The organism is Kordiimonas sediminis (assembly GCF_014656395.1).
Lineage (GTDB): Bacteria > Pseudomonadota > Alphaproteobacteria > Sphingomonadales > Kordiimonadaceae > Kordiimonas_A > Kordiimonas_A sediminis.
In genome coordinates, this window is sequence record NZ_BNCI01000001.1 from 1,381,675 (window position 1) to 1,439,345 (window position 57,671).

Genomic DNA, 57,671 nt, shown 5'->3' on the forward strand with positions numbered 1-57,671 from the left:
CGGATGACAATGTCCGCACGATCAAACCGCTTCTGGCAGACTGGATACTGACAGATAGGGACTGGAATGAGGTTCTTGCTGACCCGAAGAACAAGGAGGCACTGGAAGCTGATTTATTGCCTATTCGCGGGGATCAGGTGTTTGACCGGCACTATAGTTTTTTCAGGTCGGTAAATGCCTATGATTTCCGGCAGCTTTGGGCGCAAAGTACAGCCTATGTGCTGATGATGCATGGTGGTTATGATATCCAGGCAATTGAAAGTGGCTGGCAGGATGACATTGCAGCCATCGTGAACGCGCAGCATCCGGGCACGGCAACTGCCCTGGTCTTTCCCCGGACAGAGCATGCGATGATGCGTTACCCGGATCTGGCAGCCCTGCGGCAGGCCATGTCTGAGGGTACCCACCGTGCGGGTAATCCAGGCGATAAATATAATCCGGATATAGCCAGCCAGTCATTGGCATGGATGCAACATATCCTTGATCAACAAAAAAATTAGAGGACACATAATGTCAAAAATACTCCTGCTGTCAGTAGTAATGAGCGCCGCTATATGGTCAACGAACGCCAGTGCGGAACAGGAACATTTCCGCCATATGATGTTCCGCGAAAGCCCCTACGCACCCTATCGCGGTATCTATCCTATGGATGGAAAAGATACAGAAAAAGCTGTCCATTACGAATTCTCGTATGACGATGAAGGCCGTGTAACGCGTATCAGCCACAAGTTAGATGATCAGACCGTCCCGCTTCACGGGGGCTTCGATACCTTTATCTGGTTTGCGCCAGAAGTCCGCATTGCGTACAGCGACGGTCAGGAAGTCCATACATATTACGGTACAGACGGTGTGCAAATACACGCACATGGACAGGTCTGGCGTGCGGTTTATTCGCTTGATGCCGATGGCAATCGCACCAGCCTGGAGTTTTTTGACAAGGACGGTGCCCCCAGTGCCAATGCATGGAATATCACCCGGTATGAATGGCGACCAAGTGAGGATGGCCATATCTTTGAAAAGCGTTTCAACCCGGCTGGCGAGCAGGAAAAAATGCGGCCGGTGCTGGAGTTTTATGAAGTGAAGCTGGAGTACGACCGGGACGGTAAATTATCCTTCATGCGGAATTATGGTCTGGACCATACACCAACCAATAATAGCTCTGGTGCAGGCATTGACCGGATTACCTACGACCTGAACGGTAATTTTATCCGTTGGCAAGTCTATGACAAGGACGGAAATGCAGTAGAAGGCAACCGCCCTATGGTGCATCTGGGTGAACATTTATACGACGATAAGGGTAATAAAATTGGTATGCGGGGATTTGATCGGCACGGTGTGCGGATGCCTTTCTCCTGGGGAGCCATCATGGAAGAAACTTCTTATAACCAGCAGGGTGTGCGCATAGCTTTTCGTTCCTATCGTCCTGATTGGTCGCTAGATGCCAATTTCGCTTTTGACTATTCGAAGGACCTTTCAAGGCAACTCAGTATCAAATCCATGGATGCTAATGGTCAGCTAAAAGATGATCCGCGCCTGAACGGTGGTGCTGTGTTGCAGTTTTCCCAGGATGATGCCGGCAATATTGTGCGCACTTTCAAACGGGCGGACGGCACACCTATCACTAGCGATGATGAATAGTTTCTCGCCGGGAGGGAAACCTCCCTGTTGTCACTCCTACCTGCAGCGAACTTCACAGGTAGGCACCTTACCTCCGTCTGGTTAAAGCCAGATGGAGGTCATTTCTTGATCAGGTCTGATGATGAAAATTCAGGTCACATCATAATCTGTTTTTGGCGGAGGGGAGATAGTATGCGTACCTTGATATGTTTTTCTGTGCCTGTCTTATGGTGGTCGGCGCCAGCAAGCTGGAGGCAGCGCAGTACCGGTTTGAAGGGCTGACACCTGCTGATTATAATCTGACCAAGCGGCAATATATGACCTACTTCATCGACAGAGATAAAAACGAGATGAAGTGGATTTCCCTGTGGGAGTGAGAGAGCCATCTGCGCACTATTGACGGGGGTAGACTATGTTGAGACGGTTCAGACATGGCATATCTGCTTAGAGTGCATTATCCAGATAGTAGCGCACCGCATCCTGAACGTGACGGAAACGGTCGCCACCTAAGTGTTTCCCGCCATACCAGCGGGTGACAACGATGATATGGCCCATCAGTTCTTCCCGTTCCAGCATTCGGACAATGACCATGCCGGCACCAGACTCGCCGTCGTCATTTTTGACAGGGCCATCTTCTGACAAAAATGCCCAGGTATTGTGCGTTGCCTTGGCAAATTTCTTGGACTTGCACAGGGTTTTAATGAACACTTTTGCCTCATCCGCGGAATGACACGGCCCACCGGACACCGCATATTTAGAACCACGATCTGAAATTATGCTTTCAAATTTTTGCATAGATCCTAGAAAGGTTTGAGATTGAGTTGATTATGTGACGGGCACCATACCACGGGACAAGGCGGGGTCTAGTGAAATCGTGCCGTCAGGATATGTGCTTTGAAGAAGGGAAAATACGCTGGTGTGCCGAAGTTGTTTCCCCCTTCAACATATGTCGCAATACGGTATCCATCAAAGCTTTGGAAGTTGGACGGTATTCCCCCAAATGGTTGCAGGCGAAAACGCTTGTCCTTGTTTGCATCGGTCCACCGTTGAAAGGAAACTTCCGTTGGTTGTCCGTCTTTGTCTACGGTGATGTCAACTTCCTGGGAAAGCGTACCGTGTGTGATTGTTACCCGCGCTGTGTCTGGTCCAGTCTGTGCCCAGCTAACACCCGGTCCGGGAAGTAGGGCGGCCGGGCACCAGAAAGCAGCTTCACCAGCGACCCTGCCAAAACTGGCGCGCAAATGATCATGGGAACCGCCTACGCGTACAACAGGGAGTAAGTTCACAAGCCAGAACTTCACCCATGATACACGGCTATACATGCCGTCTGACCCTGACAAAATTGTCACCGGACCACCGGTGCGCAGTTTCCAGATAAAGCCACTGGGCGGTGCCAGAAGCTGATGTGCCGTCATGGGCATATAGTTGGGAGCATCTTTGGTGCCAAGCCCTAAATCCCCCTGCATTGTCAATTCTACAACGGATGAAAGACGTGTCCCCGGTTTGATTGCAAAAGTAAAATATCTGCGCGCAGGCTCAGGCAGATCAGCAATCATGTCAGGTGAAAACCGGCAAGTCTTGTCTTGTGATGAAGATAGAAGTGCGTTCCATGTTCGGCGTAAGGAGACGGCATCCCACAAGCGCCAGCAAATCAGTAGGATCAGCAGTCCGAGGAAAAAGAGTAAAATATAATAGGCGATCTGGATCATACTGGCAGGACTCCGGGCTGATTGTCAGTCTTGGGAGTGTGCCGGGGACGTCTGTTTGGTTCAAGTTTTCTTTCTTGGTGCAATAAAAAAGCAGCCCCGGATTGGGGCTGCTTCGGTGTTTCTACGGGATGGATTACTTAGAATGCGATGTCCATGGAATCCAGGTCACCGACCGTCAGGCCCTTCAGGAAGATGGAGGCATTTGCACCAATTTCGATCAGCAGGCCGCTGTCGCCGCCAATAGTCGTAGTGCTTGATGCAGCCTTTATTTCAGCAAGGCTATCAAGGGTGGTGCTATCAAGAAATAGCTCGTCTTGACCAATGTTAAAGTCAGTAACGATGTCATGTCCTGTGTTCATCTTAAAGCGGAAGATATCTGCACCGGCACCACCCGTGTACAGGTCATCCCCAGCACCGCCCCAAAACATATCGTTGCCGGCTCCACCATTCACAGTGTCATTACCAGCGCCGTCCCAAAGAGCATCGTTACCGGCTCCACCATCCACGATGTCATTGCCGTCACCGCTGAAGAGGGTATCGTTTCCGTCGTCTCCATTGACTACATCATCGCCATCGCCAGAGAAGACTTCGTCAGCGCCGCTACCAGCGGAGATGGTATCGCTATCGCCGCTTGCACCGCCAAAGATCAGGTCATCGCCTGCGCCGCCATAGATGACATCTGAACCTTGACCACCGCCGATCTTGTCGTTGCCGAACCCGCCAGTGACTGTGTCATTGCCGGTACCGGCCCAAGCGGTGTTAGGGCTTGTGTCGCCATTTTCATCACCTGGATTGTTGAAGGAGGTGAACAACTGGTCATTGCCTGAACCGCCCAATAGCTTGTCGGACCCTGCGCCGCCAACGAGAAGGTCATCGCCTGCGCCGCCACCCATTGTGTCGTTGCCTTTGCCGCCTTCGATCGTGTCATTGCCTAAGTCGTTTGGACCGGCCCAGATTTTATCGTTACCAGCACCGCCGTTGACAAAGTCGTCCCCTTCGCCCAGCACAATACGGTTATTTTCCTTACCAAGCTGCAGTGTGTCATTGCCATCCGTGGGGGTGGTGCCTTCGGTTGGCAGTGTGGATGTTGGCTGGTCGCCCGGGTCTGTGCTTGGTGGTGTAGGTGTTTCCAGTGATACCGAGCCTGCAGGGGTGAAGCCAAAACCATCGTCCGCTTCAACCGTCAGGGTCGTCGTCACCGCACCAGATGCACTTGGGGGCGTGTAGGTAATGTTGCTTGCACTGTCGAGGTAGCTATTGATATCCGCAATGTCACCAACAAGTGTGATGGTTGTTGCGTTTACCAGAGTTTCTGTAACACCGCCACCAACGCCGGCACCGTCAGCCGGGGTGCCAAAGGTACCAGCGTCAACCGTTAGACGAACTGTTAGTGGGCCCGCAATATCCGCGTCGGTGAAGTTACTGGCAGATAGATCAATGTTATTTTCGGCACGCGGTGTAAGTGCCTGCGAGGCAACAAGGCCGGAAAGCAGAGGCAGGTCATTAACATCAGTGATATCAAACTGAACCGTATCACTATTAATGCCGCCATTGCCGTCATTTGTTTCAATTTGAATGCCGCCTGCGTTAACACCGTTCAGGTTCGCGGTTGGTGTGAAGGTCATGGCATCAAGCGCTGCGTTGACGTCCGCAAGTGACCCGCTAAATGTCATGCTTGCATCATCAGTGCCGTCCCCCGTTGTGAAGTTCAGTATAAGCCCAGTTGGGTCAACAGAGACAGTACCACCCGTTGCTGTGATAGTTACTGTTTGGTCATCACCGTCCAGATCTATGATGCTAACATCGTCTGCTATAGCAACCGCTGTGGCATCTTCTGCAACGGTCGGTGCAGACGGTGCCGTAACAACCGGTGCGTCGTTGGCCCCGGAAACAGATACGGTCGAGCTAACAGACAGAGGCGTTGTATTTACGTCATTGCCACCAGTTGCACCATCATCAGTCACGCTGGTGATTGTGAACACCCGGTTACCAACTTCTGTTGGCGTATTGCTGTCATTTTGGTAGGTCATACCGTTCACGAGGGTCGTGAAGTCAGCTTCTGACACAGTGCCGCCCGAGAAAGTAATAGTAGCAGTGCCGCCGGCGACACTAACACTGTAATTTAGGCTGTTTGTTGCGGTAGAACCATTTGCACCGTTTGTCAGGGTAATAGCTGAGCCGTCAGCATTTAGAATTTCATCTGCACCGTCGGCAACATTTGTGACCGTCATAGTGAAACCAGCCACGCTCTGCCCGGCTTCTATCGTAGATACAGACGCTGCACTGAATAATCCTGCAGCGCCAGCTCCTTCGGTAAAGGCTGGATTGTCACCTGTTGCAGAGAAGGTAGGTGCATCATTTACATCGGTGATATCGATGTTGACCGTTCTTGGGGTGCCGTCTGTTGTGCCGTCATTTGCAGTAATAGTAACTGTGGCTACATCCTGACCGCTAGTATTAGCGGTGCCCGTATACTGGATGTTGCTTGTAGTATCCAGGTAGGTGGTAATATCTGCAGCAGATCCAACCAGGGTGATGGTTGTTGCGTTCACCAGTGTTGCGGTAACACCTGCGCCGACGCCTGCGCCGTCTGCGGGTGTGCTGAAGGTACCGGAACTGATACTTAGGGTCAGTGTAACCTGTTCGCCTTCAACTTCCTCTACGGTAACGCCAGATAGGTCAAAGTTACTTGTAATATCCTCAGTTACCTGCACATCAGCAGGTTTCGTAGGAAGTGTTGGCGGTGCGTTAAAAGACAGCGTGTCGATGCCTGCGCTGATGGGACCCTGGTCACCGAAAATAGTGAACTCGGTTACGTCCTGCCAGTCGCTTGGTGAAACGACGACGCCGTATTGTGAGCCGTCCAACGAAAAGTTAGGGGCTGTGAAAGTAACGTCCAACCCTGAGCCGAAGCCAGGGGTCACTTTGTAGGTTATAATGCCAAGCGGCTGGTTGCCTGAGTTGTCGAAGTGAATGAAGTCGGTGATATCAACCGGTGCGCTGAAGGAAACAGTAACAGAGGTCGCTGTGGCCGCTGAGATGGCAGCTGTGCCTGTGCTAAGGCCGTCGTCATGGGTGGTTGTGCTTGCTGTACCCCCATTGAAGGTTACGGTCATAGTCACGCCGTTCACGGTTTGCTGGAAGTCTGTTCCTGCAGTGCTGCCGCCTGTGAAGTCAAACGTGCCAACAAGCGTATGCGGATAGTCAGCGCGCGACTGGGCGGAGAAGGGGACAGCTGTACCGATATTCCATGTGCCGCCTTGCGCCGTGGCACCTACGGGCTGGCTGGCTGCAAAAACATGCGCGCCGGATAGCAGTTCCAGCGTCTGGGTAAATGCCTGGCCCACTGTGTCTTTGGCAACATCGCAGGCCCACAGGGCTATTTCACTGCATTTGCTGAAGATGGTTTTCAGTGTCGCTGCATGTGCTTCCAGATAGGCGCTGTCCACGCGTACCTCTGACAGTGCAAGACTGCCCGGTGCGCCGTGCGACAGGATATGCATCTTGCTGTAGGTCTGCCCGTCTTTAAGAGCAGCCTGCATGGCTGCAAGGGGGTCCTGACCCGCAGGTAAATGCACCACGGTCATAGTGTGTGGCAGGTCAGCCAGAAGAATGTCCGCGTCCTCAACGTGACTATCGACAAACAAAATTTCAGAAGAAGAAAGTTGGGTCTGAAGGTCGGTCATGTTTGAACCTTTCGCTCCCCACTGCGAGACATTATTCATTATGGACTCCTAAAGTAGATCACACGCACGCGTGAAAAAATTTAACTAAAATACTCTAGACAAGGTTGTGCTACCTTATGGTCAGTACCAGCTAATAATACCGGGAATCAATAGATAAATGATTGCTCATAAGAGCAAATATTACGCATTCTAAAATTGAATAATATAATTCTAAAATGGAAATTTTTTGAACATTACTAATTGTATCTTTGCAAAAATGGCAATTGTCTGCCGTTTTAACTGTTTGTAATTACGTTTAATTTTAATGAAGTGTCTTTCCTAGTAGCAGTGTTGATGGTTGTAACCTGCGTGTTTAGGGTATGTGCAGTCTTCTGCTAACGCCAGGCTATTGCCGGATAAGGTGAGAGGTGGGAATGTAGTACACTAATAAGTATATATTTTGGCCTTGGAGATTTTTGATTCGCTGTAAGCCAGGGGCGTGCGGAACCTGAATGCCTCTGGATACCTCAGTGGGGCCAGACGGCAGGACCCCCGCAATAAAAAAGCAGCCCCGGATTGAGGGGCTGCTTCGGTGTTTCTAAAGGATGGGTTACTTAGAACGTGATGTCCATGGAATCCAGGTCACCGACCGTCAGGCCCTTCAGGAAGACAGAGGTATCTGTGCCAAGGTCGATCAACAGGCCGCTGTCACCGCCAACCGTTGTCGTGCTTGACGCTGCCTTCACTGCAGCAAGGTTAGCAAAGGTGCCGCCCAGATACAGGTCGTCTTGACTAATATTAAAGTCAGTAACGATGTCATTGCCTGAGTTCGCATTAAAGCGGAAGACATCTGCACCGGCACCGCCCGTGAGCAGGTCATCACCAGCACCGCCCCAAAGAACATCATTACCGTCACCACCATCCACGGTGTCATTGCCAGTGCCGCTGAAGAGAGTATCGTTTCCGTCGTCTCCATTGACGACATCGTCGCCCTTGCCGGAGAAGACTTCGTCAGCGCCGCTACCAGCAGAGATGGTGTCGCCTTCGTCGCTTGCACCGCCAAAGATCAGGTCATCGCCCGCGCCGCCGTAAAGGACATCTGAACCTTGACCGCCGCCGATCTTGTCGTCGCCGAACCCGCCAGTGACTGTGTCATTGCCGGTGCCGGCCCATGCGATGTTAGGGCTGGTGTCGCCATTTTCATCACCAGGGTTGTTGAAGGAGACAAACAACTGATCATTGCCTGAGCCGCCCAGTAGCTTGTCGGACCCTGCACCGCCAACGAGAAGGTCATCGCCTGCGCCGCCACCCATTGTGTCATTGCCTTTGCCGCCTTCGATCGTGTCATTGCCTAAGTCGGTTGGACCTGCCCAGATTTTATCGTTACCAGCACCGCCGTTGACAAAGTCGTCCCCATCGCCTAGCACGATACGGTTGTTTTCCCGGCCAAACTGCAGGACATCGTCACCCTCGGTTGGGGTAGTGCCTTCGGTTGGCAGTGTGGATGTTGGCTGGTCTCCTGGGTCGTTGCTTGGTGGTACGGCAACATCAAATGCCATGGTGCCAACGCTCGTGTAACCAAATCCGTCATCAGCTTCGAACGTCAGTGTTGCAACAGTGCCCGACCCGGCAGGCGGTGTGTAGGTAATGTTACTTGCAGTGTCGAGGTAGGTGTTGATATCCGCAATGTCACCAACAAGTGTGATGGTTGTTGCGTTGACCAGTGTTTCTGTAACACCGCCACCAACGCCGGCACCGTCAGCCGGGGCACCAAAGGTACCAGCATCGACCGTCAGACGTACCGTAACAGCCCCTGCGATATCGACATCCGTCAGATTGCTTGCGGACATATCAATATTGTTTGATACGCCAGTGTTGAGACTTTGGCTGGCGGGCAAACCAGTCAGAACAGGAAGGTCATTAACGGAAGAGATATCAAACTGGATGATATCGCTGTGAGTACCGCCATTGCCGTCATTTGCCTGGATTTGAATGCCGCCAGCGTTCACACCGTTCAGGTCTGCTGTTGGTGTGAAGGTCATGGCATCCAGGGCGGTATTAATGTCTGTAAGCGACCCGCTGAAAGTCATGTTGGCGTCGTCTGTGCCGTCCCCGGTGGAGAAAGCAAGGCCGGATGTGCCGATGCTTACGGTACCGCCCGTGATAGTCAGGGTGATTGTCTGTGCGTCACCGTCAAGGTCAGAAATATTTACATCGTCTGCAATGGCAATATTTGTGTCGTCTTCAGCAACAGTTGGTGCCGACGGTGCCGTGACAACCGGATCGTCATTTGACCCGGCAACAGATACGGTCGAGCTAACAGTCAGAGATGCTGTGTTTTGGTCGTTGCCGCCAGATACGCCATCATCAGTCAGGCTGGTGATAGTGAACACCCGGTTACCTGCCTCTGTTGGCGCTTCGCTATTGTTTTGGTAGGTCATACCGTTCACGAGCGTTGTGAAGGCAGCCTCTGACATGGTGCCACCAGTGAAAGTAACGGTAGCAGTGCTTCCGGTCACGCTAACACTGTAGCTAAGGCTGTTTGTTGCAGTTGTGCCGGCTGTGCCATTTGTCAGGCTAAAGGAAGATCCATCCGCATTTAGAACCTCGTCTGCACCATCTGAAACATTGGTAACGGTCATAACGAAGTCTGTCAGTGTTTGTCCTGCTTCCACTGTTGAGACGGATGCAGCACTGAATAATCCTGCCGCACCAGCACCTTCGGTAAAGGTTGGATCGTCACCGGTCGCGGTTAAGGTTGGGGCATCATCTATTGCTGTAATATCAATATTGATTGTACTTGCGGCGCCGTCAGCGGTGCCATCATTTGGTGTGACAGTCAGCGTTGCGGCATTATCCCCGTTAACGTTGGACGCACCTGTGTACTGGATATTACTTACGGTATCGAGATAGGTTGTCACGTCTGCTGCAGAACCTGCCAGGGTAATGGTGGTTGCGTTCACCAGCGTTTCAGTAACGCCTGCACCAACTCCGGAGCCGTCCGCAGGGGTGCTGAAGGTACCAGCGTCCACAGAGAGCGTAACCGTGATAGCTTCGCCTTCAGTCTCGGTGAAGGACATGGCAGATAAGTCAATATTACTGGCAATGTCTTCGGAAACGGTTACATCCGTTGGTGCCCCCGCCGATGTTGGGCGAATGTTATAGACAAATGTATCAAGCGCGAGTTCCATGTTTGCTTGTGTAGTCGTTATCGTAAAGGAGGTGACATTAGTCCAATCGACCGGTGTAATAGTTTTTCCGTAAAAGCCGTTGGATAAAGTGTAATCAACACCTGTATAATTTAGTGTGGTACCAGATCCGCCAATGACTGTGTAAGAGAGTGTGCCCAGAGGTGCGTTACCAGATGTATCGGCATGAACGAAACTCAAAATATCAACAGCACTACTGAAGGTAACAGTGACAGAAGTGGCAGCAAAGCCACCCGCTAGGATGATATCTCCGACTGTGCCACCGCCGCCTGTACCTGCAGTCGAGATCGCAGCTGTATCATCGGTAAAGGTAACAGTCATTGTGATACCGTTGACGGTTTCTGTATAGTCCGTGCCAGCTACACCACCACCTTCACTATCAAATGTGCCAAGGAGTGTATGCGGATACTCAGCGCGCGACCGGGCGGAGAAAGGGACAGCTGTACCGATATTCCATGTGCCGCCTTGCGCCGATGCACCTACGGGCTGGTTGGCTGCAAAAACATGCGCGCCGGATAGCAGTTCCAGCGTCTGGGTAAATGCCTGGCCCACTGTGTCTTTGGCAACATCGCAGGCCCACAGGGCAATTTCACTGCATTTGCTGAAGATGGTTTTCAGTGTCGCTGCATGTGCTTTCAGATAGGCGCTGTCCACGCGTACCTCTGACAGTGCAAGACTGCCCGGTGCGCCGTGCGACAGGATATGCATCTTGCCGTAGGTTTGACCGTCTTTGAGTGCTGCCTGCATGGCAGCAAGGGGGTCCTGACCCGCAGGCAAATGCACCACGGTCATAGCGTGCGGCAAGTCAGCCAGAAGAATGTCCGCGTCCTCAACGTGACTATCGACAAACAAAATTTCAGAAGAAGAAAGTTGGGTCTGAATGTCGGTCATGTTCGCACCCTCTCTTCCCCACTGCGAGATGTTATTCATTGCGGACTCCTATAATTTAAAACGCGCGCATCAATACAGGGTTGGTACCCTGCATGAAAGATGTAACCAATTAATTAACATCTATATAAACATTGAACGCAACGTTTGTCTAAAGTTTTACGCTTGATAATACATGCTATTGTACGACTTTATATTACAGTTTTAGTATGATAAGTTTCGCCTAGAGGTAGGCGTAAAAAGATACGTATTCAGGCTGAGTAGTATGATTTCCAAATTATTGACGACTATCAGTATCACGACACTCATAATGACAGCGCCGGCTGCGGGAAGCCACGAGAACGCTGAGCAGCCGGGCACAAACATGCGTCTGCCGAAGGAACAGAACGCGCAGGTTCGTGTTGCTGCCGTTGACTGGTGTCCGCAGATTTGCCCTGATTCTGCTGAAAAGCCGGGATATCTTGTGGAAATTATGAATGCTATTTTTGACGGTTCAGGCTATTCTCTGAAGGTCGAATATTCAACATGGGGGCGTGCAATTTCCCGTGTGGAATACGGCAATGCGGATATTTTACTGTCGCCAGCAAAAGAAGAAGCACCGCGCCTTGTGTATCCAGATCTTCCAATCGCATCACAGCAGCACTGTTTCTACAAGGCGGCCGGCAGCAGTTGGACATACACAACGCCAAAACAGTTGGCGGAAATTCCGTTAATCTTGTTTGAAGAGCATTCCTATCAGGAAATATTGGCAGACTATTTTGCCACAACACCAAAAGAACTTATTACCATGGTGTATGATACCTCATATTTACCGCGGTCCGTGGCGCTGGTTAAAAGAAAACGGGCAACTGCCTTTCTGTTTACACGTAATTCGGCCAGATATTATCTGAATACCCATCATGTGCAGGGTATCGAAGAAGATGCCTGCATCAAAAAAGATCCATTGTGGTTTGGACTGTCACCGCAAAACACCCCGAAGCGGGATGCCATCCTTGAGCTGATTAATAGTAAAACAGCCCCATTCCTGCAATCTGATCAGTACCAGAAAATACTCCAAGCCTATAATATACAATAAGTTTATCTATGCCTTACAGGCATTGCCTTTTTGCCGGTGCCCACGCAGGATGTTCTGGTGTCCAGGGAGGAAGGTATGTCAGAATTTATACGCGATCCAAAAGCCGTATCATCGCAGTGGCTTGTGATCAGAAGATTATTTCGAATTTTTGCAGGTGTTGGTGTGCTGACACTTTTGCTTTCAGGGTCAATTTATTACGCTCTCTCGTCGCATACTCCGACAGTATATATTGATGCTGATGTTCAGGGCCAGACGGTCACCGTTACGGGTGCTGTGAGAGATGTAACCAAGATAGCCTACAGTTGTCTTGGTAAACCCAGTGTCTGTACATGGTCGGTCAATGTTATTGATTTAGATGGCAACATCCTGTTGGAGGACTATTGGCTTGAATATGGGATTACACTGGTTCCAGGCCAGCCGGTAACGGTTCTGTATGATGGCAATACCGCCTTGATTGAGGACTATCCCTATTTCACTACCGAGGGCAGGGCAGAGGGTAACTTGAAGATATTTGGGTGGCTTGGCGCACTGTTCTTTGCGATAGGGATTTTTATGCGTTTAATTTTGGCGCTGGTGTCGCGCCGATAGGGGCAGGGATATTCATCCGGTGCAGGAAAGCCAGCCGACGTATCGGCTGGCTTTTATTATTGGGGAATAGAGTTGCCGATTTAAATCGTTTGCAATTGATCGCCGATCGGAAGCTTGCGAATTCGCACGCCAGTTGCTTCATGCAGTGCTGCCAGAAGGGCGGGGATAAAGGCGGGAAGCGCGATTTCACCCGTGCCGAAAGGTTCCCCGTCTGTGCCCGTGAAGTGAATATCAATCTCCTTGGGTGCTTCATTAATACGCAACAGGCGCTGGTCGTCAAAATTGCCGGTCAGAACGCGCCCCCGTTCAATTTGTACATTCTGGTAAAGCACTGTGGATAGTCCGTCGATTATGCCGCTTTCTATCTGTGCTTTGGCGCCTAGAGGATTGATGACCATGCCGCAGTCAACACCGGCTGTCACACGGTCTACGGTAAAGCTGCCATCGTTCGCAACACTGACATCCACCACCATTGCCACATAACCACCAAACGTGAAGTAGGAAGCAATGCCGCGACCTTTCCCTTTTTCTTTGGGACGGCTGTGGTTCCAGTTTGCGTGCTGTGCTGCTGTCTGCAGTACATCTTTCATACGTTTGGTGCTGATGCCGCCATCCCCTTTTTCAGGATACCAGTCATTGAAGGGCAGGCTGCGGTCTTCGCCCAGCAAGTCTAACCGTATCTCGAGGGGGTCACGTCCTGCGGCCTCGGCCAGTTCATTAAGAAACCCTTCTGTATAGTATCCGGCCAGATTATGGCCAGGACCCCGCCAGGGGCCTAGAGGAACCCGGCTGTCACCGCGTACCCGTTCTACCTTCATATTGGGAATAAGCTGAACGGGGAAACCGTCCATGCGGGTGCCACCCTGGGACGCGAAAAGAGATTCCCAGGCTGTGATGGACCCATCCGCAGCAATGCCGCCGCGGAAGGTTGTCACCGATTGGGGGTTGAAAAAATCATGGCGGGTGTCGTCTTCGCGCGACCATATTACCTTTACAGGCTTTTTGACTTCTTTAGCCAGATAAACGGCTTCAGCGACATAGTCGGCGGATGCCTTTCTGCCGAATCCACACCCGATCCTACTGGGAATGATGTCGATCGCGTCATAGTCCAGCCCGGTAATATGTTTGGCTGCAAGCTTTGCGGTATCAGGGAACTGAATACTGCCTGCGACCGTACATGTAGCACCGGTAACCAGTGCATTACAGTTAATCGGCTCCATGGTCATATGGGCAAAGTGCGGGGCTTCATACTGTGCCTCAACGACGGTAGCAGCCTTTGATAAAGCCTCTTCGACATCTCCGGATGTGTATATGTTGCGGCGCTCTCCCTTTGTTGCGGCATCTATACAGTTTTGCCGGTGCCATTCGTTGTTTTCGTGGGTGCAGGGCCCTTCATCCCATTCAATTTCAAGCAGGCTGCGGGCTTTGAAGGCGGCCCAATAATTGGTTGCGATAACAGCAACACCGGGGGAGTTTAGTTTGAACGGACGCTGTTCACTTTTCAGATCAGGCACTTCGAGAACGGCAAGGACACCGGGTACGGTCTTTGCCTTGGTCGCGTCAAAAGACTTTACCCCACCATAAAAATAGGGGCAGCGTTCAATGCTGGCATAGGTCTGGCCGGGGAATTCATGGTCTATCCCATAAGGATCCGTCCCGGTCAGCGTTTGGTATATTCTGGACTGGTGTTTTTCCGTGCCTACAATCGAGTAATCTTCCCGTTTTTTATCCGGTGCAATAGTGGTTGGGAAATCTAGTTCCAGAACCTTATAGTCATGTTCGACCCAGGTGCGTTTAACCAGATCCGCGCTTTCCATGCCAGCTGTGGTGATAAAGTCTGCGTATGGATATGATTTCGTTCTGCCGTTGACGCGCACATGTCCTTTATAGGTGGTAAGGCTGGATACCGGTACATTAAGCTGTTTTGAGGCGGCTAAAAGAATGACGTGGCGTGCAAATTGGCCGCACCGTTTCAGGGGGCGCCATGCCGTGCGTACGGTGGCGCTACCACCAGTTCCCTGCAGGGCATATTCAAAGCGCAGTTCTCCATCGGTATCTTCAATGATTTTGGACGGCATTCGTTCTACATCAACAAGGGACCAGTCGGCGTCCAGTTCTTCTGCAACAATCATGGGCAGGGCAGTTTCCACACCTGTTCCCATGTCAGGCACTGGGGCCATGATGGTGATGCGGTTGTCAGGTTCAATGCGGACAAAAGGTCCTAGTTTGCCGTCAAATAACTCTGCGATTGTTGCGGCGTTGTTTGCCTTCCCAAGGGCGCCGGGGGCAACTGCAACCAATGCGCCGCCAATGCAAAAAATCCGCAAGGCATCCCGACGATTTACAGTGATCTGTGTCATGACGTTGCCTCCGTTGTTTGCAGTAATTCTGCGGCCCTGTGGATTGCCTTTCTAATCCGGATATAGGTGCCGCACCGACATAGATTGTCGTGATGGGCATCAATGATGTCGTTAGTTGGATTTGGAAATTGCTTCAGCAAATCAACAGCAGCCATGATCTGCCCGGCCTGACAGTATCCACATTGCGGAACATCGAGTTCAAGCCATGCCTGTTGAACAGGATGGAGGTTTGTCTCCTCGCCCAGTCCTTCAATCGTGGTGATCTGATCCCCGTCAGAGAGGGCATCAAGAGGTATACTGCATGATCGGACAGCGTCCCCGTTGACATGAATGGTGCAGGCCCCGCAGGAGCCAATACCGCATCCAAATTTTGTTCCCTTCAGCCCCTGATGATCGCGAAGAAACCATAGAAGCGGTGTGTCATCCGTCTCGTTTACTGTGACATTGGTGCCGTTAATAGTTATTTGCATAAATTTCTGCCCCTCCCATAGTCAGATGATAGGAAAGGCAGTATATCTGCAGGGGTTAAGCCAGCCAAACCTGCCTGTCGTAAATCCGGAACGCTTTATCGAAAAATGCCAAGATTTTGTGCCAGAAACTTAACCGAAGGGTACAGACATTCGGGGAGGTTAAGCGAAAGTTACAAAGAAAATACTGCGCTAACCTTATAGAGTCAGCGCAGTATTTTCCTGCCTGATGTTTAGAAAGCCTCTTTGATTAGAGTTTGCCAATCGGTACCGGCTTGGCGCCTTTACGAAGAGCCAACAAACAGAGTATGTCATGGGCGATTGAGGCTGCGGACAGTGCGGTTACTTCTGACACATCATAGGCGGGGCTGACCTCCACAACGTCTGCACCAACCAGATTAAGGTCGCCCAGTGCCCTGATAATCGTAAGCGCCTGCGCCGAGGAAAGCCCCCCGGGAACCGGTGTGCCTGTGCCGGGTGCAAATGCAGGGTCCAGACAATCAATATCAAATGTCAGATAGGTTTTCGTATTGCCAACCCGCTCACGGATAGCATCAATGCAGGCTTCCGGGCCGTTTCGGTGTACCCAGGGGGCGGTCAGGATTTCGAACCCGTGATCGGTATCATTCGCTGTTCTGATGCCAACCTGACAGGATGTTTCCACCGATATCAATCCTTCGCGTTTTGCACGCAGAAACATGGAGCCATGATCAAATCGCGTTCCGTCATCATCCCATGTGTCACAGTGTGCATCAAAATGCAGCAGGGATACGGGTCCATGTTTTTCTGCGATTGCTCGCAGGATTGGATAGGTCACAAAATGGTCACCGCCAAATGACAGCGGGAAAACATCTTTGTCTAGAATGCCGCTAATATGATCTGTGATGGATGATATAACTGTGCTTGGCTCATGCGGGTCAACAAAACAGTCACCGTAATCGACAACCGACAGGGTATCGAACGGGTCAAACCCAAAGGGAAATGATTTTAATTCGGCCAGTTGGACGGACGCCGCCCGAATGGCACGTGGTCCAAGCCGCGCGCCGGGTCTGTTGGTTACCGCATTGTCAAAAGGGACACCGCTTACCGCGACATCAACCCCGTTCAGGTCCCTGCTGTAACGGCGTCGGAGGAAACTCAGGGCGCCGCCGTATGTCATCTCAGGCCAGCGGCCATGCGGCTCCTTGTTTCTAAACGCCTGGTCACCATATTGGGTGTCGGTTGTATCGCTCATTTGTGAAGTTTCCTCAAACAGTCATAATTTTTGTGACGTTATTCCATGTTGCAACAGGCAACAAGCGGATTCAGCAGCGCATTGATGATCCTTGACCTTACAAAGATTATTCGCATTATTTTTTGTTTCTTGAGTTTTTACCCATTTCCTGAAAATAGGGTAAAAGAAACACAGACTTTTAGCTAATAGGGACGCAAATAATGGCCACCTGGACAATCAAGGATTCAAATGACTTGTACCGTATCTCGCAGTGGGGTGATGGCTATTATGGGATCAGTGATGCAGGCTTGTTGACAGTCTATCCCAAAAGGGAAAACCAGTCTGTTCGCATCCCTATAGGGGAAGTCGTTGAAGAACTTCGGGAAAAGAATATCCAATTCCCGGTCGTGATCCGTTTTCTGGATGTACTGTGTAGTCGGGTGCAGCGACTGAACCGCGCCTTTGGGGATGCAATTGCTGACCAGAATTACGGTGGTGCTTACAGAGGCGTTTACCCGATTAAGGTGAACCAGATGCGCGAAGTCGTTGACGAGATTGTCAGCGCGGGTGAGCCTTATCACTACGGGTTGGAGGCAGGATCGAAACCTGAATTGATGGCGGTTCTTTCCTGTGACCTGAGCGCAGAGGCGCTGACCATTTGTAATGGCTATAAGGATGAGGAATTTCTAAGGCTAGCCTTGCTTGGCCGGAAGTTTGGCCGCAAAGTCATCGTCGTGGTTGAGAAATTTTCCGAGATTAAACCGTTGTTGCGGCTGGCGCGGGAAATGGACTGCAAACCCATGATAGGGATGCGCGTTAAAATGCGGGTCAAAACCGGTGGTAGGTGGAGCGCGTCCAGCGGAGAACGGGCCAAGTTCGGGTTAAGCGTATCCGAAATGCTGCAGGCCATTGATCTGATCCGGTCCGAAGGGTTTGGCGACTGTATTGATCTTTTGCATTTCCATGTCGGCAGTCAGTTGTCTGATCTTAGGTATATCCAGGAAGCAGTTGAAGAAGCTGCGCGCATCTATGCACGCCTTATCAAACGTGACGTTCCCCTGAAATACCTGGATATCGGAGGGGGGCTAGCTGTTGATTATGACGGTAGCGGAACAAATGCGTCCTCATCAATGAACTATTCGCTGGAAGACTATGCCTCTACTGTCGTGGGTATCGTTAAACAGGTGTGCGAGCTGGAGCATGTCGAAGACCCTAATCTGGTCAGTGAAAGTGGCCGGGCCATGGTGGCGCACCATTCCTGCGTTATCATGGAGGTGATAGGCGAGATATCGACACAGGCCCGTCTGAAAGAAACCAATATTGCCGCTGATGCGCATTATCTGGTGCGGAACATGCTGGATGTTTACGAGGACCTGGACCGGGATAGTAATTTCGCCGAGGCATACGGTAATGCTGCCAAACTTCTGGAAGATGTGTTGGCGGCCTTTAAGTTGGGCGTTGTTGGACTGGATCAGGTTGCAGATGCAGAAACGCTATACTGGAAAATTCTCAAGAAAGTGCATTCAAACCTGCTGCAGGAGGATGGCCCGGCGGATTTGCTCAGTGAGCTTGGTGATTTACTGTCGTCGCAGTATCTGTGCAATTTCTCACTGTTTCAGTCGGCGGCAGATAGCTGGGCGATTGATCAGGTCTTACCCATCGCTCCGCTTGCACGACTTGGCGAGGAACCAACGAACGATTGTACGCTGGTTGACATCACCTGTGACAGCGACGGGAAAATCAGCAATTTCATCGGTGATGGGGGGCAGGCAACAACCTTGCCGCTGCATACTCTGGGGGGCAGCGAACCCTATTATATCGGCCTCTTTATGACAGGCGCGTATCAGGATGTTATGGGCGACATGCATAATCTCTTTGGGCGCCTAAGCGAAGCCCATGTTTTCTGCGATGAAGACGACCCGACAGATTTTTATATCGAGGAATATATCCGTGGGTCCAGTTCTGCGCAGGTATTGCAGTCCATGCAGTATAATCCGGATTCAATGGCCCAGTTTGTGAAAAAGAAAATTGATGCCGAGGTTAAACGAGGTACGATCAAGGCTAGGGACGGGGTCGGCTTGGTGGACTTCTATGAGGATTGTTTGCGCGGTGATACCTACCTGAAGCCGTAAAACATAGGTCAAGCGTCCTGCTTTTTACGCTGGTACGTTATGGAAGGCTGGCTTATAAAAGTAGCCTGCGAGTTGTGATATCAAAACTATTCATAAATTCGTTGAGCTGCTTTCTAAGGGGCATGTGGTAAGGATGGGGATTTGACGGCATCTGGTAACAAATTAGGCTGGCTTGTGTGTTTTTTAATGCTACTGGGCATACTGAGCGCACTTTCTTTGTCGTTGCATGAAGATACGGCTGACCTGACAACTGCCCCTGTTTTGGAGGAAGCTGTCGAGCCTTCCAGCGGTAAGGTGACAGTCTATGTTGAGGAAATATCCCGTGTTTTTCTCGAAGATTTCAAAGACGCTGACACAATTGCTGCCTTTGAGAAACTGCAAACTTTCATGGACTGGTCAGGGCTTGCATATGACATCATGTTCGTGCCCTGGGGGCGTGCAGTATTACTGACTGAGAAAAACGACAGGGCACTTCTCTTTCAGTTACTGCGCACGGATGAGCGCGAAGATAAATATCACTGGATTTTGCCAATTTTTGGGGATGAACCCCTGTATTTATTTGGTCGCACAGGACTAGAGGTGACGTCAGGTATGCCATCACTGTCTGGATATTCAGCCGCATGCATTAAGGACAGTGTACAGTGCGATTTGTTGCTGGAACTGGGGTTTGATGCGGATAAAATTTTGGTTATGTCGTCCTCCACCCCAGCGGCGCTAGAGCAGTTATTGGTGCGGGGCCGCGTCGATTTCATCTTGGGCTTTCAGTACGGTGTGTGCATGAATTTGGAGGTAATCGACCATAGTATGTTGGATGTTGTTGCGTACAAACAGATAAAGCTGGCATCAGATTATCTGGCGGCACCTTTGCACATTGCGGAGGATATCTTGCAAAAATTGCAAGAAACGCGACAGTCAGATTTGCCTCTTTTACTATCAAAAGCAGATAGAGAGCAGGCCAGCTTAGCGAAAAAATCAGCAGGAGTTCTTGGTAATGACGGCTGTGCAATCCGTTTTTCTAACAGGGTATGGGATGGAAGTTAGAAGCAAAAAATTAACTTGTTTAAATTATACCTAAATCTGTTAGAGTTTTTAGGCGTAGGAGCACGATAGGTATTGGCTGGGGGTCTTGAGTAGGGTTTGCCTGTTTCTGGGGAACGGGAAAACTTGTAACCAAGGAAAGTTATTCAGTATCGTGTTGAAACGTTTTGTTTGTATATTTTCCCTGATGTTAGTTGTCAGCTTTTCCCCAAGCTCTGCGCTAACGCAAGCTTCCGCAGAATTAACGACCTCACCAGCACTAACACCTTTAACAGATGCATCAAGATTTCCGGTAATCCAGATTTATACTAGCGATGCTTCCAAGCCCTTTTTAGAAGAAGTGAAAGATGACGTAACGGTTGCATCTTTTGATCGTCTGGCTGTTTTTATGCGCCGTAGTGGATTGCGGTATGAAGTAAATTTTGTGCCGTGGGCACGGGTGCTGCGCAAAATCAGTGAAAATGATCATGCCCTGGTTTTTCAAATAGTGCGTACCTCGCAGCGGGAAGATGATTATCACTGGCTTGTTCCTATATTGGATTCGAACCCCTTGCATCTCTATGGCTTGGAATCTCCCGATAAAAATCCTGATGTCTGGAGGGAGATCAGAGAAGGAAAACGATCAGCGGCCTGCCATCGAGACAGTGTCCATTGCACTGTGCTCGAAGAGATGGGATTCCCGCCCTATACCATCTTGCGAATTTCTTCGGAACAACCAGCGCTGACTGAACAACTTCTTCTGCGTAAACGTGTGGACTTTATACTCAGATTTAAAGAGTCACTGTGTAACAATCTGATACTTCTCAATCTTGATGCCCGCCTGTTCCATCTTTATAAAACGATAGAACAAAAGCCTGATTATCTGGCTGCGCCGAAAAATATTAATCCTGACATTTTGAAAATTTTGCAGCAGGTAGATATGTCCGACTTGCCACCATTGAAATTCCGACAGGTTTTGACCTCTAACGGCAGCAAGGACAGTGGCGATGATGACCTGACGTGTGGCCTTGAAAGGGTGGGGGATTAAGCCTAAGGGTCTGTGATCACATAATTATGACTTGACCCTGCATCAGTTAAAGGACAGATAAAGCTGTATGGCATGGTTTAGACAAACAGCACAAACAACACTGCGCAGGATACTTCTGTGGCTGGTCGTCAGTGCATGCCTTGTCTCGCCCGTATCTACTGCCTCTGAAAGTTTTATGGTGATGCCAGAAGCTGTTGCTGAAATGCAGATGCAGGTCGATAATGCTGTATCGGATCACTGTGCGGAAATGCAGCAAGAAGTCCTTGCCGACGACGATATGGATTGCTGCGGTACTGCCGACTGTACCTGTGTTTGCATCACGGCTTTTGCGGCATTGCCACTATACACGCCACTTCATGACAGGTCTTTGGTTTTGCGCAGACTGCAACGTCTCGGCGGTCAGGTAGCTACTGATCAATTTTCTCCAAGTGTGATCCACCCCCCGATAATCGTTTCCTAAGTCTATGACCGCACAGCCGGTAAGGCTGTGTCCGATTTTCCCTATTTTCAGGAAACGATAATGTATATTTTAAATCTTCTTACGAGGGGACTTGTCTCCTTATCCATATTCAGTGTGGTTGCATGGTCCTCTGATGTGCCGCTAACTCTTGACCAAACGGTGTCCATTGCCCTGCAGCGGCAAGACGCCAGTGTGCAGACATATTCTGCACGGGCTGCAAGCGAAGATGCGCTTGCCGTCTCCGCTGGTCAGCTGCCTGATCCCAAGGTCAAGTTCGGTGTTGCCAATATTGCGGCAGACAGTTTTGATTTTAATCAGGAACCCATGACCCAGTTGCAGTTTGGTGTGCACCAAACCTTCCTGACAGGTAAAAAAAGATCTCTGGCGCGCCTGAAAGGCCATGCGCAGGGGGATGCATACAGGCATATGGCACGGGCGCGTGAACTGGCTATTATGCTCGAAGTTCGGACGCTTTGGCTTAATATTCATATGCTGGAGAATGTTCGCAGTATCATTGTAGCCAAGCAGCAGCAAATGCAGTCCTTGCAGGATGCGATCACCAACGATTTTGCTCAAGGCGATAGCGCGGCCAGATTCTTGTTTCAAGGCGAAGCTGAACTGGCGCTCCTGGCTGATAAAATCGAAGATACAGATCAGAAAATATTCCGCTTCCGAGCGATGCTTGGCCGCTATGTTGGTCAGGAGAATGCAGCACGTCCAATAAGCGGTGGTGTGGACTTATCTATGCCCAAGCCGTCAGAGGTTCTGCCGGAATTTATTGAACAGCACCCCCGTGTGCAGAGAGAAGAAGCACTGGTTGAAGCCGCCGAGAAAGGCATTGCGCTGGCTGAGGAGGCCTACAAGCCAAACGTTGGTCTTGATCTGGGGTATGGGGTACGTGCCGGGGGACGTTCCGATATGGCGTCCGCGATGATCAGTGTTGACGTGCCGCTTTTTACCGAGAAAAGACAGGATAAAATATTGTCGGCAAGCAAGCAGGCGCGCCAGTCATCCATGCTGGCGAAACAGTCTGTGGTCATGGATATGCTGCGGGATATGCGCGCCAGTTTCGAAGTCTGGACAAGATCTGCCAAGCGTATAGAGCTGTATCAGAAAGTTGTCCTTGATCGCGCCCGTGCTGCCTCTGAGGCAACAGAAAGGTCCTACGCGGCTGGATCTGCAGACTTTAGCGAGATTATTGGCCGTCATATCAGCGAACTGGACGCCCATCTCGCCCTTGAGAAGATTAAATTTGAACGTGCTGCCGCACAGGCAGAATTACTCTATTTGGAAGGAGCAGGCGCATGACCGTTTCTACAGTAAAACTTGTTGGTGTCGGTCTCTTTTTGGGCCTTGGTATAGGTATTGCGGGTACCATGATGACCGGTACGTATTTATCAGGGGCTGCCGATCACGGCGCAGCTCCTGCCGGGAAATCTTCAAATGATGGGGAGCCGGAAATCGATTATTGGGTTGCCCCGATGGACCCTAACTACCGGCGTGATAAGCCTGGCAAGTCACCAATGGGGATGGACCTTATCCCCGTGTATAAGGGGGAAGGGCCTGATGCGGCAGATGCCGGATTTACCGTTTCTCCAAATGTGGTGGCGAGCCTTGGTGTGAAAACCACCCCTGTTGTACAGCAACATTTCGCACCCAAACTACGCGTAACAGGACAAGTAGCGTATGACGAGCGTCAGGTGTCTCAAGTCCAGGTGCGCGAAGAAGGCTGGGTTGAAAAACTTTATGTCCGATTTGCAGGGGATCAGGTGGAAAAAGGCGCGCCGCTTTTCAGCTATTATGCACCGGGGATTGCGAATGCTATCGCAGACTATATGCATATCATGAAAACTGGGTCGGAAGCTTTTAAATCGGCGGCCCGTGTGCGCTTACGTGCGCTGGGGCTTAGTGACCGGTCGTTGCAGGCAGTGCTCGATGCAGGTGATCCGCATACTCCTATTACGGTCTATGCACCGCAGGGCGGGATCGTAACGGCGCTGGGTGTCCGTGAAGGAAGCCGGTTTGCTGCCGCTACGGTCGCGTTTGAAATTACCGATACTGAAACCATGTGGATTGTGGCTGACGTGTTTGCAGGACAGGGGGCTGAACTGTCCGTTGGGGATACGGTGACACTTGCCTCGGGCGAGACAGCGACAATCGATTATATCTATTCTGACGTCGAAAAGACTTTGCAAACAACCCGTGTCCGGGTGACAGCGCAGAATTCGGACGGGCACCTGAAAGCTGGTGCTTTTACCACACTTGAGTTTACCCCCGCCGGTCAGCATGCGCTTGTAGTGCCGGACACCGCGATCATCCGTCTGGGCGATAGTGACCGGGTGATTATCTCTCATGGAGACGGTAAGTTTGAGGCCGCGGAAGTAACCACCGGTGCTTCAGACGGAACAAACACTGCCATTGCATCCGGGCTTGCAGAGGGTGAGGAGGTTGTCATAAGCGGCCAGTTTATGCTGGACAGTGAAAGCAGCTTTACCGGGGCGGCGCTCCGTATGGCAGAAACGTCCACTGGCGGCAAGGATGAGCAGGAGATTGAAACGGCGGCCTTTGCGATGGGTACCATTCATTCCGCCGATATTGACAGCAGAACTGTGTCCATAACACACCCGGAAATCCCGGAAATTGGCTGGAATCCAATGACAATGGATATGGAGGTTGCAAAAGGTGTTCCCCTTGAAGATATGACCTTCCCTGCATCCGTGCATTTTGGGGTGGGGCAGGATGCAACCGGCAAATATGTCATTACCGTCATTCATGTAATGGATAGTGCAATGGGGGATATGTCATGATTGCATGCATCATTCGCGGGTCCATCAACCAGCGCGGTCTGGTTCTTATGATGGCACTCGTTCTTTTATTTACGGGGATATATTCCGTTCGACAAACACCGCTGGATGCAATCCCGGATCTGTCTGATGTGCAGGTGATTGTCCGGACCAGTTATGCGGGGCAGGCCCCTCAGGTTATTGAAGACCAGGTAACCTATCCACTGACAACTGCGATGTTGTCGGTGCCGCGGGCGACAACGGTGCGTGGGTACAGTTTCTTCGGCGACAGTTATGTCTATATCCTATTCGAGGACGGTACGGACATTTACTGGGCACGCTCCCGGGTTTTGGAAATTCTGTCGCAGATTTCTGACCGGTTGCCGGACGGCGCCAAGGCAGAACTTGGACCGGACGCGACTGGGGTAGGCTGGGTGTATCAGTATGCACTGGTTGACCGCACGGGTAATCTTGGACTGGATGAATTGACCAGCCTGCAAAACTGGTTTCTGAAGTTTGAGCTGCAAAGTCTGGACGGTGTCAGTGAGGTAGCGACTGTTGGCGGCATGGTGAAACAGTATCAGATTGCTGTTGATCCTGAACGTTTGCTGCAACATGGCTTGACCTTTAAAAAGGTGGTAGCTGCTGTCCGACAAGGCAATAGTGAAACCGGCGGCAGTGTCCTTGAAATGGCCGAAGCTGAATATATGGTGCGGGGGCGTGGTTACATTGCAAGCCTTGATGATATCCGCAGCCTGCCTCTTGCCGTGAATGCAGCGGGTACTGCGCTGACAATCGGCGATGTTGCATCGGTGACAACCGGACCGCAAATGCGGCGCGGAGTCACAGATCTGAACGGCGAAGGCGAAGCCGTTGGCGGCGTTGTTGTGATGCGCTTTGGTGGTAATGCGATGACAACCATTGAAGCGGTAAAAGACCGGCTGGAAACTCTGAAACCAAGCCTGCCGGAAGGGGTGGAAATTGTCGAAGTATATGACCGGTCCAGCCTGATCACCCGTGCTGTGGAAACGTTGCAGGAAAAATTGATCGAAGAGATCGTTATCGTCTCAATTGTTTGTATGCTCTTTCTGTTTCATTTCCGATCTTCCCTTGTGATTGTTGCCACATTGCCGCTGGGCATTCTGGCGGCGTTTGTCATGCTAAATCTGCAGGGACTGAATGCGAATATCATGTCGCTGGGTGGTATCGCGATTGCCATTGGCGCGATGGTGGATGCAGCCATTGTGATGATCGAAGCGCTGCATAAGAAAATGGAGAAAACAGAAGTTACCGCGGAAAACCGGTGGGAGCTGGTTGCAGAGTCGACAAAAGAGGTGGGGCCTGCGCTCTTTTTCTCTCTTTTGATTATCACGGTCAGTTTTCTGCCGGTGTTCGCACTGGAGGCGCAGGAAGGCAGACTGTTCAAACCCCTTGCATACACGAAAACCTATGCAATGGCGGCGGCTGCAATCCTGTCTATTACGCTTGTGCCAGTTTTGATGGGGTATCTGATCCGGGGCCGTATTCGGTCAGAACAGTCAAACCCGGTTAGTCGCCTGCTGATTGCAGTGTACCGGCCTCTGCTGGCGGTTACACTGAAATTCCCCAAAATGGCAATTATTGTATCAACCGTGATTGCATTGTCGGCTCTTTATCCTGCCAGTAAACTGGGAACAGAATTTATGCCGGAACTGGCAGAAGGCGATATTCTTTATATGCCGTCTGCCTTCCCTGGTATTTCTGTTGGTAAAGTGTCGCAAATCCTGCAGCAGACAGACCGTATGATCATGACAGTGCCAGAGGTTTTGTCTGCTTACGGCAAGGCAGGGCGGGCACAAACGGCCACCGACCCAGCACCTTTGACCATGATTGAAACCACAATCCGGTTGAAGCCACAGGAAGAATGGCGTGACGGCATGACGCTTGAGAAAATCAAGGCAGAGCTGGACAAGGCTGTGCAGGTGCCGGGGTTGACCAATGCGTGGGTTATGCCGATCAAGGGCCGTATTGATATGTTGGCTACGGGTATCAAGACCCCGATCGGGATCAAGCTTGCGGGCCCAAGTCTGGATGCGCTTGCTGATATCGGTCTGGAACTTGAAACGATTCTGAAGGATGTTCCGGGAACGGCGTCAGTATATTCAGAACGGGTCGTCGGTGGGCGCTATATTGATATCAGCGTCAAACGGGATGTGATCGCGCGTTATGGTCTGCAGGTGGATGATGTCAACGATATGATCCGCTATGCAGTGGGTGGAATGAATATCGGTTTGACCGTCGAGGGGCGGGAGCGTTACCCGATTAATGTCCGTTTGCCGCGTGATAGTCGCAGTAATCCCGATATGTTGCGGCGTATTCCTCTTGTCACCCCGTCCGGTGCACAGGTTCTGTTAGGTGATTTGGCAGACGTGACACTGACAACCGGGCCAGGGATGATCAGAAGCGAGAATGCCAGATTAAGTGCATGGGTGTATGTGGATATTCACAGCGGGGCCGACGGTGTTGATCTGGGTAGCTATGTGGAACAAGCACGCAGTGTTGTGGCCGCGGAACTTGATTTGCCGCCTGGATATTCCCTGACCTGGTCCGGCCAGTTCGAATATATGGAACGGGCAGGTGAAAAACTGCAGGTCATTGTGCCGGTTACACTGGCCTTGATTGTGATCATTCTGTTTCTGGCCTTTCGGCAGCTGCGCGATGTTGCGCTTATACTTATCAGTTTGCCACTGGCTCTTAGCGGGGGTGTATGGCTTCTTTATGCTCTGGACTATAATATCTCCATTGCGGTTGCGGTTGGTTTTATTGCGCTTGCCGGGGTGGCCGTGGAAATTGCCGTCGTGATGATCCTGTTCCTGAATTCGGCATTGGCTGAAAAGGGACAAGCGTTCACAAAGTCGGATGTGCGTGATGCGATAATGAGCGGCGCATTGATGCGCCTTCGGCCTATTGCGATGACGGTTGTTACGATTTTCGCAGGCCTTTTGCCCATCATGCTTGGCAGTGGTACCGGGTCAGAGGTCATGCGCCCGATCGCAGCGCCAATGGTAGGCGGTATGGCCAGCGCAACCGTTTTGACACTGATTATGCTGCCTGCATTATTCGCTCTGATCCATGGGCGGAAAGCCAAGGGGTAGCTGTTTAAACAGCGTTTGATAATAAAACACATGTCAGCAGGATAGTTTCCTTCAGGAGGCTATCCTGCTTGCAACTTGACGGTTTCAAGCATCAGCTTCTCTCCGCACGCTTTACAGCAAGTTTCAGCAAGTAACGGCTTGCCGCAAGATGTGTGGGTCAGCATAACATGTGGCCCCGCGTCATTTGCGAACCAGCGTTCGCCCCAATCCAGCATAAAGGCTACAATCGGGAACATGTCTGTTGCCTTTTCTGTCAGGATATATCTGGGGTGGGCATGACCATCATCCCCGGTGTAGCGATCAAACAAGCCGTGCTGTACCGCAAGCGCAAGCCGGTCGGATAAAATATTGGTCGCCATTTTAGTGGACCTGAGAAAGTCATCAAACCGGTCGTGTCCCAGAAGGGCTGCCCTGATAAGAAGGGTCAGCCAGCGGTCCCCCAGAAGGATCGAGATATCTTCAAAAAGATGGGGTGTATGGTCGTTGCTGCGCTTCAGCCCGCCCTGTCTTCGGCGCTTGGTATAGTCGTCCTGCCCCATTGTAAAGGAAGGCCCCCGTGATGCGACCACAGTGTCATATTCTGCAGGAAGATTGCAGCTGCCGCACTGGAGGATTGGGCTTAGTGTCTGGCCACATGTTTTATGTAGAATTGATACCGTCAGACTTGGGGGCGGGTGGCCCCATTTCATTTCCCATGCGAGCATGGCCATGGCAATGGGGAAGGTATCAAGGCCCATTGGGCTTAGTATATATTCATATCGTGGTGGGCTGTTTGTATATTGTCGCCGCTCCAAGAGGCCGATTTCTGTCATTTGTTTAATACGGCTGCTGATCAGCATTTTATTCAGGCCGGTTTTAGCCTGGAATGCAACAAAACGGGTTTCCTGAAGCCACAGGCATTCAAGCAAAAGCAGGGTTGATGTATCGCACAAGGCGTCTACTGCCTGCCACATTGCCCCTGATTTAATGGTGTCTTTTGTAATCATGCCGCCCAGATATCTGCCCACCCGTATCAGCCCTGATGCGCTTTGGAATAAGCGTAATATCAGGCTGAATATATCATCTATATAGGGGTGTGAAGCGCGGTGCAATGCCCGGCTGGGACATCGCACCAATGGCTATCAGGTATGCAGCTTATACCGGAACGGATTTTACAGCAAAGAATCTACAGCCCCTGTGCCTTTCGGATATCGGCACCGGCGGCCCAGGTGGCATGTGTGCCGCTTGGGATACGTTCTGGCAGCATGATCCGGCAAACCGGTCCATCAGCAATTTTCTGTGCGTCTACCAGAATACATTCGGATGTGTTTGTGTTCATGTCAGTGATGAAACTGACCAGATATCCATCATCCTCTGCCTGCGCATTGATACGGGGGACAAAAGGTGCTTCGCTTCCGTATCTGTTATCTCCAAACATCAGATGCTGTTTCTCGCCTGTTTCCAGATCATGTTTCACCAGTCCCTCAAACAGGAACCAACCGGGTTTTGGTTTGGCGCTGTATGCATAACGGTATTTTTTACCGGCATACTGCTGATTAAACATGCCGAATTCCAGCACTTCATCATCCAGATCCTCTTCCCGGGTTTCACCGGTTTTCAGATTAAACCGCCAGCGGTGCAAGCGGGCTTCCAGCGAATGTAAATCCAGAAAGGACATCATCAAGCCATACTTGGCGGGGAATTCCGGTTTTGGTTCCGGGAAGGGCGTGCCTTGAAAATATCCATCTAGTATAAGCTCATCCCCTTCTTCATAAGCATTCAGCCAGTGCAGAACGTATGTGGCATCAGCTTCAAACCATTTGATGTCCTCTGGTTGGCCCATCCGCGGCACAACAGCAAACCGGGATTTCATCTCAGGTCGGTATGTCGGGATATGCAGACCCTGTTCCAGGGCTTCTGGAATCCAGAAGGTCGGAAAGTCGTTCAGTATGGCGTAATTCTCAGAGAAAGCCATATCATGGGGCAGGCGCGGACCGGGTAGTTCAACAGGAATATAATGTTTCAGTTTGTTATCGGCACCGACCACGCCGTAATGCATATAGGGGGCCTTTTTGGAATAGTTGAAAAACAACAGCTCCCCCGTGGTTTCATCCAGTTTTGGGTGCGCGGATATACCGTCTTCAGGTGCCCAGTCCTCAACGCCGTATTGTTCAAGCGTGAAAGGATCCAGGCGATAACCATCCCCACACTGCCAGAAAGTTGAAAGAATTTTCCCGGCATGTACGATCACATCCGTTGAAGATGCATTTTTCAGTCCATCCTGTACGCATTCGCCGGGGCGCTTGGACTGAACCGGGTAGGCCGTCCAGCCAGCCCATAACGCTTCTCCCGCTTCCTGCTCTTCTTCAAAGCCGTTGGTTCGGATGAATCTATTCCGGTATTCGGCACGGCCCTCTTTGAAGTGCATCATATGCAGCATGCCGTCCCCTTCAAATGGGTGATACCGGCCAAGCGGTTTAAACACCGGGTTTTCCGTGTTGCGGATATAGACGCCGTCTATATCGTCCGGGATGGTGCCTATCACTTCCATATCAGTTGCATCATATTCCCTGTGCATGGGGGTCCAGGCACCGTTCAGATAGGGGTGATTGTTCTCCGCGATAGTTGTTTTAAATTCTTTGACAAGCTTGGTAGCCATAGTTTCCTCCCGGTCGCATCCATGATGGAGCAGACTATGATTAAGTAGGTAACATTATGCAAGTAAAATTATTCCACGGTAGTTCATGGGCGATAAGAAGCCGTGGCTCAGACCAGAATATCTTTGATGCTTTCATAAAAAAAACGAGCGCCTGGGCGCCCGTTTTTCAGTGTTTTTATTCCTAGGAGACTGTGCAGTTAATGAGTTGCCCTGATGTGGTTGGCAAATTCATTGGCTGTAGCCTCAAGTTCTCTGTGCTGTTCCATAATGGTTTTCAGGATTTCTGCAGTCTTGCCTGTGTTGGACTGGACGGTAGACATGACATCCTGCAGTTCGGAAGCGCGGTGTTTAACCGTTTCTGCTTCTGTTGAGGTCGTCTGTGCAGCACGGGATGTCTCGGAAGTTGATGCAGACTGTTCTTCTACTGCGGCGGAAATGCTGATTGCATTATTGCGGACCTGATTGATAATTTCGACGATCTGGGTAATAACATTTGATGTGTCATCAGCTGCCTTAGTCATAGCATTGATCAGGACTTCGATTTCTTCCGTTGCTTTCGCAGACTGATTGGCAAGGTTTTTAACCTCGGACGCCACAACCGCAAAGCCTTTACCGGCCTCGCCAGCGCGTGCCGCTTCGATTGTTGCGTTCAGTGCCAGCAGATTTGTCTGCTCAGCAATGTCATTGATCATCTGTACTACGGAGCGAATTTTAGAAGATTGATCCATCAGTTCGCGTAATGTTTCTTCGCCACCTTTGGAAACGGTGGCGGCTTGTTCAGATACCTCAGTAGTCTTGTTAACCTGCAGGGCAATTTCGCCTGCGGTAGCGGACATTTCTTCGATGCTGCTTGCAACAGTTGCAACATTCATCGACATGGTATCATTGGCGATGCTTACAGACTGCAGTTTTTCATCTGCGTCCTGTGTAGACTGAATAAGCAGGGTAGAGTTATGGGATACTTCTTCAATATTACGAGAGGCTTGCATGAGTAAGGCCCCAACCGATTCCTCGAAGTCGGCAGCAATCTGCAGTCTGTTTTCTCTGGCTACCTTTTCTGCTTCTTCCCTTTCCAGGCGGCGATCTTCGGCCATGCGCGTGTTCTCTGCTTCTTTTTCTTCTAGCGCGCTTAACGCCTGCTCCGCATTGGCCTTAAGTTGCAAGGCTTCTTCTTTCGCCTTGTGGGCTTTTTCTGCTTCTTCTTTTATTTGTAATTGGGCTTCCACTACTTCTTCAAGGATGGAACTGATTTTGATGCATAGCCAGATAAGTGTTGGTACTTCAAGAACGACGACCAGAGCATGCAGGAGAACTCTGCCGAAATCGGCCCCTTCGGGGAATACCCATGTCGGAAATGCGAAATTGAGAACGATATGATGAACAGCAACAACCGCGGCAGCCACCACAATAACCCGGAAATCACTGTAGGCAGTCAAAACAGCAAGGACCGCGAAAAAATACATGTGGACATCAATTTGCCACGGGTGACCACTGAATAAATAGACAAGCAGGGCTGCAAACAACACAAGCGAGACGCCTGACAATTGTCTCTGAAAAGAAGAGGCACCTTGTAATTTCAGAATGACGATTGGAACACCGGCGAATATTACGGCAAATACCACGGCGACCCAGTCAAGGTTGCCTGTAAACCAACCCGCAAGTATGACAAGTGGTACGTGCGCCGCCAGTATGTAGACCATTGTTTTAGCGAATGTCTGGCGGATAAGGCTAAGATTGTCCATATTTATCACTCCTGAATGCTGCCTTTTGTCTCTCGCGTCCTGCGCACCCTGCAGCCGAAACCTGGTTCACAACCAAAAGGGCTCCTGCTTTGTAATAATCGGCCACAGAACTGCGGGGGCCAGGCCGTATAATGTATGTTGTATCTGATAAGACGTCGACGAGTTGGGCGTCATGCAAGAAGACAGAACCTATCTTGTCGGGGGTATTATGGTTATTGGGAAATTTAACCAGCCACAGCTGATCCTGTGATGGATAGGCGTGCCCGACCAATAGTGCAAGGATTGCAACGCAACCCCAGACAAATGCTTTCATAAGCTCTCTCCGCTAAGTCGGTTTTCTGGAAACAGAATCGCAGATAATGTTTAAAAATTTATAAAAGCCAAATAAAGGACAACCTTTTGTGAATATTCTGTTCATACGGCTCTTGATCGTTTGCAGTAGATGGCTAGTGTCGATACGAATGTAACTCTGAACCGGATTGGTGGTTGTATGCAGAAAGTTTTCAGTCGGGAAACAGATCGTCTGGGCATTGCGCTTGGGGGCGGTGGCGCCAAAGGGTTGGCTCATATCCCGATCCTGGAGGTATTGGATGATCTGTCTATACCCGTGCATCAGATCGCCGGTACCAGTATTGGCGCCATTATCGGTGCTTTTTACGCGGCAGGCATGAAAGCAGGAGAAATCCGAAAAATTCTGGATGAAATTCTTAGAATGGAAAAAGATATCTGGCGCGAGATGTTTGAACGCAGGGTAGGGGTAAAGTGGTATGATCTGATCATGCCGAATGCTTCGGGGCCAGGTCTGTTGAACGTTGATGGTCTGCTCGATTTTCTGCGTGAAAGAATACCTGTTGAACGCTTTGAAGACCTTCAAATTCCTCTTACTATCGTGGCTTCTGACTTTTGGCGCCGCAGTGAAGTTGTGTTCAGGGAAGGGGATATTTTAACTGCCATCAGTGCGAGTATTGCTCTGTCTGGCATCTTCTCTCCTGTCATATTGGATGGTCGGGTACTTGTCGACGGTGGTGCGGTTAATCCGGTGCCTCTGGATCATCTGGAAAAATGTAGCTTCACTATTGCAGTGAATGTGTTGGGGGAGAAAAGCCCCGTAGGGGAAGATATCGCGCCGGGTGTGTTTGAAGCGATTTTCAATACCTATCAGATTATGCAGGAATCGATTGTCCGCGAGAAAATGAAACACCAGCAACCGAACATATATCTGAAGCCGGAGATCAGGGATGTTCGGGTTCTTGAGTTTCATAAGTGGGATAGTATCTACCGGCAGGCAGAAGACTGCGTCAATGACTTGCGCGCAGCACTGACACAGTCTTAGGCAGGCACAGCCGTAGATGGTACCCTTATATGCAGGCTGCGGGATTTAGGTAGCGCCAAGGTCTGCTGCGTCGTGCCTTTCGCGCAGTTGCTTTGCTTCATCACCCCAGGTTTTGTTAACCCGGCTTCCGCGCTGCACCGCGGGACGTTCTGCAATTGCATTGGCCCAGCGGGTCACATTTTTGTATGAGGATACATCCAGAAACTCTGCCGCATTATAAAGGCCACCCCGGACAAGCTCACCATACCACGGCCAGATTGCAATATCCGCGATGGAATAATCATCGCCTGCCATATAGGTATTTTCCGCCAAATGGCGATCCAGGACATCCAGTTGCCGTTTCACTTCCATTGCAAAGCGGTCGATACAATATTCAATTTTCACAGGCGCATAGCTATAGAAATGTCCAAAGCCGCCTCCCAAATAGGGGGCAGAGCCCATCTGCCAGAACAGCCAGTTAAAGCATTCCGCTCGTTTGGCTGGATCCTGTGGGATGAAGTGGCCAAATTTTTCCGCCAGATACATTAGTATTGAACCGGACTCGAACACGCGGGTTGGACTGTCTGTTGATCTGTCCAGAAGCGCAGGAATTTTTGAATTTGGATTAATGTCCACAAAGCCTGAGGAAAACTGGTCGCCTTCGCCTATGTCGATAAACCAGGCATCATATTCTGCATCTGTTTTACCAAGCGCTAACAATTCTTCGAACAGGATGGTGACTTTTTGCCCATTTGGAGTAGCCAGCGAATATAACTGGAATGGATGCTTGCCGACGGGAAGCTCCTTGTCGTGGGTTGGGCCGGCAATGGGACGATTTATACTGGCCCAGCGGCCGCCACTTTCCTGATTCCATTTCCAGATTTTTGGTGGTTCATATGCTTGGTTCGTTGGGGCATTGGTCATAGCGTGTTCCTATTTTCCTGAAGTCTGTCATCCCAATATTGTTATCGGGTGCAGGATTGTCCAGTTCACGTATGTTGAACATTCTGTGATTCTGGACAATTCGTACGGAAACTATGGTGCAATGCCCTATGTGTAGCCGTTTGTTACGGAGTGTTGATGGCTGTGTAGGTGACTTCAAATGACGGGGCCCATGTTTTGCCACCATCATCACTTGCCTCAATATGAAGCTGTCTTTTTCCGGCTGTCAGGTCAAATGTCAGGCGAAAGGCACGCCAGGCTGTTTCGCTGATTGGAAAGAAGGTTCCCGACTTTAAGTTCGTCATGACCAATTTACCGTCCTCAATAGTGCCCTCATACAGATCCATAATGCCCCACACATCATCAACGGAAGCATTTCTATAGACGTTACGATACTGATCGTAGGAGATGAAAGACCGCATGTTGAATTCGGTTTCGGACGGCACTTTTGGTTCTTCGGAAAGTAACATGCCTTTGTGACTGAGTTTCACTTCCACCTCTACCGGGGGGGACTGTTGCCAGGTTTTGCCACCGTCCTGAGAGAAGGAGGTCACCATTGACCAGGAGCCAAGAAGCGGTGCCAATTGTTGCATCATGGCGTAGGGCTTTTCTGAAACAGCGGGACGAACCGGTTTGTCTGTGTTTTCTGTCGCAGATACAGAAGCTGCTGTGGTCATGAAGCATAGCGCTACTGCAACCTTCAGAATAGATGAACGGATAGTGGTTTTTCTCATTTTTCCCCTCCCAAACTTTATAAAGGGCGGACAATAAACGACCCCATGCCCCTAGAATAGATGATAATAAGTTTACAACTTGGTGTCTATGGCGGCTGAGGGGGGCAGGTGAATGAAAATCTATCTGCTTGAACGGTGCAGGGAGCTGGTTTAAGACGAATGAAACAGTTTGCAGGAATAAGCAGGAAGACGGGACAGTATGATTCAGAAGCATCCGACCGGGGAATGGCGTATCAAGTGCCTCGTCCCTGATTTGCCGTCGCCTGAGGCAGTTATCCCGTATCTCTATGAAATGAGCGACAATCGTTGGTATGCAAACTTTGGTCCGATCAATGGCCGGTTTGAAGAGGCTTGCAAAAAACTGCTGACAACGGATGGCCAGACTTGTTTCGTATCCAGCTTTTCGTCGGCGACCGCCGCGATGGAAGTGGTGCTGGTCGCCAAAGGCCTTGAACGCGGCGCCAAGGTGCTTGTACCGTCATTAACGTTCCCGGCGACAGCCCTTGCCGTTATCCGTTCAGGCTATGAGCCTGTTTTGTCAGACATTGATCCAGATTCCTACCAACTTACACCTGAGATCGCGAAAGCATGCCTGGCTAAGTCAGGGGGGGAAGATATTGCTGCGGTCGTGCCGGTGGCACCCTACGGTATTCCGGTTGATATTGATGCGTGGGAAGACTTTCAGGTTGCAACTGGCGTACCTGTGCTGGTTGATGCAGCAGCGGCGTTTCCCGTGCAAAAACCGGGCAGAACAATACCGGTTGTTTACAGCCTTCATGCTACGAAACCTTTTGGCATTGGCGAGGGTGGTTTGGTTGCCTGTGGTGAGCCAGCGGTTATTGAAAAAGCCCGTTTGTTATCCAATTTCGGGTTTGAGCATTATGAAATTGTCACGCCAGGCTCTAACGCCAAAATGGGTGAATATTATGCGGCTGTGGGGTTGGTTCAGCTGGCACGTAGGGAGGAGCTGGAGGCACGCCGTGCTCATTTATGGCAGAAATACTGTGATGTTTTCGCAGGGGCATCGGATAAGGTACACATCATCGGTAGCGCTGGCTACAGCGGTGGCTACAGCGGTGGCACAGTTGCGATTCCTGCAAATTTGCTAATTGAGACGAAGGTACCTATTCAAAAGGTTGTGGATGCCTGCATAACCAAAAGCATTCAAACCCGTCACTGGTATTTACCACCCCTGCACAGCCAGCAAGCCTTTGCATCCTGTCTGCAACTTGGTGATGGCGAAAAGGGGCTGCCGTTGGTGGCAGACAGGCTTATGCAACATATGACCGGCTTGCCGTTCCATAATTTTCTATCAGATGATGATATTGAAGAGGTAGCAGCCGTGGTGTTGAAGGCAACCATATAGCCCCGGGACGGCGGTGCTATATTAGGGAAACTTTTGTCATTGCTGATTTTAAGTAGAACGCTCAGCCATCAATCTTGTTAAATCATCATATTCAAATTCACGCCTGTCTGATGCCTTCAAATCATCATTAAGTATATGCAGCATATAGGCGATTTGATCCAGATCACTGTCTTCATCAACGAAGAATGTCTTGTCGACGTCCAGTTTTTCTAACTCTTTTGACAACTGGATGATGTTTTCTTTAACCGCAACCCATTTGAAGGCTGTTTCATAATATTCACGTTTTGAAGATGCGATCATCTCTGCCGGGGCTTTGATTTTGCGCAGAATGCGTGCATCTGTTTTCGCGTGGGGTTCTGGGCCTTCTAGGGTAAGAACAGGCTTGTTCATGAGGAGTGCATCAATTGTACCGTTCGTGTTTCCAAATGGAGCCGTGCTGAAAATTACATCCATACGGTTCACGTTATTCATATAGACATCATAATTTGTTCTTGGGTGAACCTTTGCGTCTGGTAATGTGCGCTGCATCTCTTTGCGCAAGCCATGCAGCAGGTTTGAATAATCATTTGGGAAGAAATGAAACTCTACCTTTGTGGGCACATTATCTTGCAGGGTTTTGCACATGCGTACGAAGCTGTGGGTAAGTTTAGGCATAAAGCCAAGAACACCAACCCTGACAAAATCACGCTTCTCTAGAGGAAGGCCCGCAGTCGTTTTATCGCGTTCCCAGGACGGATGTGGACTAAAACCGCCACTGATGCTGCGGTGGACCAATTTTTCTGTGAAACAATCTGCATCAGGGCGCAGGTCGTTGTTCATCACGATATAGTCCATCTCTGTTGAGCAGGTAGTTGCAGGATGGCCAAGCGCCATAAACTGCACAGGAGCAAGTCTTAGATTACAAAGTCCCATAGTGGCAGCACTCATGCCAACAGACGGATAGTAGATAACGTCAGGCGCGATTTTCCGAATTGATTTAACCGTTTTTGGAAGTGCCTTGGCAGACACATTCATATGGACAACTTCGTTAAATAAGTCGCTGACACGTTTATCGATAGTTTTAGAATCCACCATCAGTATGGAGTGAAACTTATTTTTCAGGGCCGCAGTAGCTTTGCCGTGACACCGAAACATGGCGTGTTCTGCAGAAAAGCTTTCGGCAATCGTCAGAATAACCGGTTTTTTCCTGTATTTGGGGCGCGCGGGCAGTTTGTTCTTGATAATGCCAGAACGCTCCATCCAGCGTTTGATCATCCGGTTGCTGGCGGCTTTAAACTGATGTTTTTGGGGCATGTCCAGATAGCTGCATGTCATCCAGCTACCCAAAACCCGATATTCATCAAATGTTTCAAAGTCGACTTTGTCGATCAGATCCGTCCGGCTTGTCAGCCACATTCTGTTGTGTTCTTTTTCCGGGCCGCAGAAATATTTCTGATCACAGCATCCATATATCAGGGGACCCAAAAGACCCGGGTCCAACCTGTCAATGATCTTCCCCACATTCTGATAAACTGTCGTTAAAGTAATAAGGCTTAGAAAACGAATGATGGCAAATTTTTCGTCTTTGCGAAGTCCCGCATATTTTGCTGCAAGTTGCCTTGGGGATAGTTGGGCGTCCCCAATGATATCCAATATTGCCCCCAACGGGCCTTTTGCCTGACTAATTGCAATATATTCGTCTTCAACAACGTCCAGATCCGCGCGGACAATGAATGTAATGAATGCCTTCAGGATTTTTTTGTTGATCGCAGTGATGTCTTTTATCGGCTTCGTGGGTTTCATGACCGGCGTTTTACGAAGCGCCCCCATCTTGGGTACAATAAATCTCAGGCCTTCATTATACGCGCCCTTTTCCAACAGTTCGTAGCAGGATTGAACCCAAGCGGCTGTTAGCTTTTCATTTTCAGTGAATGTTTTCGGGGCGGCCATATGATGTCACTACTCATAAAGTTCAAAATTAATGCAGTAGAGATAGGAGAAAAATGTCAGCAAGGCAATCATCTGATTACAGAGAAAATCTCAGACAGTCAGGAGCATAGGAACAGATCCCTGTCCCTGTGCTCGCTGATAGCGATTGTCGTGCATTACTGGGGCACTGCCGGTAGACTTGGCGGTGCTGCTGCCTCGATCCGGTCCGCGGCCAGCAGGTAAATGGCGATTGCTCTGCGGCCTTCATCCGTCACATCTGGGGCGGGCATTGGGCCTGGGGGTGTCTCAAGCAGTGTGATCAGGCTCTCCACATCATACCGCTGAGGCAGATTTGTCAGTAGTTTGACCTGCACACCTTCTTGTGCGGCCTCGGGGTCGTGACACTGGGCACAGCCATTTGTCATGTAAAGAAGGCCGCCCAGACTGATGTTGCGGGCAATGTCGGCAGGTTCCAGATCCGCCAAGGGATCCGCAACTGATTGTTGGCTGTTTTGCACAGGCGCTCCCGCTGCAAGTCCGGTACGCGATACCCGGAAAATTGTCCCCGAATAATCATCAGAAATATAAACGGTACCGTCTGGGCCTTCAAGTATCTCAGCCGGGCGTCCAATAACGTCTTCGTCTTTTTCAAAGCCGGTTAGAAAATCCTGCTGTGTAATTGTTCCGTCCGGATTGAAGTGAAGGGACACAACTTTGTAGCCTGCCAGTTCGCTACGGTTCCAGGAACCGTGCAACGCCACAAGAGCAGTCTTTTCAAATGCAGGGGTCAGACCGCGGCCACTGATAAACCGGATGCCCAAAGGGGCACGGTGCGCGCCAAAACCGTGCAGCATTGGTATGCTGTTCTGTACTTTGTCCATATTGCCTGCGCCGAAATCGGGATCGGGTTTTCGGTCATCATAAGCATAAGGCCAGCCGTAGTCGCCGCCTTCGGTAATGGCATTTAATTCGCAGTGGGGGGTGTCGTCGCCGAGAAGGTCACGGCCATTGTCTGTGCCGTACAACATACCTGTGTCCGGATGCCAATCAAAACCGACTGTGTTTCTAAGACCCGTAGCATAAATACGGGCACCACTGCCGTCGGGGTTCATTTGCAGCATTGCGGCACGGTATGGGTTATCTTCAATACAAACATTACAGCTGGACCCTACTGTGACATATAGCATGCCGTCAGGGCCAAAACCGAGTGTCCTGGTCGAGTGATTGCCGCCACCGGGAAGTTCATCAAAAATCACTTCGGCTGTGCCAACCTGGCGCGTAGCAGGATCAAAAGGCATGCGCGATATTTTATCTGTTTCTGCGACATACAGCATGCCGTCCTGGTACGCTAGTCCGTAGGGGACATCCATCTCGGATAATAACACTTCTCTGCCATCAGAGGTGCCGTCACCGTCCTTGTCTGCATGCAGAAGAATGACCTCTCCTTTGCGATAACTTGCCACCAGCATATCGCCTGTGGGGGTAAACAGCATTGTGCGGGCATTATCAACTTTGGCCGCATAAACACCAAGTTGCAGCCCCTCCGGCAGGGAGAAGCGATCATTGATCACATTGCTAGTAGGGGTTTCCTTTTGCCTGCCAGACATAAAGTCTAAAATGGGGCCTTTCACAGCGTAGTTTTCCGGCCACCACATCCATAGGCCCAGAACACCAATCACGACGGTGGCTACAACGGCCAGCAATATTTTTTTCAGCATGAGACACTCCCTTTGCAGAAAACCATATCAGAGACTAGACCTGATGATCCAGCACGATTATGGTTTCTCCTGATCAGAGGGAGGAGTGCGTGGATAGACGCTTGTTTATAAGAGCCATGTTGGCATCGGGTGTTTCGCTGGCAAGCCTTGGATACATCCAGCCAGGCGACGCGGTGGCCAGTGGCGCCGGGGGGGTGAAACCAGCGCGGTTGCGTGTTGGGGATACTGTCCGTTTGGTTGCCCCGGCGGGCGTTATTTATGAAAAAGTTCGAATTGATATTGCGCTTGAAAGCCTGACTGCGCTGGGCCTTAAGCCAACTTTGGGCAATCATGTGTATGACCGGCATGGTTATTTTGCTGGCAGGGACGCAGACCGTGCAGCAGACATAAATGCGGCCTTTGCAGACCCGTCGGTGAAAGCTGTCTTCGCCCTTTCTGGTGGATGGGGTGCGGCACGAACGCTACCATATCTGGACTTTGACCTTATTAAAGAAAACCCCAAAGTTATTATTGGATATAGCGATATTACGGCGCTTTTGAATGCCATTTATGCCAAAACCGGGCTGACGACATTTCACGGACCCAATGCGACAACCCGCTGGACCGATTTTAATGTGCAAAGTTTTCAAGACATGGTGATGAAGGGCACAACCCCGGAACTGGTTAACCCGCAGGTCAGGGACAATAGTCTTGCTGTCCGCACCAATCGCATTCAGACAATTAATGCCGGTACAGCAGAAGGCGCCCTTGTGGGGGGAAATCTGACCGTGTTGACCGCGCTTGCAGGCACCCCGTATTTGCCTGACTTTAAAGGGAAAATTCTTTTTCTCGAAGATGTGGGCGAAGCGATTTACCGTGTTGACAGAATGTTGTCCACGCTTGAGCTCGCGGGGGTGTTCAAGAAAGTCACGGGCATTGTCTTTGGCGGCTTTACGAAGGTTGGTAACGACGGGGCCGGTTTTGGTAGTTTTGCCCTGATGGATATATTTGAACAATACGGCAAGCAGCACGGCAAGCCATGCTTTTACGGTGCTATGTTCGGACATGTTGAGAATGCCCGCACCATTCCAATCGGCGGCACGGCAAGAATAGATGCAGACAAGGGGTCAATTCACCTACTGGTACCAGCGGTTAGGTAGCATGGGTGATAGGGATTGTGGAGGATAGAATGAACAGCAGCAAAACAGCATCAGTACATCACGAGCCAGTCATAAGGTGGACGGGATTAAGAAAAACGGTCACCAGTCTGGTTTTTCTGATGGCCGGCGCAGGGCATCTGGTTCTGGCGCCGTCGGTGCAGGCGGCAGAGGAACCATGGCGCACAGAATTGCGCGGTGCCATTACGCCAGACCGGGCCTGGTGGGATCTTGATCATTATCATCTGGATATTGATGTTGATGTCGATACTAAGACCATCTCTGGCACCAACACCATGCGGTATAAGGTGCTGTCAGATGGGCAGCGGTTGCAGGTTGAATTGCAGGCCCCAATGATGTTCATGCGGGCTGAGCAAAATGGCAAACGTCTGAAAGTCATTAAAAAGGATTATAGCTATTTCATCTATCCGGACGGGGAGCAGAAGGTTGGTGAAACCTACGAGATCAAAATGATCTTTGAAGGTACGCCGATTATCCCCAATAATCCTCCGTGGGATGCAGGCATTACCTGGACGACAGATAGTAGCGGCAAACCCTTCATCGCCAATTCCAATCAGGATCAGGGCGCAAGCGTTTGGTGGCCCAATAAGGATCACGGGTATGACGAGCCAGACAGCGGTATGGATATCAGTGTCGAAGTCCCGGATGATTTGATGGACGTTTCAAACGGGCAGCTGGTCAAGGTAGAAGAGCATAAAGACCGGGGCACGAAAACATGGCACTGGCGCATGAAAAATCCGCCGAATAATTACGGCGTCAATCTAAGTATCGGCGATTATGTCCATTTCAGCGAAAAATATGAAGGTGAAGATGGTACGCTTGACATGGACTATTATGTGTTGCGCGAAAATCTGGATAAGGCGAAAACCCATTTTGCTGATGCCCGCCGTACGATAGAAGCCTTTGAACATTGGTTCGGGCCGTACCCGTTTTATGAAGATGGTTTCAAGCTGGTAGAAGTGCCCTATCTGGGGATGGAGCATCAAAGCGCTGTCACCTACGGTAATAAATATCTGATGGGGTACAAGGGCCGGGATTTATCGGACACTGGTTGGGGACTGAAGTGGGATTTCATCATTATTCACGAAACCGGACACGAATGGTTCGCCAATAACATTACAGCCAAAGATATTGCGGATTTATGGATACATGAAAGCTTCACTAATTATAGCGAGGGTCTCTATACCGAATATCATTTTGGCAAGGAAGCTGGCGCAGAATATGTGCGCGGCACCCGACTGGGTATATCAAATGATAAACCCATAATCGGACAGTATGGTCGTCACGAAAAAGGTTCAAAGGATATGTACCCGAAAGGGGGCAACATGCTGCATACCATCAGGCAGCTTGTGGATTGTGATGATTTGTGGCGCAGTATTTTGCGCGGCCTCAATAAGACCTTCCATAACCAAACTGTTACCTCAGCGGAGATTGAGTCCTATATGAATGACCGGTCGCCAGTAGAACTTGGCAAGGTGTTTGATCAGTATCTACGTTATGATCGGGTGCCGACCCTTGAATACTATTTCAAAGAAGGCACGTTGTTGGTGCGCTGGACGGATGTGGTGCCCGGATTTGACATGCCTGTGAAGGCGGTGGTGAACGGTGCCGAGGTTTGGTTGAAACCTACCGAGAACTGGGCCGCCGTGTCATTTGAGCAGCCTGCGAGCACCCTTGCGGTCGATCCGGATTTTTATGTGCGGTCTTCGAATATACTGGGTAACTGATCCACCATTTAGTTATCTGGCTTATCCTTCATGAAAAAAAGCCCGCTTGCAGAAGCGGGCTTTTCCATTTGATTGATTTTTCTAATGTATTAGGCAGCCTGTGCATTCTCTGCCTGGCGTTTCTGCATGTGCAGGAACAGGGCCTTGCCGCCAAACAGGGCAGTTGCGAACACAACATCGCCAACAAAGGCAGCAGAGACAAAGGGCAGAGCCATCACATAACAGGACACAAATCCTTCAAGTGTGAAACCGTATGAGCCTGTGGCGAATACACCCAAATTGGACAGGATGAAGAACGCAAGAGTGTTCAGGCCAACGCCGCCTGCAACCGTTATAACTTTTTCCCTACCTTTGATCAGGTAGTGACCAATCACGGGTGCCATCAGGAACCCAAGATAGACACCCAGCATAGACTGCCAGGAGTAAAAGCCGATCATCATGTCGCTGATCAAGAGCGGCACAAGTGGAACAATCAGTGCTTTGCGCAGTGAAAGGTTCGCCCCTGCGAATAATCCTACGGACCCAACGGCTGTAAAGTTCCAAGCATGGGGAACCAGACGGGTTATGACTGCAAAAACAATAAGAAAAATCTGCATAATAGCCTCTTACAAGATAAATTTCAGTCCCGCATAAAAGGCGGCACCCGGATTGGCAAAACCATAAACGTCTTCGTAGGTTTCATCCAGTAAATTTTCTGCGCGGCCATAAAGACTGACAGATTGATTGATTTTATAGGACCCGGACAAGCGTACCAGTAAATAGTTATCCTGGGTTACTGTCTCGGACGGATTTGGCCATGGCGGGTAGAAAATATCGTTTGCTGACCCGGTGTAGGCTGCATCCAGCGTAAAGCCAAGATCGTCAGTTGGCTGGTAGCCAAGGATTACACCACCCTGATGTTTTGGACGACGCAGTTCGCGAACATAAAGATTGTCTGTATTTTGTTCCTTGGCGTTTACATAACTGTACCGTGCGCTCAGGCTGACTGTCTCCGACAGCGCGGCATCCAGTGTAACTTCAAAGCCGTCCCGTTTGCTTTTGCCTGCTTTGTTGCCAGCGGTGTAGGCAAAGGTAGCCGGGTCATAAACAAAGCCGTCAATTTCATCTGTCAGGCGAGCACGGAAGGCTGTTGCGCCAAATTTTACGGCACCGTCCAATGTTACTGCTTCAAACCCCAGTTCAATGTTTTTCATTTTCTCGGGCTTGATATTCGGATTGCCGAAAAACACATCAGAAAAGTATCCGAATCGTTCGATGAAGGTTGGTGCTTTCTGGCCTTTTGAAACATTAGCAAAAATACGACTGCCGCTGTCATCCAGTTTATAGACACCGCCAAAACGCCAGCTGGTTGAGTTGGCGAAGTCGCTGTTGTCATCGTGGCGCACAGTTGCCGTGACAGTGATTTCCGGTGCGAGTGTGCCGTTATATTCTGCCAGATAACCAGTGACCTGCATTTCCTGATCCTGATTTGGATCGCCCCATGGGCTTGCTACGCCGCGTTGTTTAAACTCTGTATCTTCGTGGTCCAGCGCCAGTGTCAATGTATGGCCGTCTGTCAGCAGGAAGCTATTGTCAAAATACACACCAAATTTGTCAGAGGCTGTTAGTCCGTCCGGCAATTGATCCGCAAAGTTTTCAATTTCAGTATCAATCCAGGTAAAACGAAGCTGCTGTGTAATCGAATCCGCCACAGGCGTTCCGGCGAAGGTAGCAGACAGGTAGGATTTATTGGTGTCTGTGTATTTATCGCCGTCTGCAGGCAGGCCCGTTGTAAAATCTGTACCGTCAAACTCGCTCATAGACTGGGTGTGGCGGGCGGTAACTGTCAGTTCAAGGTTATCAGCAAGGGAGACGCCAGCCTTAATGTTAGCTGACAGGTTTTCATACCCGTCTTTTTCATTCCCCAGGCGGGAGGCGTTGGTGCCGTCGCTTTCGCTGTAGGATAATCCACCACGGATGTGCCAGCCGTCCCCTGCGGTGCCCGCACCGACAGTACCGCGGTACGTACCAAAACTTCCAATCTCGGCAGAGGCAGTTAAGGAAGGACCAGAGGCTTTTTTCGTGACGATATTGATCACGCCTGAAACTGCATCGCTACCCCACTGGGAAGACATCGGCCCGCGGATGATTTCTATACGCTCGATCTCCAGGCTTGTCAGATGTTCAAACTGCACTTCATCCCCTGCTGCGGGATCATTCATCTCAATACCGTCAAGAAGGATCAGCGTCTGGTTGGCTTCGGCACCGCGAAGGCGCAACTGTGTTTGACCACCAATGCCGCCAGACCGGGCGACTGATATGCCAGGCAGTGTTTTCAGGGCATCTGCCACCTGAAAAATTTGGCGGGCAGCCAGGTCGTCGGCTGTCAGGATGCTAACAGGACTTGCGATGTCAGTTGCTGCAACCGGTACCCGGCTTGCGGTGATCTGAATTTGTTCAATGTCGTCTGCTGCAATAGACGGACCGGTCAGACATGTGGCGCCCAAAAATGGGAGAAGGATTTTTTTCATCATTGTTATCCAATAGGTTTCATGGGCGCAAAAGAGCACCCGGTAAACATCAAACCGTTTGGAGACATGAAACTATTGACCACTATCCAAACGGCAACACACATGGGTCAAATGACCCAGTATCGCCGTACGGAGAACCGCTCTTCCTGGCTAACCCGGCCCGAAGGTGACGATGCGGTGGCAGGCTTCCTGACTTACGGGTCATGGTGCCTGGCAGGCCTTCCCGGAATAAATCCAGTGGCATGAGTTGCCAAACACTCTCCGCTTACAGTTGCGGGTACAGTCGCGGATTTATCCCGTGCGGGATTCACCACGTTTCCTCTTAGCACCAGTGCAAACGCACACGGGCACCACCAAAACCGTTCCTTAGTCCTAGAAACGCAGGCAGTCAAACAAAGAATAGTGTCTGCACGTTTCAGAAAGTCTTACGATGTGCCATTTAACGACTATCTTTTCTACATATGAGTGCGCTTTGGCTGTGTGCTGATTTAGTGTCAATTTTAGGCGAATTCGGACTGTCATTTTTTGTTAAGAATTGCCCCATATTTTGCGTGAAACACCGTAGGAGTTAAGGCAATGAACTACAGAAATGCACGGATACATGTGATTGTCAGCGAATCTGGTATTCGTTTCCTTTTACGTGACCTGCTGCGGGAAGTAGGGTTCACAGATATTTATCTGGGCAGTAATTTTGACGAAATCAAAATATCAGTCACGGAAAATCATACTGATCTGTTAATTGTCGGCGCCAGTTTTCCTGATGGTGATCCCCTTGGTGTTATCGAAGATATTCGCCAGCAAAGGCTGGGACGTAACCCATTTCTTGCCATGATGGCAATCTCGTCTGAACCTACTAAGCAGCTGGTGAAGAAGGTAGCGGATAGCGGTGCAGACGATCTGCTGGTATATCCCTTGTCGCTGGCACACCTTAAACACCGGATTGATGTGCTGGTGGAGAAGCGAAAACAGTTTTTGGTGACCAGTAACTACATGGGGCCAGACCGCCGGGCGCCAGGCTCTTTCCGGGAAGGGTCCGAGACCGTTCCTTTATTCGACGCGCCGAATGTGCTGCGTGCGCAAATCAAGGAAGATATCAGCCTTGCAGAGCTTGAAAGACAGATAAAAAGCAGCATTGAAAAGGTTGCTGGCTATCAGTTTGATCGTGATGTTAGACAGATTTGCTGGTTAATTGACCGTATTGTTGCTGGATATAACTGGGCCGGTGGTGGCCTTTTGGAGCCGCATGTAGGTGATTTCCTTTTGCAGTTGTTGAAAATTACCAAACGCACCTGCGAGACCCTGGACGAAGGGGCGCACCCACAGTTTAAATATCTGTGTGATACAACTCTGACCGTTGCAAGTCGGATGTTCCAGAAAAAAGAAAATGCCGAGCAAAAGGATCTTTTGCTGTTGCCGGAAATGTCACGTGCCCTGAAGGCTACGATTAACATGGATACGTCTGCAAAAGCAGCACGGGAAATCCAGTCAATGATCAAAAGCGCCTAAAGAAGGAACAAAGCCCTTCTTTAGCAGATGCCAAGTTTCTAGAAACTATAGTGCATCACTTCATGGTTTAAATCGGCGCGTTTGCTGTCCGTTGCGGTAACCTCGGTACCGATCTCTGTAGTAATGGGAATGTGTCCAGCCCAGATGTCATGGTCAGCCTCTACAGAGTCGCTTGGGCCACCCGCGCGTTCCTTCACTGCAAAATCTACGATATCCATTTTCAGCATGCCGGTAGCCTTCAACTCTTGATCAGCCATTGGGCGAAGCGTATCCCACCGACCCGGTGCAAGGCGGTTAAAAAACAGTTCAAACTGCCTTATTACTTCGTCTTTGTCGGTTATTAGTTCAGGGCGTCCCATGCAGATTGCTGATCTATAGTTCACGCTGGTATTGAAACCGGACCTAGCTAGTACAAGGCCATCCAGGTGGGAAACAGTGACGCAGGCTTCACGCTCTCCCGTGGACAAGGCTTTGATCATCGAGCTTTTCGATGACCCGTGCCAATAGAGAGTGTCCCCTTCGCGCCAGTGGCTTGTTGGAATGACAAAGGGCTGTTTATGGACGCAGTATCCAACATGGCACAGAAATGTACTGTCTAATATCCGGTTGCGGTCATCAGCGCTGTAGCTACCGCGGTGATGCTCTCGCTTGATGCGAACGCGGGAACTCGGGCGATTTTTTGTTGTAGAAGAAGTCATTTGTGTACCTGATTGTTATTCATGTTTGCGCCTGTAAGGTCTGCGAAAACACTAGCTACACAAGCAGAGTAAAGCAATCGGGATGTGGTGATGAAAATTTAACAGAATGTGAGTTGTCATTCTCCCTCTTGACCCTGTACCTTACTACAGGGTGTAGGCTTTGTTCGAATCGAAGTTGAACGGGCCTACTTGCCCTGATTGAAGGAGTGGTTCATGCACTATTTCACCATAGGTAAACTGGCGCGGCAGGCTGCCGTAGCACCAGAGACAATTCGTTACTATGAAAAATCAAGATTATTGCCGCCACCGGACAGGCTTGAATCCGGCTATCGGGTGTATGATAGCTCCACGGTGAAGCGCGTTCGCTTTATCAAGGAAGCGCAGGCGCTGGGCTTCACGTTGGCCGAGATTGCCGATCTTCTTGGTATGACCGAAGATGAGGGTGCGGACTGTGCAACCGTCAATGCGAAAGCCCAGGAAAAGCTTGAGGAAATTCAAAAGAAAATTGGAACTTTGCGTAAGATGCAGAAGGGCCTTGAAGTGTTGGCTCAGAGGTGCCCGGCTGATGAACAACCACTCAGCGAATGCAGTATTATCTCACATCTTTACGGTGCGGAGGAATAATCATGTCTCATTCAGAACATAACACGTCCCAGACATCCTCCTGCGGTCATCAGAGTGGATCATCCTGTCACGGCAAGAAAGGTCGGCCAGATTTTCTGTTGTGGGGCTCACTGATATCCGTTGTCGTTTTGTATCTGGTTAACTGGCAATTTACTGCGGCCATTCAGGATATCGGCTGGTTGTATGTTTTAGCTGGTTCCGTTTACGAACTGTCAAACACAATCTGGTGGGGCGTCTTGATCGGCATTGTCATGGTGGCAGTGCTGGCAAAGGTACCGCGAGAATTTGTGATCAGCATCCTCGGACGTGAGAAGGGTGTGAAAGGTATCGTGCGGGCGACCCTTGGCGGTGTGCTGCTGGATTTATGTAGTCACGGCATTTTAATGGTTGGTGCTAAACTGTATGAACGCGGGGCAACGGCCGGGCAAATGATAGCCTTTTTGGTTGCAAGCCCCTGGAACAGTTTTTCACTGACCCTTGTCCTCGTTGCCTTGATTGGGCTTAAGTGGACACTTGCTTTCATTGGGCTTTCGCTTGTTGTTGCGATTATCGCAGGCATCCTTTTTGACTGGTTCGTAGACAGGGGAACACTGCCTGCCAATCCGAACCGCATTGAACTACCAGAGGATTTTAATTTCTGGCAAAGTGCGCGTGAAGGGCTGTCAAACACGCGGTATGACCGGGCGTTTTTCAAGTCGCTTATCGTGGAAGGTATTCAGGGATCGCGTCCGGTATTGCGCTGGATATTGTTCGGTGTTGTTTTGGCCAGCCTTGTCAGGGCCTTTATGGATACGGACAGCTTCCAGACATGGTTTGGTCCAAGCCTGATGGGACTGGGAATGACGATCCTTGCCGCCACAATCATGGAAGTGTGCAGTGAAGGCAGCACTCCTATTGCTGCGGACCTGTTGACCCGCGCGGGCGCACCGGGGAACAGCTTTGCATTTCTGATGACCGGCGTGGCGACAGACTATACGGAAATAATGATTTTGAAGGAGACGACAAAATCCTGGAAGTTTGCATTCTTCCTGCCGTTGGTGACGTTACCACAGGTACTTTTAATTGCCTGGGTCATGAATTTGACTGCTGTATAGCGCAGTCTTCTGACCTGGGTGTCTAGTGATTTGACAGCCGCTGTGTCATAGCAGCGGCTGTTTATTTTTCTAGATACAGCCATTCTGAAGTGGGTTTCCTTTGGCCTTAGTAATAACAAGGGGCCTGAAAAGTGTTGACATGCACATTATTGCAATTAAGAATTATTATTAACTAAGGCAATCAACATCCAAAGAGGTCCTCATGTCTGACACGGCACTTTCTGAATTCGACACCTATCGGCTGAACAAACCTGAGAGCAGAATACCACAAGACAGCACTGTCCAGACTGATGCAGCCAGTGAATTTATTGTTCGGGTGACCCGTGCCTGGGTTGGTGCTTTAAACGCCCGTCGAGAGCATGGCGCTGCAAAAGACTTGCATAAAAATGTCGATATCTGGAACCGGAGTTTTTGCACGGTGGGCGGAATTCCAGCATCCAGAGCCTGGGATATGTTCCTTGCTTGTTTATGCCGCAAGTCAGAAAGGCAGATTATGTTGGGGTGTGCGTGTTGCGGCAAGATCAGTGAAGATGAACTAACGATCCTTCTGTCCTTATTACATTTACGGGAAGGGCGGGCGCAGGATGCTTTTGATCTGTATAAACAGTGGCTTAAGCCTGACGATGCCCGTGTGGCCTTGTCATGTGCGATCGAGTTTTTTGATCAGTTAAGCCGCTACGGTGCTTATGTGAACAGGAGCATCTTGGCTGCTTTGATGGATGATAGTTACAGATCCAGACGCCAGATGCATTGATGCATCAGGGTATCGTCAATACCTCTAACTTCAGGTGCTCCCAGGGGCTTGTTTATCTTACCAGTCCCAGTCTGCATCATTGTCTGGGTCTGCACCCTCTTCTTCAAAGACCAGTTCCGCGAACAGGTCATATTCGTCACTGCCTGTGATCAATGCCATCACCATTGTACCGGGTATCAGTTCAGTTTCGCCTGCCAGAAAGACCTTGCCGTCAATCTCTGGCGCATCGGCATAGGTACGGCCAATCGCGCCTTCGTCGGTAACATCATCAATGATAACGGCCATTTCCATGCCGATACGGTCTTTTAGCTTGGTTGCGGATATTTCCTGTGAAAGAGCCATAAATCTTTCCCAGCGGTCCTGCTTTACATCTTCAGGCACCTGATCTGGCAGTTCATTGGCGGCGGCGCCGTCCACTGCTTCGTATTTAAAGCAACCCACGCGGTCCAATTTGGCTTCTTTCATCCAGTCCAGAAGATACTGAAAGTCCTCTTCTGTTTCGCCGGGGAAACCGACGATAAAAGTCGAACGGATCACAAGTTCCGGAACAATTTCGCGCCATTTTTTGATGCGCTCCAGGACTTTTTGTTCATTCGCTGGGCGGCGCATGGCCTTCAATACCTTGGGACTGGCATGCTGGAAGGGAATATCCAGATACGGCAGAATTTTGCCCTCTGCCATCAGCGGAATGACCTCATCAACATGGGGGTAGGGGTAGACATAGTGCAGCCGCACCCAAACGCCCAAATCACCAAGGGCATTAGCCATATCGGTCATGTGTGCCCGGACTTTGCCGTCCTTCCATGGTTCTTCAGCATGCTTCAGGTCAAGACCGTATGCGGATGTGTCCTGCGAAATAATCAACAGTTCCTGTGTACCAGCTTCAACCAGTTTTTCTGCTTCGCGCAGTACGGCCCGTATGGGGCGTGATTTCAATTTACCGCGGAACGAAGGAATGATGCAGAATTTACAGGCGTGGTTACAGCCTTCGGAAATTTTGACATAACTATAGTGGCGCGGTGTCAGTTTTAGTCCGCCTTCAGGCACCAGATGGGTGAAGGGGTCATGGGGCTGGGGCGCAACTTCGTGGACTTGATTGATGACCGTTTCATATTGGTGCGGGCCAGAGATTGCGAGCACATCAGGCGCGACTTCGCGGATGGCTTCTTCTTCAACTCCCAAACATCCTGTGACAATCACCCGGCCATTTTCAACCATTGCTTCTTTGATGGCGCCGAGGCTTTCTTCCTTGGCACTGTCGATAAAACCACAGGTATTGACCACAACCACGTCTGCGCCGTCATAGTCGGCAGCGATTTCATAGCCTTCTGATCGCAGCTGGGTCAAAATGCGTTCGCTGTCAACCAGTGCCTTGGGGCACCCAAGGGAGACAAAGCCGACTTTGGAAGTGGTGGGTCTGGAATTTGTGTTCATGCGCATTACTGTCCTTTTGCCGGGCGGTATATAGGAAATCGTTTAAAAAAGCCAGCGCATGTTTGCAGCCGTCAGCTGGTTCTGTATGCGTCTTTTCAGGGTGTGAGCACTCTCTGTTGATTGACGTGTGCTTACACTTCTGTCTAGGGTACATCAGACAGAGGGGGTATATGATGACTGCATCAATTTCAGCATCGACCGATGCCGGGGCGCTAGGCGCAATAATTGCGGAAAGCTTCGCAGATGATCCGGTGAACAGCTGGGTTTTTCAGAACAAAAAAGCCTTGGAACCCTTTTTTACGGCGGTTGCAACCAAGCTGTATGTGAAACATGGGTTCTGCCACATACATGATGACGGGCTGGGGGCAGCCTTATGGTTGTCGGACAAAACACGCAAGCATATTCCCTTGTGGAATTCACTGGATATTCTTGCGAATATCATCCGGTATAGCGGCTTCTCCGCACTTAAACGGGGTATGATGCTGGATGCTGCGATGGATAAAGTCCGTCCGGTCCAGCCGCATTATTATTTATTCGCTATCGGTGCGGTGCCAGAAGCACAGGGCAGAGGTGTTGGCAGTGCTCTTCTCAGAGAAGGACTGCGGTTGGCGGATGCAGACGAAATGCCTGTGTATCTGGAAAGCAGCAAGAAAAACAATGTCCCCTTTTACCAGCGGTTCGGATTTGAAGTCATGGATACATTAGAGCCAGGCGCAGATTGCCCGCCTCTGTGGCCCATGTGGCGTCCGGCAAAATAACAGGTTAACTCGTTGCCGGGGCAGGGTTTACCCAAGAAGGTCTTCTAAGGATAAAAATTCTGAATTGGGCGAAAGTGCAGTCGCCTCAGATTTTATTTCCTCAAAATACAGTCGGGAAGCAATCAGGATGATGTCCGGCTGAATGTGTCCAATAGTGTCGGTATTATCTATTTTTACGCCAAAGACTTCTTTGACAAGAGCGTGAAGTTTCTTATCCACAACAGCGGACAAGACATGTGGGTCCAATTCCCCATACTCCACAAGACTAGAGAAAATTCTGCCCGCCCCCCAAATGGCAACTTTTTTGTCTTGTGCCAGGCTCGTGACCTTTGCTGCGCCGCTTTTTAAGCTTTCAAGATTGCGTGTCAGTGTTTTTTCGTAGGTTTCAACCGCCGCTCGGGTTTTCGCGACCAGAGGCGCGTTTTCAAATGTCGCGGTGGGAGAGATTTCCCCGGAGACCTTCTGCGCCAGAATGGTCAGGTTTGTTGTGTCTGCGTCTTCTGGACCCCATAGGATATTGAACCCAACTTTTTTGATCAGGGTGGTCAGTATTTCCCCGGAATAATGATAGAGGTGCTTGTCCATAAAGAATTCCTCAACAACATCTGTGAAGTTTAGAACTTCAATGCTGGGCACCTCCAGGCACATTATACCGCCATCTTTCATCGAAGCGTAGGTCTGCTCCAAAGTTTGCCTGCCGGAGAGCACGTGCTCAAGCGTGTGGCAACTATAGACCAGATCAAAATGATTGGCGGGCAGTTCTACATTTTCTATGCGGTCAATAATTACAGATAAATTGGAAGATGTCGGATACTCCGAAAGAACGCGGTTGTCAGGCTCCACGGCCACAAATTCACATGTTGGATTTATCTTCAGAAATGTTGTCAAAAAATCCCCGCGGTTTGATCCGATGTCCAGGACAGCACGCACATTTTTCAGGTCGATAAAATTCTGCAGTGTTTCTATTGCGAAAGCGGTTCTAAATCCTTTGCCGTACCGAATATTCCCGAAACCAGCACCGCTGGCTGCGTAGCCGCTCTTTCTATTTGGTTCATGGTCGATCCGCGGTAAACTCTGCAGTAAGCCACATGTTTCACATAGATAGACTTTTAGCCCCCGGGTAGTTGTCGGGGCCTCATACACAAAAGAAAGGTTGCTAGAGTTACAAGCATCACATGTTTCAGATGTCATGGGGCGTCTTTCTCCAAAGAGTTCTTGGAATAATTTAGCGTATATTCTTCACGGGACTGGTAACCCAACATTTCCTGCATGCTACCACAAATGTTTTGAAACGCGGTTGTTTGCGCGTCATTCAGCGGATTGTTTTCCGGGCGAACAACATTATAGGGGCGTCCTAGCAGCTGGATTTGCTCTTCGGTTGGGGAAAGACCGAGGAAGGCGCTTAGGTCCAGAATCGACTGCCGCGAAGACGTTATGTCTTCCAGTTTAATCGTTCGGACATTTGCAGGCGGCAGATGTGAAAAGTCATCAAGGATTCTCTGGTTAATCTCTCGCCAATGCCAGCAAATGCGGGCGAAATGGTCCCACGTTTGAAACGCCGGAAAGGCAGGATCGTTTTCAAGGGGGCTTGGCCACCAGTATTTTTTCTCAGGCGGGGGACACATTTGCGAGGTGCCACGCAGGTAGTTTTGCATAATTTCCATGCTGTGGTCATCCATGACCTCATCCCCTAGTTTATGATAAAGGGACGAAGTGACCTTGCGGCCATCGCGCGTTAAATGAATAAACTTTGCTTGCGGAAAGACCTGGTGAACTTCGGGTATCATCCAGGCAAGTTTATTGGAACTGTCCCCCCAAATCTGTTTTTGGGAGTAATGCACAGCGGCTTCGTGATGTGTCCTTAGAAAGTCTATACATTCCCGGCTGTTTACCAGTCCTGCATACTTTAAGGTTCCCAGCTTTTGTGTTTCCAGAACCTGATATTCATGTTCGCAGTCAGCTTCCTGAAAGGCGTTTAAAAACCTGGCCATGGACTGTGTTCCAGAGCGGCCACAGCCAATGATGAACACCGGTTGAGTTTCAGCAGACATGTTTACTCCGATCCATTTTGGGCTGTTATAATGGCCAGACGGCCCATGTTGATACCAGCAAGATGGCGGTAGAATTTTTTCAGTAAATCTTTATCGATTTGATTCAGGTTTTGGTCGAATTTCTTCCTGAGTTGGTGGCACTGTTTCCCGATCGCAGGGTCTGCTGTATAGTCCTGCCCCATCAGCAAAAAAAGTTCCATTGGGAAATTTGTCGTTCGGTCAATGCATGTAAGGCATTGTGCGCGAAGAATTTTTTCCAGACTGTCCATGGTAAAGTAATTCAGGTGATGATCTGGTACTACCCACCACTGGTCTGCAGATACGGCTTTTGCTGCAGCCATTTGTAGTGGGCTGAAATCATTCGGAACCGAAATTGTTAAAACCCCATCAGGACGTAGTAACTGTTTAGCGGCTTGGATCACTTCTGTGGGGCTGGGTACATGCTCCAGTACTTCGCTCATATGGATGAAATCAAAACTGCCTGCCTCATGATTAAAGTCATCAGGGAAGAACCCTGTCTGTACGTCCAGGCCTAATGACTTGGCATGGTCTGCCGCAACAGAAGATGGCTCAATGCCATAAGCGTCCCAGCCTTGTTTGCGGGCGACTTGCAGAAAATTGCCCGGACCACACCCTATGTCCAACACTTTTCCAGCATGCCCAAGGTGTTCGTGTGCCAAATCAAGGCGTAAACCATATTCAATATCATGCCATGCACCATCTTGTTCAGAGGCAGCAATATACTCTGGCTTCTCAGACTGGTAAAAGTCCTGCTGATAGAGTTTGGTTAGCTCAGCTTCGGTGGGAAGAGGGGACACATGTAAAAAGCCACAGTTCTGGCAGTCAATTATATCATGCCCCGGTACGTGAGATACGACTTTTCCCGTGTGGGTATTTTGTTTCTGGTCACCAGAAGTAATCATACTGTCCTGCTTTCATCGAGCTTTAATGCACTATTCTATAGCCTTTTGAAAATGTAAAACTTTAAAGCAATTTTCTTGCCACGTATTAGGGGCATCCTTCTTTTCAGGTTTTCTTGCATGGCTGCTAGATTGCTACGCGGAAATCGGTATTGTGTGCCGTGAATGAAGCGGGAGAGCATTTTTTAAAAATGTTTTCTTTTTGTTCTAATCTCTGGTAGGGTTGCGCCGCTCTTGAGTGAGCATTGGTATTTTTGGGGATTTTGAGTGAAACTTACGAAGAAAAGTATTCATAATCCAGCAGCTGTGGCGGTTGTTGCTGCCGCGGTTATGCTGTTGGGTTTGCTGTCGATGATGCGGATGCCTGCACAGTTATTTCCGGATATTGAAAAACCGGTGATGACGGTCGTTAATTCGTGGCCTGGTGCATCGCCACTCGAAATTGAATCAGAAATCAGTGTCCAGGTCGAAGAGGTGCTGGAAGGCCTGCCCGGGATGACGTCCATGCAGACATGGAACATGTCGAATTTCAGTTTTATGCAGCTGGAGTTTGACGTCGAAACCGATATGACACGGTCACTGATTGAGGTTATTTCCCGGTTGAACCGGCTGCGTCCCTTGCCTGCGAACGCTGAAAAGCCGCAGGTTTTTCTCGGTGAATGGGGGGATAGCGCGAATACACTGCTGGACTTTTTTGTCCAGCAGTTACCGGGCACAGAAGATCGGCGTATCGAAAATTCTGAATATCTGCGGGACGTGATCGTGCCGGAATTGATGTCACTTTACGGTGTATCACGGGTTGAGCTTGAAGACGGCATGGGCGGCGGTGTGCAGCTGCAAATCATTTTTGACCCCTACAAGGCGGCTGAACTGGGGATTGATATCGCCCGGGTTCCAGCCCGTATCGGCCGGTCTGCAGATATCTCCAGCGGTTTTGTTGATGTAGGCAGCCGTCAATATACTTTGCGGTATGAAGGCCGGTATGATGCAGAGGATTTGGCTGGCCTGATCTTGGAATGGCGGGACGGCAAGGCAATCAGACTTGGTGATATTGCGACCGTGCAGATGGCACCGGGGCGTAGAGACGGCTTCCGATACCATAATGGAAACGAAGCCTTTATGCTGTCAATTGCCAAGGAAAATGGCGCCAATGTTCTTGAGGCGCTTGATGGCCTTAAAGCCCGGATGCAGGAATTGAACGAGACCGAATTCAAAGAACGCGGTCTTTACGCAGAATATACTTTTGACCCTAGTCTCTACATCAATCGGTCCATTGGTTTGTTAGGCAGTAATCTGATTTTGGGCGTCTTGATGTCGGTTGGTGTGCTGTGGCTGTTCTTACGTCAGTTGCGGGCTACCTTACTGATCGCGCTTGCAATCCCAACATCGTTGTTGGCGACCTTTGTTGTTTTGGGGGTTACGGGGCGTTCCCTGAATGTTATCTCGCTTGCCGGGCTTGCATTCGCAACCGGGATGGTGCTGGACGCCGCCATTGTCGTGCTGGAAAATATCGTCCGCTTACGCGAACGGGGCGAACGACCCCTGGATGCCAGTGACATGGGTGCGACGCAAGTTTGGGGTGCACTGCTCGCATCAACTGCAACGACAGTAGCCATTTTCATCCCGATTATGTTTTTGAAGGATGCCGAAGGGCAGATGTTTGCCGATCTTGCCCTGACGATCGCCATTGGTGTTAGTGTATCGTTGGTTGTAGCCGTAACAATATTGCCAACGGCTGCCCGTTTCTGGATGCGGGATTTACCAGACCCTATCAAGGGTGAGACAATATGGGACCGTATCGCCAATCGTTTGATGAATATGACATCCAGCCGCCCTGCGCAGCTAGGGTGGGTTGCTGGATTGTTTAGCCTGTCCATTGCTTTGTCCGTGCTTTTTTGGCCCCAAAGCAACTATTTGCCACCTGTACAGCGGGACAGTATCGACAGTTTTCTGTTTTTCCCACCAGGTATGAATGTTGAAACGTCCGATCAGGAAGTAGCAAAGGTTATCCACAATCGTATCGAACCCTATATGGCGGAAGACGCAGAACTGAAAGTGCGGGACTATTTCTTCTGGTCCTTCCCCGGTGCGACCGGCGGTTGGCTGTCTATTAACGGCGAAGACGGTACCGATCTGGAGGCGCTGCAAGCGCTTATTCAGAATGAGATTGTTGCAGGTATCCCTGATTTATTCGGATTTACAATGCGCCGTAGTCTTTTTGGTGGGTTTGAGAATGCCAATAGTGTTTCGATGCAAGTCACCAGTAAGGATCTGGACGCTGCAAAAAATGCAGTTATTCAGGGTATGGGCATGGTTATGGGGGCAATTCCCGGTGCGATTGCCAACCCGGAACCCGATCCATTTGCCCAGGGGACGGAACTTCGTTTCACGCCAAACGATGAACGGTTGGCAGAGGTTGGCTGGACACGGAATGACCTGACGATGGTGATCCTGGAATTGGGGCAGGGTAGCTGGTTGGGGGAGTATTTTGACGGTCAAAAGCGCCTTGATATTTTTCTGAAAACTATCCGGTTTGAAACGCCCGAAGAAATGTCAAGCCTGCCTGTGATAACGCCGCTGGGTGGGCAGGTGCCGCTGGGTGAGCTGGCCGTGATTGAACCTGTACCGGCCCCAAGCGCGATTGCACACTATGACCGCAAACGCGGATATTCTCTTAGTGTAAACCCGCCCGAGGGTATGGCTCTTGAAGAAT

Annotated in this window: 43 protein-coding genes and 1 riboswitch (2 of these 44 only partly in view); of the genes, 22 read left to right on the forward strand and 21 right to left on the reverse strand. The window is 50.2% G+C overall.

Annotated elements, in window-relative coordinates:
- From IE181_RS06150 to IE181_RS06160, 3 genes are all read left to right on the forward strand, one after another.
- Window positions 1-500 carry the end of a PDZ domain-containing protein gene (locus IE181_RS06150; protein WP_191250891.1) on the forward strand. 868 nt of this gene lie to the left of the window's left edge, so the window shows 500 of its 1,368 coding nt (coding positions 869-1,368); the start codon falls outside the window, past its left edge; the stop codon is at window positions 498-500.
- Window positions 501-510: 10 nt separating this feature from the next.
- Window positions 511-1,638 carry a hypothetical protein gene (locus IE181_RS06155; RefSeq protein ID WP_191250893.1) on the forward strand — a complete coding sequence of 376 codons (1,128 nt, stop codon included), beginning with the start codon at window positions 511-513 and terminating at the stop codon, window positions 1,636-1,638.
- 185 nt (window positions 1,639-1,823) lie between these two features.
- The gene (locus IE181_RS06160) at window positions 1,824-1,994 is read left to right on the forward strand and encodes a hypothetical protein (protein ID WP_191250895.1); all 171 of its coding nucleotides are present in this window, start codon (window positions 1,824-1,826) and stop codon (window positions 1,992-1,994) included.
- 67 nt (window positions 1,995-2,061) lie between these two features.
- Here the strand turns inward: IE181_RS06160 and IE181_RS06165 are convergent, their stop codons facing one another.
- From IE181_RS06165 to IE181_RS06180, 4 genes are all read right to left on the reverse strand, one after another.
- Window positions 2,062-2,412, reverse strand: a complete 351-nt coding sequence (locus IE181_RS06165; RefSeq protein WP_191250897.1) for a YigZ family protein — start codon at window positions 2,410-2,412, stop codon at window positions 2,062-2,064.
- A 68-nt stretch (window positions 2,413-2,480) separates the two neighbouring features.
- Window positions 2,481-3,326 carry a DUF6544 family protein gene (locus tag IE181_RS06170; protein ID WP_191250899.1) on the reverse strand — a complete coding sequence of 282 codons (846 nt, stop codon included), beginning with the start codon at window positions 3,324-3,326 and terminating at the stop codon, window positions 2,481-2,483.
- 137 nt (window positions 3,327-3,463) lie between these two features.
- Window positions 3,464-7,051 (reverse strand): DUF4347 domain-containing protein, encoded by a 3,588-nt coding sequence (locus tag IE181_RS06175; protein WP_191250900.1) that lies wholly within the window; start codon window positions 7,049-7,051, stop codon window positions 3,464-3,466.
- A 554-nt stretch (window positions 7,052-7,605) separates the two neighbouring features.
- Window positions 7,606-11,130: a DUF4347 domain-containing protein gene (locus IE181_RS06180; protein WP_191250902.1), complete on the reverse strand. Its 3,525-nt coding sequence runs from the start codon at window positions 11,128-11,130 to the stop codon at window positions 7,606-7,608.
- A gap of 223 nt (window positions 11,131-11,353) precedes the next feature.
- Here IE181_RS06180 and IE181_RS06185 point away from each other — a divergent pair, with 223 nt between their 5' ends.
- The gene (locus tag IE181_RS06185; protein WP_191250904.1) at window positions 11,354-12,163 is read left to right on the forward strand and encodes a substrate-binding periplasmic protein; all 810 of its coding nucleotides are present in this window, start codon (window positions 11,354-11,356) and stop codon (window positions 12,161-12,163) included.
- A 75-nt stretch (window positions 12,164-12,238) separates the two neighbouring features.
- Window positions 12,239-12,751 (forward strand): hypothetical protein, encoded by a 513-nt coding sequence (locus IE181_RS06190; RefSeq protein WP_191250906.1) that lies wholly within the window; start codon window positions 12,239-12,241, stop codon window positions 12,749-12,751.
- Between the two features lie 80 nt (window positions 12,752-12,831).
- Here IE181_RS06190 and IE181_RS06195 read toward each other — a convergent pair whose 3' ends face one another.
- From IE181_RS06195 to speB, 3 genes are all read right to left on the reverse strand, one after another.
- Complete coding sequence (locus IE181_RS06195; RefSeq protein WP_191250909.1) at window positions 12,832-15,111, reverse strand: xanthine dehydrogenase family protein molybdopterin-binding subunit; 2,280 nt, start codon at window positions 15,109-15,111, stop codon at window positions 12,832-12,834.
- Window positions 15,108-15,581 (reverse strand): (2Fe-2S)-binding protein, encoded by a 474-nt coding sequence (locus tag IE181_RS06200; protein ID WP_191250911.1) that lies wholly within the window; start codon window positions 15,579-15,581, stop codon window positions 15,108-15,110. The genes IE181_RS06195 and IE181_RS06200 overlap by 4 nt, the downstream gene beginning before the upstream one ends.
- 247 nt (window positions 15,582-15,828) lie before the next feature.
- Window positions 15,829-16,812, reverse strand: a complete 984-nt coding sequence (speB, locus tag IE181_RS06205; protein WP_191250913.1) for an agmatinase — start codon at window positions 16,810-16,812, stop codon at window positions 15,829-15,831.
- Window positions 16,813-17,012: 200 nt separating this feature from the next.
- Here speB and speA point away from each other — a divergent pair, with 200 nt between their 5' ends.
- From speA to IE181_RS06240, 7 genes are all read left to right on the forward strand, one after another.
- A complete protein-coding gene (speA, locus tag IE181_RS06210) occupies window positions 17,013-18,923 on the forward strand; it encodes a biosynthetic arginine decarboxylase (RefSeq protein ID WP_191250915.1) in 1,911 nt (636 codons plus the stop codon).
- Between the two features lie 141 nt (window positions 18,924-19,064).
- Window positions 19,065-19,964: a transporter substrate-binding domain-containing protein gene (locus IE181_RS06215; RefSeq protein WP_191250917.1), complete on the forward strand. Its 900-nt coding sequence runs from the start codon at window positions 19,065-19,067 to the stop codon at window positions 19,962-19,964.
- Window positions 19,965-20,115: 151 nt separating this feature from the next.
- Complete coding sequence (locus tag IE181_RS06220) at window positions 20,116-20,988, forward strand: hypothetical protein (RefSeq protein ID WP_191250919.1); 873 nt, start codon at window positions 20,116-20,118, stop codon at window positions 20,986-20,988.
- A gap of 67 nt (window positions 20,989-21,055) precedes the next feature.
- A complete protein-coding gene (locus IE181_RS06225) occupies window positions 21,056-21,448 on the forward strand; it encodes a hypothetical protein (protein ID WP_191250921.1) in 393 nt (130 codons plus the stop codon).
- Between the two features lie 60 nt (window positions 21,449-21,508).
- Entirely contained in the window at window positions 21,509-22,756 is a 1,248-nt protein-coding gene (locus tag IE181_RS06230) for a TolC family protein (RefSeq protein ID WP_191250923.1), read from the forward strand.
- The gene (locus IE181_RS06235; RefSeq protein ID WP_191250925.1) at window positions 22,753-24,255 is read left to right on the forward strand and encodes an efflux RND transporter periplasmic adaptor subunit; all 1,503 of its coding nucleotides are present in this window, start codon (window positions 22,753-22,755) and stop codon (window positions 24,253-24,255) included. The genes IE181_RS06230 and IE181_RS06235 overlap by 4 nt, the downstream gene beginning before the upstream one ends.
- Window positions 24,252-27,365, forward strand: coding sequence for an efflux RND transporter permease subunit (locus IE181_RS06240; protein ID WP_191250927.1), 3,114 nt, complete (start codon window positions 24,252-24,254; stop codon window positions 27,363-27,365). Before IE181_RS06235 ends, IE181_RS06240 begins: the two co-directional genes overlap by 4 nt.
- A gap of 59 nt (window positions 27,366-27,424) precedes the next feature.
- Here IE181_RS06240 and IE181_RS06245 read toward each other — a convergent pair whose 3' ends face one another.
- From IE181_RS06245 to IE181_RS06255, 3 genes are all read right to left on the reverse strand, one after another.
- The gene (locus IE181_RS06245) at window positions 27,425-28,372 is read right to left on the reverse strand and encodes a winged helix-turn-helix transcriptional regulator (RefSeq protein WP_191250929.1); all 948 of its coding nucleotides are present in this window, start codon (window positions 28,370-28,372) and stop codon (window positions 27,425-27,427) included.
- A 158-nt stretch (window positions 28,373-28,530) separates the two neighbouring features.
- Window positions 28,531-30,003, reverse strand: coding sequence for a carotenoid oxygenase family protein (locus IE181_RS06250; RefSeq protein WP_191250931.1), 1,473 nt, complete (start codon window positions 30,001-30,003; stop codon window positions 28,531-28,533).
- A gap of 197 nt (window positions 30,004-30,200) precedes the next feature.
- Complete coding sequence (locus IE181_RS06255) at window positions 30,201-31,745, reverse strand: methyl-accepting chemotaxis protein (protein WP_191250933.1); 1,545 nt, start codon at window positions 31,743-31,745, stop codon at window positions 30,201-30,203.
- Window positions 31,746-32,235: 490 nt separating this feature from the next.
- Here IE181_RS06255 and IE181_RS06260 point away from each other — a divergent pair, with 490 nt between their 5' ends.
- Window positions 32,236-33,078 (forward strand): patatin-like phospholipase family protein, encoded by an 843-nt coding sequence (locus tag IE181_RS06260; protein ID WP_191250935.1) that lies wholly within the window; start codon window positions 32,236-32,238, stop codon window positions 33,076-33,078.
- Window positions 33,079-33,123: 45 nt separating this feature from the next.
- On the opposite strand, the gene yghU is transcribed toward IE181_RS06260, so the two are convergent.
- On the reverse strand, window positions 33,124-33,981 hold the full coding sequence (yghU, locus tag IE181_RS06265) for a glutathione-dependent disulfide-bond oxidoreductase (RefSeq protein WP_191250937.1): 858 nt from the start codon (window positions 33,979-33,981) through the stop codon (window positions 33,124-33,126).
- 143 nt (window positions 33,982-34,124) lie between these two features.
- A complete protein-coding gene (locus IE181_RS06270; RefSeq protein WP_191250939.1) occupies window positions 34,125-34,733 on the reverse strand; it encodes a DUF1579 family protein in 609 nt (202 codons plus the stop codon).
- A 199-nt stretch (window positions 34,734-34,932) separates the two neighbouring features.
- On the opposite strand from IE181_RS06270, the gene IE181_RS06275 reads away from it, so the two are divergent.
- Window positions 34,933-36,099, forward strand: coding sequence for a DegT/DnrJ/EryC1/StrS family aminotransferase (locus tag IE181_RS06275; RefSeq protein WP_191250941.1), 1,167 nt, complete (start codon window positions 34,933-34,935; stop codon window positions 36,097-36,099).
- 48 nt (window positions 36,100-36,147) lie between these two features.
- Here IE181_RS06275 and IE181_RS06280 read toward each other — a convergent pair whose 3' ends face one another.
- Together IE181_RS06280 and IE181_RS06285 are read right to left on the reverse strand one after the other, a co-directional pair.
- Window positions 36,148-38,028, reverse strand: coding sequence for a tetratricopeptide repeat protein (locus IE181_RS06280; RefSeq protein WP_191250943.1), 1,881 nt, complete (start codon window positions 38,026-38,028; stop codon window positions 36,148-36,150).
- 155 nt (window positions 38,029-38,183) lie between these two features.
- Complete coding sequence (locus IE181_RS06285; RefSeq protein ID WP_191250945.1) at window positions 38,184-39,725, reverse strand: PQQ-dependent sugar dehydrogenase; 1,542 nt, start codon at window positions 39,723-39,725, stop codon at window positions 38,184-38,186.
- An 89-nt stretch (window positions 39,726-39,814) separates the two neighbouring features.
- Here IE181_RS06285 and IE181_RS06290 point away from each other — a divergent pair, with 89 nt between their 5' ends.
- Together IE181_RS06290 and IE181_RS06295 are read left to right on the forward strand one after the other, a co-directional pair.
- On the forward strand, window positions 39,815-40,864 hold the full coding sequence (locus IE181_RS06290) for a S66 peptidase family protein (RefSeq protein ID WP_229819177.1): 1,050 nt from the start codon (window positions 39,815-39,817) through the stop codon (window positions 40,862-40,864).
- A 29-nt stretch (window positions 40,865-40,893) separates the two neighbouring features.
- Entirely contained in the window at window positions 40,894-42,609 is a 1,716-nt protein-coding gene (locus IE181_RS06295; RefSeq protein ID WP_229819180.1) for a M1 family metallopeptidase, read from the forward strand.
- Window positions 42,610-42,698: 89 nt separating this feature from the next.
- On the opposite strand, the gene IE181_RS06300 is transcribed toward IE181_RS06295, so the two are convergent.
- Window positions 42,699-43,205 (reverse strand): DUF6580 family putative transport protein, encoded by a 507-nt coding sequence (locus IE181_RS06300; RefSeq protein ID WP_191250950.1) that lies wholly within the window; start codon window positions 43,203-43,205, stop codon window positions 42,699-42,701.
- Window positions 43,206-43,214: 9 nt separating this feature from the next.
- A complete protein-coding gene (locus tag IE181_RS06305; protein WP_191250952.1) occupies window positions 43,215-45,119 on the reverse strand; it encodes a TonB-dependent receptor plug domain-containing protein in 1,905 nt (634 codons plus the stop codon).
- Window positions 45,120-45,281: 162 nt separating this feature from the next.
- Window positions 45,282-45,489: riboswitch (cobalamin riboswitch) on the reverse strand.
- A gap of 206 nt (window positions 45,490-45,695) precedes the next feature.
- Here IE181_RS06305 and IE181_RS06310 point away from each other — a divergent pair.
- Entirely contained in the window at window positions 45,696-46,625 is a 930-nt protein-coding gene (locus tag IE181_RS06310; RefSeq protein ID WP_191250954.1) for a response regulator, read from the forward strand.
- A gap of 38 nt (window positions 46,626-46,663) precedes the next feature.
- Here IE181_RS06310 and IE181_RS06315 read toward each other — a convergent pair whose 3' ends face one another.
- On the reverse strand, window positions 46,664-47,323 hold the full coding sequence (locus IE181_RS06315; RefSeq protein ID WP_191250956.1) for a pyridoxamine 5'-phosphate oxidase family protein: 660 nt from the start codon (window positions 47,321-47,323) through the stop codon (window positions 46,664-46,666).
- Window positions 47,324-47,536: 213 nt separating this feature from the next.
- Between IE181_RS06315 and IE181_RS06320 the strand changes: the two genes are divergently transcribed.
- The 3 genes from IE181_RS06320 (at window position 47,537) to IE181_RS06330 (ending at window position 49,795) form a co-directional block, all read left to right on the forward strand.
- Window positions 47,537-47,947, forward strand: coding sequence for a heavy metal-responsive transcriptional regulator (locus IE181_RS06320; protein WP_191250958.1), 411 nt, complete (start codon window positions 47,537-47,539; stop codon window positions 47,945-47,947).
- Between the two features lie 2 nt (window positions 47,948-47,949).
- The gene (locus IE181_RS06325; protein ID WP_229819181.1) at window positions 47,950-49,041 is read left to right on the forward strand and encodes a permease; all 1,092 of its coding nucleotides are present in this window, start codon (window positions 47,950-47,952) and stop codon (window positions 49,039-49,041) included.
- 202 nt (window positions 49,042-49,243) lie between these two features.
- The gene (locus IE181_RS06330) at window positions 49,244-49,795 is read left to right on the forward strand and encodes a hypothetical protein (RefSeq protein ID WP_191250962.1); all 552 of its coding nucleotides are present in this window, start codon (window positions 49,244-49,246) and stop codon (window positions 49,793-49,795) included.
- A 57-nt stretch (window positions 49,796-49,852) separates the two neighbouring features.
- Here IE181_RS06330 and rimO read toward each other — a convergent pair whose 3' ends face one another.
- Window positions 49,853-51,229, reverse strand: coding sequence for a 30S ribosomal protein S12 methylthiotransferase RimO (gene rimO, locus IE181_RS06335; protein WP_191250964.1), 1,377 nt, complete (start codon window positions 51,227-51,229; stop codon window positions 49,853-49,855).
- A 173-nt stretch (window positions 51,230-51,402) separates the two neighbouring features.
- On the opposite strand from rimO, the gene IE181_RS06340 reads away from it, so the two are divergent.
- Complete coding sequence (locus IE181_RS06340; protein ID WP_191250966.1) at window positions 51,403-51,987, forward strand: GNAT family N-acetyltransferase; 585 nt, start codon at window positions 51,403-51,405, stop codon at window positions 51,985-51,987.
- Window positions 51,988-52,014: 27 nt separating this feature from the next.
- Here the strand turns inward: IE181_RS06340 and IE181_RS06345 are convergent, their stop codons facing one another.
- Genes IE181_RS06345 through IE181_RS06355 form a run of 3 tightly spaced genes read right to left on the reverse strand, consistent with a single transcriptional unit; the run spans window position 52,015 to window position 54,961 of the window.
- Window positions 52,015-53,178: a class I SAM-dependent methyltransferase gene (locus IE181_RS06345; protein WP_191250968.1), complete on the reverse strand. Its 1,164-nt coding sequence runs from the start codon at window positions 53,176-53,178 to the stop codon at window positions 52,015-52,017.
- Window positions 53,175-54,038, reverse strand: a complete 864-nt coding sequence (locus IE181_RS06350) for a sulfotransferase (RefSeq protein ID WP_191250970.1) — start codon at window positions 54,036-54,038, stop codon at window positions 53,175-53,177. The genes IE181_RS06345 and IE181_RS06350 overlap by 4 nt, the downstream gene beginning before the upstream one ends.
- A gap of 2 nt (window positions 54,039-54,040) precedes the next feature.
- Window positions 54,041-54,961: a class I SAM-dependent methyltransferase gene (locus tag IE181_RS06355; RefSeq protein WP_191250972.1), complete on the reverse strand. Its 921-nt coding sequence runs from the start codon at window positions 54,959-54,961 to the stop codon at window positions 54,041-54,043.
- A gap of 264 nt (window positions 54,962-55,225) precedes the next feature.
- Between IE181_RS06355 and IE181_RS06360 the strand changes: the two genes are divergently transcribed.
- On the forward strand, window positions 55,226-57,671 hold the 5' portion of the coding sequence (locus IE181_RS06360) for an efflux RND transporter permease subunit (RefSeq protein ID WP_191250974.1). 698 nt of this gene lie beyond the right edge of the window; only the first 2,446 of its 3,144 coding nucleotides appear in the window; it begins with the start codon at window positions 55,226-55,228; its stop codon lies beyond the right edge, outside the window.

Coding starts and splice junctions, on each gene's coding strand:
- IE181_RS06155 (WP_191250893.1), top strand. CDS start 511: ATGTCAAAAATACTCCTGCTGTCAGTAGTAATGAGCGCCGCTATATGG.
- IE181_RS06160 (WP_191250895.1), top strand. CDS start 1,824: ATGTTTTTCTGTGCCTGTCTTATGGTGGTCGGCGCCAGCAAGCTGGAG.
- IE181_RS06165 (WP_191250897.1), bottom strand. CDS start 2,412: ATGCAAAAATTTGAAAGCATAATTTCAGATCGTGGTTCTAAATATGCG.
- IE181_RS06170 (WP_191250899.1), bottom strand. CDS start 3,326: ATGATCCAGATCGCCTATTATATTTTACTCTTTTTCCTCGGACTGCTG.
- IE181_RS06175 (WP_191250900.1), bottom strand. CDS start 7,051: ATGAATAATGTCTCGCAGTGGGGAGCGAAAGGTTCAAACATGACCGAC.
- IE181_RS06180 (WP_191250902.1), bottom strand. CDS start 11,130: ATGAATAACATCTCGCAGTGGGGAAGAGAGGGTGCGAACATGACCGAC.
- IE181_RS06185 (WP_191250904.1), top strand. CDS start 11,354: ATGATTTCCAAATTATTGACGACTATCAGTATCACGACACTCATAATG.
- IE181_RS06190 (WP_191250906.1), top strand. CDS start 12,239: ATGTCAGAATTTATACGCGATCCAAAAGCCGTATCATCGCAGTGGCTT.
- IE181_RS06195 (WP_191250909.1), bottom strand. CDS start 15,111: ATGACACAGATCACTGTAAATCGTCGGGATGCCTTGCGGATTTTTTGC.
- IE181_RS06200 (WP_191250911.1), bottom strand. CDS start 15,581: ATGCAAATAACTATTAACGGCACCAATGTCACAGTAAACGAGACGGAT.
- speB (WP_191250913.1), bottom strand. CDS start 16,812: ATGAGCGATACAACCGACACCCAATATGGTGACCAGGCGTTTAGAAAC.
- speA (WP_191250915.1), top strand. CDS start 17,013: ATGGCCACCTGGACAATCAAGGATTCAAATGACTTGTACCGTATCTCG.
- IE181_RS06225 (WP_191250921.1), top strand. CDS start 21,056: ATGGCATGGTTTAGACAAACAGCACAAACAACACTGCGCAGGATACTT.
- IE181_RS06230 (WP_191250923.1), top strand. CDS start 21,509: ATGTATATTTTAAATCTTCTTACGAGGGGACTTGTCTCCTTATCCATA.
- IE181_RS06235 (WP_191250925.1), top strand. CDS start 22,753: ATGACCGTTTCTACAGTAAAACTTGTTGGTGTCGGTCTCTTTTTGGGC.
- IE181_RS06240 (WP_191250927.1), top strand. CDS start 24,252: ATGATTGCATGCATCATTCGCGGGTCCATCAACCAGCGCGGTCTGGTT.
- IE181_RS06250 (WP_191250931.1), bottom strand. CDS start 30,003: ATGGCTACCAAGCTTGTCAAAGAATTTAAAACAACTATCGCGGAGAAC.
- IE181_RS06255 (WP_191250933.1), bottom strand. CDS start 31,745: ATGGACAATCTTAGCCTTATCCGCCAGACATTCGCTAAAACAATGGTC.
- IE181_RS06260 (WP_191250935.1), top strand. CDS start 32,236: ATGCAGAAAGTTTTCAGTCGGGAAACAGATCGTCTGGGCATTGCGCTT.
- yghU (WP_191250937.1), bottom strand. CDS start 33,981: ATGACCAATGCCCCAACGAACCAAGCATATGAACCACCAAAAATCTGG.
- IE181_RS06270 (WP_191250939.1), bottom strand. CDS start 34,733: ATGAGAAAAACCACTATCCGTTCATCTATTCTGAAGGTTGCAGTAGCG.
- IE181_RS06275 (WP_191250941.1), top strand. CDS start 34,933: ATGATTCAGAAGCATCCGACCGGGGAATGGCGTATCAAGTGCCTCGTC.
- IE181_RS06280 (WP_191250943.1), bottom strand. CDS start 38,028: ATGGCCGCCCCGAAAACATTCACTGAAAATGAAAAGCTAACAGCCGCT.
- IE181_RS06285 (WP_191250945.1), bottom strand. CDS start 39,725: ATGCTGAAAAAAATATTGCTGGCCGTTGTAGCCACCGTCGTGATTGGT.
- IE181_RS06295 (WP_229819180.1), top strand. CDS start 40,894: ATGAACAGCAGCAAAACAGCATCAGTACATCACGAGCCAGTCATAAGG.
- IE181_RS06300 (WP_191250950.1), bottom strand. CDS start 43,205: ATGCAGATTTTTCTTATTGTTTTTGCAGTCATAACCCGTCTGGTTCCC.
- IE181_RS06305 (WP_191250952.1), bottom strand. CDS start 45,119: ATGAAAAAAATCCTTCTCCCATTTTTGGGCGCCACATGTCTGACCGGT.
- IE181_RS06310 (WP_191250954.1), top strand. CDS start 45,696: ATGAACTACAGAAATGCACGGATACATGTGATTGTCAGCGAATCTGGT.
- IE181_RS06315 (WP_191250956.1), bottom strand. CDS start 47,323: ATGACTTCTTCTACAACAAAAAATCGCCCGAGTTCCCGCGTTCGCATC.
- IE181_RS06320 (WP_191250958.1), top strand. CDS start 47,537: ATGCACTATTTCACCATAGGTAAACTGGCGCGGCAGGCTGCCGTAGCA.
- IE181_RS06325 (WP_229819181.1), top strand. CDS start 47,950: ATGTCTCATTCAGAACATAACACGTCCCAGACATCCTCCTGCGGTCAT.
- IE181_RS06330 (WP_191250962.1), top strand. CDS start 49,244: ATGTCTGACACGGCACTTTCTGAATTCGACACCTATCGGCTGAACAAA.
- rimO (WP_191250964.1), bottom strand. CDS start 51,229: ATGAACACAAATTCCAGACCCACCACTTCCAAAGTCGGCTTTGTCTCC.
- IE181_RS06340 (WP_191250966.1), top strand. CDS start 51,403: ATGACTGCATCAATTTCAGCATCGACCGATGCCGGGGCGCTAGGCGCA.
- IE181_RS06345 (WP_191250968.1), bottom strand. CDS start 53,178: ATGACATCTGAAACATGTGATGCTTGTAACTCTAGCAACCTTTCTTTT.
- IE181_RS06350 (WP_191250970.1), bottom strand. CDS start 54,038: ATGTCTGCTGAAACTCAACCGGTGTTCATCATTGGCTGTGGCCGCTCT.
- IE181_RS06355 (WP_191250972.1), bottom strand. CDS start 54,961: ATGATTACTTCTGGTGACCAGAAACAAAATACCCACACGGGAAAAGTC.